Consider the following 55,945-nt stretch of genomic DNA (forward strand, 5'->3'; position numbering starts at 1 on the left):
CCCGCCAGCCGACTACATTGCGCTGGGCCATATACATCGCGCGCAGCGCATCGCCGACAGCGATCACATCCGCTACAGCGGTTCGCCGATTGCGCTCAGTTTTGATGAGCTGGGACGTGAGAAAAGCGTATTCCTGCTGGAATTTAGCACCCGGCTGGAGTCCGTCACACCGCTGGTTATTCCGTCATTCCAGCCGATGCAGATGTTAAAAGGCGCGATGGCGGAGATCGAACAGCAACTGACCGCGTTTCACACCTATGAAGGCGATCTGCCGGTGTGGCTGGATATCGAAATCACCACTCAGGAGTACCTGAGCGATCTGCAGCGCCGCATCGAACAGCTAACCGACGCGCTGCCGGTTGAGGTGCTGCTGGTGCGCCGCAGCCGCGATCAGCGTCAGCGCAGCCTGGCGCGGCTGGAGAACGAAACCCTGGGCGAACTGAAAGTTGAAGAGGTATTTGCCCGCCGGCTGGCGCTGGAGGAGCAGCTGGAGGATGAACAGCGCGCGCAGTTAACGCAGCTGTTTCGCAGCACGCTGGCGACGCTGGAGGATCCGGGCGCATGAAAATTCTGACGCTGCGTTTTAAAAACCTCAACGCGCTGCGCGGCGAGTGGTTTATCGATTTCCGCCGCGAGCCGTTTGCCAGCAACGGGCTGTTCGCCATCACCGGCGCCACCGGCGCGGGTAAAACCACGCTGCTGGATGCCATCTGTCTGGCGCTCTATCACCAGACGCCGCGCCTTGGTGGCCTGTCGCAGAGCGAAAATCAGCTGATGACGCGTGACACCGCTGAGTGCCTCGCCGAAGTGGAGTTTGAGATCAAAGGTGAAGCCTGGCGCGCCTTCTGGAGCCAGAACCGCGCGCGCGGCCTGGCGGAAGGTAAACTGCAGGCGCCGCGTGTCGAACTGGCGCGCGTGGCGGACAACCAGATCGTCGCCGATAAAGTCGGTGACAAGCTCAAAGCCATCGAAACCTTGTCCGGTCTCGATTTTGCCCGCTTCACCCGTTCTATGATGCTGTCGCAGGGGCAGTTTGCCGCCTTCCTCAATGCCAAACCCGGCGAGCGCGCCGAGCTGCTGGAGGAGCTGACCGGCACCGAAATCTACGGCCACATCTCGATGCAGATCTACGAGCGCTGGCGCACGGCGCGCGCGGCACTCGACACGCTGCGCGCCCGCGCCGGTGCGGTGCAGTTGCTCGACGACGCCCGCCGCGCCGAACTGGCGCAGCAGCTGGAGCAGCTGACCCGCACCGAACAGGATCTGAGCGAGCAGCTGGCGCAGGCCCAGCAGCAGCAGCAGTGGCTGACGCAGCAGCAGCAGCTCAACGCGGAGCAACAGCAGGCGCAGCAGGCGTTGCAGGCTGCCGCCACGGCCTGGCAGCAGGCGGAAGGCGATCGCCAGCGGCTGGCGCGTGCTGAACCGGCGGAGAAGCTGCGCGACAAACTGCAGCAGCGCGAACAGCTGCAGCGCGACCAGCAGACACTGAACCAGCAGGCGCAGCAGTTACAGCAGCAACAGCAACAGGCGCAAGCGGCGCTGCAGCAGGGTGAAAGCCACTATCAGGCAGCACAGCAGGCGCGTGAACGTGCGCTGGCCGAACAGCAACAGCTGGAGACGCTGCTGAGCGAACAGGTGATCCCGCTCGATCAGCAGATCGCCAGCCGTGCACAGCAGCTTGAGCAGCAGCAGGCGCTGCTGAGCGAACAGCAAAAAACGCTGTTACTCAGCCAGCAGGCGCTGGATCAGCATCAGCAGGCAAGTGAACGCTTACAACAGCAGCTGGCGCAGCAGCAGGCGTTTCGCCTGAGTGAAGCCGCTGTCGCCCGCTGGGGCGGCGAACTGGCGCGCTGGCAGGCCGAACTCGCCCGGCTTGAAGAGCGTGAGCAAACGCTGACGCAGCTCAGCGCGCAGCAGCAACAACTGCATAGTCAGCTCGAACAGCAGCAGCAGGCGCTGCAGGCGCGCGAACAGGCGGCACAGCCGCTGCAACAGGCGGAAGCCGCGGCACAGCAGCAGCGCCAGCAGGCGGAGCAGGTGCTTACTTCGCTGGAAGCAGAGATCGCCAGCCCGGCGCTGCGGACGGCGCTGGCGCAGCATCAGCAGCAGCGCGGCGTACGTCAGCAGCTCAGCCTGCTGGCGGCACAGTGGCAAACGCTCCAGCCGCAGCGCCAGCAGCGCCAGCTTAAGCTGCAGCAGTTACAGCAGCATGCTGAGCAGGAAGCGCTGGCATTGCAGCAGCTGCGCGAGGAGTACAAGCGCGAGCATCAGACGCTGCTGGACGTGCGTCGCCTGTGCGAGCTGGAGCGCACGATTATTCAGCTGGCCGACGAGCGGGCGAAGCTGCAGCCGGAACAGCCCTGCCCGCTGTGCGGCTCCTGCCAGCATCCGGCCATCGACCGCTATCAGCAGTTACAGCCGGATGAAAATCAGCAGCGGCAGGCGGCGCTGGAAACGCACGTGGCGCAGCTCAGGGAAGCCGGCACCGCGCGGGGCGAGCAGCTCAAACTGTCGCAGCAGCAACAGCAGGCGCTGCAACAGGAAATCGCCGACCTCGACCAGCAGATCGCCGCCACCCGCGAGCGCTGGCAGGCGCTGTGCGGTGAGCTGGCGCTTACCTTCAGCGCTGAACAGCACGCAGAATTCAGCGCCTGGCAGCAGCAGCAGGACGCGCTCGAAGCCCGCCAGCAGCAGCAGTTGCAGGCGCGTGAACAGGCGGCCGTCACGTTGCAGCAGGCCAAAGACGCGCATCTGCAACAGCAGCAGCGCTGGCAGCAACATCAGCAGCAGCAACAGCTGGCACAGCAGCAGCTGGCCAGCGCCCGGCAGCAGCGGGATGAGATCGATCAGCGCGTCAGCGGTGAACGGCAGGCATGGCAGCAGCAACAGCAGCAGCTGGAACAGCAGCTGGCTGCCCATCAACTTAGCCTGCCTGCAGCGCCCGAGCGCGCCGGCTGGCTGCAAACGCTGCAGCAGCGCTGGCAGCAGTGGCAGGAAAGTGAGCGGTTACTTGCTGAGCTACAGCCGCAGCTGGCGAAAAGCGAAACGGAAGGAAGCAGCCTGCAGCACGCTCTGGCGCGTGAACAGCAGCAGGTCGCCAGCCTGCAGCAAGCCCTTAACCACCTGCAACAGCAGCAGCAGGCCCAGCAGCAGCAGCGTCAGCAGCTGTTTGGCGACCGGCGCGTGGCGGACGCGCGTCAGCAGCAGCACGCCACGCTGCAACAGCATGACCAGGCGCTGGCGCAACAGCTGCAGCGCTGGCAGCAGGCGCAAAGCGAGCTGCACGGCCTGAAAGGTCAGTATGAACAGATTGTCAGCCAGCAGCAGACGCTGGCGCAGCGCGCAGCGGACGCTGAAAACGCCTTCCGGCAGGCATTGCTGCTCAGTGATTTCGCTGACGAAAGCGCCCTGCGCGCCGCGCTGCTGGCGGAAGATGAGGTGCAGACGCTGCGCCAGCGGCTGCAAACGCTGGAGCAGCAGCATCAGCAGCACACCGCGCTGCATGCCAGACTGGCGCAGCGGCTGAGCGATCACCAGCAGCAGCGCCCGGCCGCACTCAGCGATGCCGATGCAGACTCCATCGCCGCCCGGCTGGAGCAGCTGCGCGTGGCGCTGCGTGACAATGCACGCCAGCAGGGCGAAGCGCAGCAGCAGTTGCACAGCGATGCGCAGCAGCGTCAGCAGCAGCAAACGCTGCTGGCGCAGATCGCCGCTGACGAAGCGGAACTGGCACAGCTGAGCCGCCTCAACGATCTGATCGGGTCGGCCAAAGGCGACAAGTTCCGCCGCTTTGCTCAGGGCTTAACCCTCGATCATCTGGTGTGGCTGGCAAACCGCCAGCTCGATCGCCTGCACGGCCGCTATTTATTGCAGCGCCGCGTCAGCGATGAGCTGGAGCTGGAAGTGGTGGATACCTGGCAGGCCGATGCCACGCGCGACACGCGTACGCTGTCCGGCGGCGAGAGCTTCCTCGTCAGCCTTGCGCTGGCGCTGGCGCTGTCCGATTTGGTCAGCCATAAAACGCGCATTGAATCACTGTTTCTCGACGAAGGCTTCGGCACGCTGGATGCCGAAACGCTGGACACCGCGCTGGATGCGCTCGATGCGCTCAACGCCAGCGGGAAAACCATCGGTGTGATCAGTCATGTGGAAGCGATGAAAGAGCGCATCCCGGTGCAGATCCGGGTGCGTAAAATGAACGGGCTCGGCTACAGTAAACTGGAGCTGCCGGGCGAGTGATGCGTGAAGTGGCGCGGCGATCAGCTGATCGCCGTGCCAGGTAGATTAACGCGTAACCGGCGCTTTGTAGCGCGGGCCGGCCAGCAGACCACCCTGCTCGTTCTGCGCTAACAGACGTGCGCTGGTGACACCCGCAATGGTGTGCGCTTTGTCGCCCGCGTTGCTGGCAATCTGTTTGATCGCCGCCGACACCAGCATGCCAATGATGCCGCCGTTGCTGTTGTTGCTGTTCTCAGAATCATTGGCGGTGGCCATGCCCTGCCACAGCTCTTTACCGCTGCGCAGATCGACCAGACGGGCAGTGGCCGAGACCGTGGTCACCGAATCAACCACCAGATAGCTGCTGCCATAATCGGTAATCGAAATGTACAGTGCGCTGTCTGCGTTGAAGATGTCATGCAAGCGCTTCGTGCTCACCGCCTGAATTTCATGCCCGTTGCTCAGGCCGTTTTGCTGGAAGGTCTCTTCCACCACCGCCACCGGGAACACGTAGTAACCCGCTTCCGCCAGCGGCTGGGTCACCAGCGAGGTGAAGCTGTGCGACGCGTTGATATCCGGCGCACGGTTATCGGCAGGCAGCACCAGAATTGACGCCGGCTTACTGGCACGGAAGGCGCTGTAGTCATACGGTTTCTTATTCTGGGCACAGCCGGTCAGCAGCAGCGCCGCGAATACGCCGCACACGGCAATCAGTTTTTTCATTGGTTCACTCCTTTTTTCTTCATCAGAAAGTCCATGTACGGGGCCGATTCCGGAAACAGCTGCTTCTCGAGGGCGAACTGGCTGAAAGCTTTATCCGTATTGCCGTTTTTGGCGTACAGCAGGCCCAGCTGAGCGTGCAGACCGGGTGCCACCGGCTTGTTCACCGCTTTGGCCTTTTCGATATCCAGATTCAGCGCATCAATCTGCTTCTGCGGATCGCTGTCTTTCTGGTAATAGCTGTAGACCTGCTGCTGGTAATCACCCCAGTAGTAGATCGGCTCCGGTCCTTTTGGCGCACAGCCGGCCAGCACGCCTGCCGCGATCAGCGCGGCGCTCAGTTGCAGTAATTTCATCGTCAATATCCTTATTTCACCGGGCGCCATGCGCCGTTATTGATGCCATCCACCAGGTGGTCGACCGCTTCACGGATCGCCAGATCCATCACTTTGCCGTTCAGGGTAGAGTCATAGCTGGCGGTACCGCCAAAGCCGATCACCTCACGCGCTGACAGCTGGTATTCACCCGCGCCCTGCACGCTGTACACCACTTCTGAAGTGGTCACATCCACCACATTCAGGTTCACTTTGGCGTAAGCGATCTGGCTTTTACCGCGCCCGAGGATGCCCCACAGCTGCTGGTCGCCCACTTCTTTGCGCCCGAACTCGGTGATGTCACCGGTGATGATGTAGTTAGCGCCCTTGATATTCTGCTGGCTGTGTTTGAAGTCGGCTTCCTGCTGCAACTCTTTCAGGTTGCTGCGATCCAGCACGTTGAAGCGATTGGTCTGCTGCAGATGCGTAATCAGAATGGTTTTGGATTGGTTACCCAGACGATCAACGCCGTCTGAGAAAATCCCATTCATGTATGACGAACGGTTATCAAACTGTCCCACCGCGATTGGGCTGCGCACGCCCTGATAAGCCGGCTGGCTTGCGGCGCGAACCTGAGGCGCGTCGATGGCGCGCGACGACTCGGTGGCACAGCCACTGAGCAGCGCGGCGCTTAACAAGGAGAGTGCCGCAAAGGCATATTTCTTCTGCATTTCTGGTCCATGAATAAAGGAAGGGATAACACCGCCACCAGGCGGCAAATTCTGGTTATGCCGACAGTCAGAGTAATGCCATAGCATTCCCTGCTGCGGTCTGTAGACTGTCGGCAGCAGCGCCAGGAATCTTTAGCGAAAATGCAGGCTTATTAATGAATTTAATTAATCGATTAGCGAGACTATCAGGTGGGTTAGTAATGATGGTGGGGCTCAGCGCCTGCCAGCAGGTGTCCGCGCCAGCCCCCAGCCTGGCCAATCAGTGCCAGCCGCAGGGCGATGCTGACAGCGCCGCCTGCCACTGGAGTGAAGCACTGCAGCAGCAGCTCAATAAAAAGTTTCACGATGCGGCGCGCTATGCCGGACAGCAGTGCTGGGTGCGCCTGGAGTGGCAGAACAGTGGGCGCTACGCGGTGACGCAAACCCAGGGCGACGAAGCGCTGTGTTTGCGCGCGTGGCAGCTTATTGGTCAGTCGCGCGGCTTACCGCCTCCGCCGCAGCGCGACCAGCCAGCGTGGTTTGGCTTTGCGCCGCACCGGCCTGACTCACCAGCCCATCCTGGCGCCACTGGCGCGGGCTGATGCCGAACCAGCGGCGGAAGGCGCGGGAAAACGCGCTGACCTCAGAATAGCCGAGCAGCAGCGCCATCTCCGAGATGGGCAACTGTCTTTGCTGCAGGTAGTGCGTGGCCATTTCGCAACGCACCTTATCCACCAGCGCGCTAAAGCTGATGCCCTCTTCGCGCAGGCGTCGCTGCAGCGACCAGCTCGACAACCCCATTTTGCCGGCGATCTCCTCCAGTACCGGTTCGCCCTGAATGAGCGTCAGGCTGACCTGTGAACGCGCCTGTTCGACCACGCTCTGCACGCTGGCGCTGCTGTTGAGGCGGCGAATGGCATCCTGCATCACCATCAGCAGCATCGCATCCTGCTCCGGCATGGCGCGCTGCAGGTCGCGTTTCGCGATCAGCAGTGAGTTAAACGGCTGATCGAACCAGACCGGCGCATCAAACACTTTGCAGTGCTCGTGCCACTGCTCCGGACGCGGATGTTCAAAGTGCACCTCGCGCGGCGCCCAGTTTTTGCCCGCCACGTGGCGAATCAGGTTGAGGAACATGCCGAGCGTCAGCTCCGCATCCTGACGGCGTGCCAGGATCGCTCCGTGGCGCACCTGATAATCGAGCCGCCAGCAGTCGCCCTTGTCCACCAGCCGCGTCAGCGTATCGTGCTGGTGCCAGGGAAACGCGTTCACCACATTGTGCAGCGCCTGCTCCAGCGTCGGCGAGCACAGTCCGATGTAGCCAATTAACCCTAATGACTGCGGTTTGAACTGCCTGCCGTAATGCAAACCGAAGTTATCAAAGCCGGAGTGGCGCGCCGCTTCTTCCATCACGCGGCAATAGTTCACCAGCCCGAGGCTCAGTGTCGGGCTGGCCAGCAGTTCGGAATCGATACCGCTGATGCCAAAGATGCGATCGACATCGCCGCCTTTATCCGTAATGAAGGCGCTCAGACCGGTCGCCGCCGCGGCCAGAACGCCACGGTTGCTGGCGGGTGTGGCAAACGCGCTGAAGGCATCTGCAGCAGAGATGAGTGATTGCATGGGAACCTCTCAGGGATCGCGCGGATAACAGAATGAAGGGATCCAGCAATTTTCATACCAGCGTCACCCGACGGCGCGCGGTGCAAGGCAATGCACCGCCTGGCCGCCGCTGGCGCGCTCCCGGCGGCGATCTGCGTGCCTGGCAGCGCGCCTGTCACGGCTGGCGCGCTTGATGCGCAGGCACCAGATTACGCCATCAGCGCGCGCCGCTGCCCTCTGCTGGTGCAGGTCACGCGCCTACCGGCAGCTGGCTGCTCTCAAGATAGCGACGGCACAGCCGCACCGAATGGCTGGCCCAGTGCGGCCCGAGGCTGAGCGCCATCTCGGTATCGGCGTGCGTGCCCATCCACGCCGTCATCTGGATACGACGCTGAATCAGCAGCGTCGGCACCAGCGCCATCTCAGCATCACTGATGTGCGCCACGCGTTCATAGCCGAGGATCCAGTTATCCACCCACTCCGCCGCACGCGGATGGTGCTCGACGAAACTGATCGCGGCCGCCAGATCGTGCAGATACCAGCCCATGCCGCAGTCGTCGAAGTCGATCACCCGGGTTTCGCCTTTGTGCAGCAGCAGATTGGTCAGACGCAGATCGGCGTGGATCAGGCCGTAGCGATCGCGCTCTTTACCAAATTCCGCCAGCGCCTGCCCGGCGCGCTCCACCGCCGCTGCGATAATGCCGTGATCGGCCGGATCAAGATGGGGCGCATCCTGCCAGCGCCCCCAGTGGCTGTGCTCGCTGACCATGGTGTGATGATCCCAGATAATACGCTGAAAACCTTCGGGTTTCTGCCAGCTGCGGCTGTGCTGATGCAGGCGCGCGGTGATGGTCCCGAGCTGCTGAAAGGCTTTGGGATCGACGTCGGTGGTCGGCATCTCGCCGTCAATCCAGTGGAACAGCACCGCATGACGCGAGCTGCCGTCCGCCAGCGTCAGCGTCAGTACGCTTTCACCGTCGCGCGCCGGAATCGCCTGCGGCACCATGATGCCGGTCTCGCGCAGCGCATCGAGCCACATCAGTTCACTGAGAATATCCGCTTTGCTGTGGTAATCCGGCCGGTGCAGGCGCAGCGCGTAGCGTTTGCCGCCAGCACGCAGCAAAAAGGTGGCGTTCTCCGAACGGCACAGCAATTGCAGCTCACCGTGCAGCGCGGCGGGATAGCAGGCCAGCGCACGTTGCGCCAGCAGGGTGATCTCGGCATCGGTCAGGGATTCGGCTTGTTTGGCGCTCATTCATCACTCTCCAGCATCAGTCTCTATAAACCAGTGTTATCAGCATGGGATGAGGTCGTCCTGACTGCCTGACCGCAGAACAGCAAAAGTTGACCGCAGCGTACAGCCCGCGCTTTTTCTGGCAGCGAGTTGACCGCAGAGGACAAAACTCACTGCGCCGGCGTCAAGTTTTCCCGTCCCGGGCAGCGGCATTATCCCTTCACTGTAGCGCAAACCCACAATAGCGCGGTGCCAACGCCGCACAACAAGCATGACGGGGAGATGAAGATGACAGGCAAACTAAAACCCACGCTGGGCACCCTGCATTTATGGGGTATTGCGGTTGGACTGGTGATTTCCGGTGAGTATTTCGGCTGGAGCTATGGCTGGGGCGTGGCCGGGACGCTGGGATTCCTGATCACCACCGCGCTGATCGCCACGCTTTATACCTGCTTTATTTTTAGCTTTACCGAACTGACCACGGCGATTCCGCACGCTGGCGGGCCGTTCGCTTACAGCCGTCGGGCATTTGGCGAAACCGGTGGTCTGATTGCCGGTCTGGCGACGCTGATTGAGTTCGTGTTCGCCCCGCCGGCCATCGCCATGGCGATTGGCGCCTACCTCAACGTGCAGTATCCCGATCTCAACCCCAAAACGGCGGCGGTCGGGGCTTATCTGTTGTTTATGGCACTGAATATTCTCGGCGTGAAGCTGGCCGCGATGTTCGAACTGGTGGTAACGGTGCTGGCGGTGCTGGAGCTGCTGGTGTTCATGGGTGTGGTATCGCCGGGTTTCAGCGTCGCTAACTTCGCCGCCAACGGCTGGGCTGGCAGCGATCATTTTGGCATGCCAGCGCTGTCCGGCATCTTTGCCGCCATCCCGTTCGCTATCTGGTTTTTCCTCGCCATTGAAGGCGCGGCGATGGCGGCCGAAGAGGCCAAAGACCCCAAACGCACCATCCCGAAAGCCTACATCAGCGGCATTCTTACTCTGGTGGTGCTGGCGATTGGCGTAATGCTGCTGGCCGGCGGCGCGGGCGACTGGCGCAAGCTGTCGGACATCAACGATCCGCTGCCGCAGGCGATGAAGATGATCGTCGGCGAGCACTCTAACTGGATGCACATGCTGGTGTGGATCGGCCTGTTTGGCCTGGTTGCCAGTTTCCACGGCATCATCCTTGGCTACTCGCGTCAGTTCTTTGCCCTGGCGCGCGCGGGCTATCTGCCGCCCAGCCTGGCGAAGCTGTCGCGCTTCCAGACGCCGCACCGCGCCATCATCGCCGGCGGTATCATCGGTATCGCCGCCATTTACAGCGACGGACTGATCAACCTGCAGGGCATGACGCTGACGGCCGCGATGATCACCATGGCGGTGTTCGGCGCGATTGTGATGTACCTGATGAGTATGCTGAGCCTGTTTAAGCTGCGCCGCAGCGCACCGGACCTGGAGCGCAGCTTCCGTGCGCCGGGCTATCCGCTGGTTCCGGGCATCGCACTGGTGCTGTCGCTGGTGTGTCTGGTGGCGATGCTGTGGTTTAACCCGGTAATCGGCGGATTGTTTGTGGCGATCATGGTGCTCGGCTACCTTTACTTCCTCGCCACCAAAGCCCAGCGCGAGCGCGCACCGCAGGACTCCATGCTGGTTGGCGAGTAACAAACGCATTGCCCCTGCCCTTCAGGCAACGGAGACGGGTACACAGAGCTCTTTGAGTACCCGTCTCTTTCTGCCCCACGCGATAAATCCATCCCACCACAGCACCGCTCCGGTCTTGCTGCTGTGATACCTTTTTTGCATGACGAAAATGACAATTCATTACGCGTAATCGGGGTGCAACAATCAAAAAAAACACAAAAGGAGCCACTATGCACACCCGACATTTATCGCAAACCCTGACTGTCAGTTCGATCGGCTATGGTGCCATGGGACTGAGCGAATTTTATGGTCAGACAGACGACACCGCTTCACTGCAGCTGTTACACACGCTTATCGACCTGAATATCACGTTTATCGACACCGCGGATATGTACGGGCGGGGCCATAATGAGCGGCTGATTGGCCACTTTCTTGCCGGTCTGGATAACACCACGCGTGAGCAGTTTAAAATTGCCACCAAGTGCGGTATCGATCGCCCTGCGGACCAGGCTTATGCCCGGACGATTAACAACCAACCTGACTACATCACCCGCTGCTGTAATGAATCGCTTAAAAGGCTTGGCGTTGAGCGCATCGATCTGTTCTATCTTCACCGCGTGAGCCAGGTTACGCCGATTGAAGAGAGCATGGAATGCCTGAGCCGCCTCGTTAAAGCGGGTAAGATCAACCACATTGGCCTGTGTGAAGTTTCTGCTTCAACCCTGCGCCGGGCCCATGCCGTCCACCCGATCGCCGCCCTGCAAACCGAATATTCACTGTGGACGCGCGATATCGAAGCTGAGATTCTGCCGGTGGTGAAAGAGCTGGGTATAGGTTTAGTTCCCTACTCTCCGCTGGGCAGAGGGTTTCTGACCGGAAAGTATCGTTATAACAGCGACTTCGCTGAGGGTGATTTCCGCAAAAATAATGCGCGCTTTAGTCAATCCAGCCTCGACCATAACGCCCAGCTTCTTGACGCGGTGCACCCGCTTGCTGAAAAGTACAGCTGCACGCCGGGGCAGATTGCGCTGGCCTGGCTACTGGCGCAGTACGACAAGCTGATCCCCATTCCGGGAACGAAACAGACCCGCTATCTGGCGGAAAATGCGCAGGCCGCCGATATCGTGCTGGAACAGGCAGATATCGCCTTACTGAACGCTATCCACCAGCATATTGAGATAAAGGGCGAGCGCTATTCTCAGGAAGGGATGAAAAGCATTAATGCCTGAAGCCATAACCGGGTAACGCCCGGTTATTTTTTCTGACGTCGCGCCGCCAGCCTGCTGCGCGACCAGACCGATTACCCCCATATCCTGCTGATCTTTAGCGGGGTAGAATAACGTCTTTGATTACCCGGATGGACTCTATGGCGACGGCAGAGCACCTTATCAGCAACCATCTCCCCAGTGTGAAACAGCTTCAATGCTTTCTTGCGGTTGCGCACGAGCTGAACTTTCGCCGGGCCGCCGAACGGCTCAGAATGACTCAGCCTCCGCTAACCCGACAGATTAAGCGCCTTGAAGCCGTGCTGGAGCAGCCGTTGTTTAGCCGCAGCACCCATGACGTCAGTCTGACGGACGCTGGCCGGGCGCTGGTAATCAAAGCGGAGAAGATCCTTCAGGCGCTGAATGAACTCAAGCCTGGCTCGCTTTCTTCAGAAAAGCGCCTGCGTATCGGCCTCACCCGCACGCTGAATTTTGCACTGATTGCGCCCATTCACCAGCAACTGCTGAAACTGGACGCCGCCGACGATGTGGAAACGCCCGATCTGACGTCTGCGCAGTTGCTGCAGTGTCTGGCAAAAAACCGCCTGGACCTGGTACTGACGGGCGAAAGGGCAACCGGCCACGAAGATACCGTTCAGTACCAGTGGATCGGTCGTGAGCCTTTGCTGGTAGCAATGCCGGCCAGACATCCGGCTAGCCTGAAAGAAAAAGTCTCGCTGGAAGCGATCGGTGATTTACCGCTGTTCTGGTTTGCCAGAAGCGCCAATCCGTCATTCTACGATAAATGTGAACGCTTGTTTTCACAGCTCCACACCCCGCTTAAAAGAGTTAAAGAGCCCGATGATTCACTGGTTATGCTGACACACATTGCCCGAGGAAAAGGCTTTGCCCTGATGCCGCAGTCGAAATGTACCTTTCATCAGGAAGGATTGTGTTATCGCGCACTGGCTGACGATGAAGCGCAAAAACTGCATATCGATATTTATGCCGCCATCAGACTGAATGAAAACCGGCCAGCCGTGCTGCATGCGCACGATATCGTGTGTCACGCCGGTCAGTTAAGCCAACACTGACCCGCTTCGGCCCCCTCTTCCGCTGGAAGAGGGGTTAAGCACGCATAAAGCGCCGTGATGCTACCCTTTCACCGGCCACAGCCAGGCGGCACCGCGCACGCCGCTGGAGTCACCGTGCACCGCTTTCAGCACCGGCGTTTCGCACTCGCGGCCGAACACCCACTGCTTCATCAGCGTCGGCACCGTCTGGTACAGCCGATCGTTGTTGCTCATGCCGCCGCCGAGCACGATCACATCCGGATCGAGCAGGTTAACCACCTGCGCCAGCGATTTGGCCAGCCGCGTTTCATAACGGCTCATCGCCAGCTCGGCCACCGGATCCTGCTGCTCGATCAGCCGGATGATCTCCGCGCCCTTCAGCGCCTGTCCGCTGAGACGCTGATAATCAATGGCGAAGCCGGTGCCGGAGACAAACGTCTCAATACAGCCCTGCAGCCCGCAGTAGCACGGAACTTCCGCGCGGTAGCGCAGTTCGTCTTCATCCATCCACGGCAGCGGATTGTGCCCCCACTCGCCTGCGTTACCGTTACCGCCAATGCGTGATTCTCCGTTGATGGCCACGCCTGCGCCGGAACCGGTGCCAATGATCACCGCAAACACCAGCGGCTGGCCTGCGCCTGCGCCATCGACCGCTTCGGAAACCGCCAGGCAATTCGCGTCGTTGGCGATGCGCACGTCACGATTCAGCGCACGCGCCAAATCTTTGTCCAGCGGCTGGCCGTTGAGCCACGTCGAGTTAGCATTTTTTACCCGCTGGGTATAAGGAGAAATCGTGCCGGGAATGCCGATGCCGACCGTTCCCTGCTGCCCGGTCTGCGCTTCCGCCAGCAGGACTAAATCGACAATCGCCTGCACCGTGGCGGCGTAGTCGTCACGCGGGGTATTCACGCGGTGGCGAAACAGCTCCTCGCCCTGGTCAGACAGCGCAATCACTTCTATTTTGGTGCCGCCTAAATCAATACCGATACGCACGATTTATTCCTCATTATTCGTTCAGGTGACAGATACAGTAGAAGGCTGAATCGGGAAAGGCAATGAAACCACTCCGATGTTTCGCTATCATGCGCGCTGACTGTTTTAGACTTGTGCGCCCGATCGCACCCACGGTAAGGAATCCTGATGTTGTGGTTTAAAAATATGATGGTTTATCGTCTGAATCGGGACATCCCGCTGTCCGCAGACGATCTGGAAAAACAGCTCGACGCCTTCACCTTCACGCCGTGCGGCAGCCAGGACATGGCCAAAACCGGCTGGGTCTCGCCGATGGGCAACCGCAGCGAAGCGCTGACGCATGTGATTAACGGTCAGATAGTGATCTGCGCCCGCACCGAGCAGAAAATTCTGCCGTCGCCGGTGGTGAAGCAGGCGCTGGAAGCCAAAATTGAGAAGCTGGAAGCGGAACAGAGCCGCAAGCTGAAAAAGACCGAAAAGGATTCGCTGAAAGATGAAGTGCTGCATAGCCTGCTGCCGCGCGCCTTCAGCCGTTTCAGTCAGACCTTTATGTGGATCGACACGGTCAATAATTTGATCATCGTCGACTGCGCCAGCGCGAAGAAAGCGGAAGATACGCTGGCGTTACTGCGTAAGAGCCTCGGCTCGCTACCGGTGGTGCCACTGACGCTGGAAAATCCGATCGAGCTGACGCTGACCGAATGGGTGCGCTCCGGTGAATTGCCGGCGGGTTTCACCCTGATGGACGAGGCTGAGCTGAAGGCGATACTGGAAGATGGCGGCGTGATCCGCTGTAAAAAGCAGGATCTGGTTTCGGACGAGATCGCCACCCACATCGAAGCCGGTAAAGTGGTCACCAAACTGGCGCTCGACTGGCAGGAGCGTATTCAGCTGGTGATCGCCGATGATGCCTCGGTGAAGCGTCTGAAGTTCAGCGACACGCTGCGCGAGCAGAATGACGATATCGATCGCGATGATTTCGCCCAGCGTTTTGATGCCGATTTCATTCTGATGACCAGTGAGCTGGCGGCATTGATCAGCAATCTGGTGGAAGCGTTAGGCGGCGAAGCGCAGCGTTAAGCGGACATCGCCGGCTTAAAGGATAGTACGGGTGTGTTTAACGGTCGCCATGAATGGCGCCCCTGCAAATATGCTGATTCATACCTGTAGGGTCAGCATTTATGCTGACCGCAGCCCACGCACCTCATGCTGGCGCATAAAAAAAACCGGTAACGCCGCACAGGCTTTACCGGTTGATCATGGATGCTGCTTTAACGCTTAAAGATAGCGGCACAGGTAAGACGTTGGCTCCGCCACCTGCAGGTGGAATTCGCTGTGGCCCGGCACGTTAAATACCGATCCGGCTTCGTACCATTTCCACTCGGCTTCGCCCGGCAGCAGCACTTTCAGCGCGCCGCTCACTACCGTCATCTCTTCCGGCTGGCCGGTACCAAAGGTGTATTCGCCTTCCGCCATCACGCCAACGCTGGCCCGGCCAATGGTCACGCTGTCGAAACCAATGGATTTCACTTTTCCGTCGAAATACTCACTTACGTTGAGCATGTTACTTCCTCACAGCACATTAGGGTTACCGGCAGATTACAAGGGAACTCGCTGATCTGTCACGCGAATTAGCGCCGCCCGTCGCAAGTTGTGATCGGCCTCGATCAGACGATCAGTTCAGCCGCCAGTTTCGCCACCAGCACATTCGACAGCAGCACCGGAATGCCCAGCATGTTCTGCAGGAAATCGCGGTGTTTCTGGTGATAACCGATACAGTCGAGCACCACCACATCAGCGCCCTGCTCCTGCAGAGTCAGTCCGGCTTCCATCAGTTCGCTCTGCTGCGCCAGGTATGGGCTGGCGACGGCAAAACAGGGCGAGCTTTGCAGGTTACGCCATTTGCTGGCCTGCTCAGCGATCTGCTCCTCAACCGGCACCACGATGCCGATTTTGTGCGTCTGTACGATGGCGCTGACCAGCGGCGGAATGATGCGATCCGGCTCCAGCAGCAGCGCCGACGTGGTTTTTAGCGCGCCGAACTCACCGGTACACAGCAGCAGAATGGTGTCGTAACCCTGCTGCTCCAGCGCGGTAATTTTACGCTGCAGTCCCTGTTCGACAGTGGCCGCCGCCAGCCGTACCTGTTCGCCGCTGCTCATGCGCGAAACCAGCACTTTATCGCCCGGCGCGGGAGCGTATAACTGCTCCACTTCGGCCAGCGTCAGGCCATCCAGCAGACCGGCATGCGCGACGGCGTCGGCGGGCAAATGCTCCTGCAGCAGCGGCAAAATATCGCTACGCGGTGACTGGCCAATGGTTAAGGTTACAAGCGACGGTTTCATCATCAGGCTTTCCGGCTGCGCAGGTGGCTGAGGCTACCATACAAAGATAGCAGCAGCGCGTACTCCTGCGGGTCATAAAACTGGCAGGTCTCACGGCCAAACTCTTTGGCCACTTCCACCGCAAAGCGCACGGTCGCCGCGATGTCCACTTCATGGCTGGCGCCGGTGCCGCAGCCAGGCACCACGGATTGCGCACAAATCGCGACGCCCACCACTGGCACATCGGTGGCGGTGGACGGTTGCAGGATGCTGTTGAGGTGATACACGCCGTTGCCGTAAGGGGTGATGTCCTGTGTAGTGATCGGGAACGTCACCGCAGGCTGACCGCTGGTCATCTCCATGATGCGCAGCAAATCTTCCGACACGCGCAGGATGTAGCCCTCTTTCACCGTGGGAGACAGCGCATAGCCCTTATGGTTGAGGATGCGGTTTCCTTTAGTGGTATCGATAGAGAGAATCGCGTCGACGCCTTCAACCACTTCGTTGTCATTCATGGTGATGTCGTCGCACGGCGAATCCATGAAGTCCACCGGCTCGTGCGGCCGGGTCGGCGCATCCGGACAAATATGGGTGGTCACGATCACGTCGCCGGCCAGCACGTCGCCTTTGGTCTGCATCTGTGCCAGCTTCAGCGCGCTGCTCACCGCAGCGACCGCACCGTCGGCGTCGGACACCATGCCGATGCGCGTCGGGCGCGCACCGATGCCGCCGAGACGGCCAATGATCCCCAGCGTCGGCGCGCTGCCGCCCCGGCTTTTGCCCTGGGCGCCCGGAATGTCGATGCGCACAAAATCGGTGCGCCCTTTAGGCCCGCTGACGCGCTTAAAGCTGGCTTGCACGCCAGGATAGGCGGCGAACAGATCGACCACCTGCTGGCCATCCACGTAGGCGCTGTCGAGTAACTCAAAAACCTGTAGTGTCTGCTGTAAACTCATCGCTAAATCCCTGGATTATTTCTTACTGCTACTGGCAAAAAGTGAGTGGAAGAAGCTGTACAGCGCGTCGCCCGCAATGAATCCAGCGGCCATCACCTCCATCGGTGAACGTCCACGCTCGCCCCACACGCGCAGGATCAGGACACGTAACGCAATCCCGACCAGCACCGCCCAGCCTGCGGCGGCATTGTTGATTAACAGACCGGTGGCTAACAGCACGCCGAGCTGGCGTTTAGGCCCGCCGATCAGCTGAATAATCGCTCCCGGAATCGCCCACATCAGCAGGCTGCCGGCAATGCCCGGCTCCGCGCCGGCCTGAATGGTTTTGGCGTAAACGCGCGCCACCGGCGGCAGCAGGTTGTCGACAAAGAACAGGTTATGCGCATACCACACCACCGGAATTGCGATGACGAAAGCGATCATCGCGGCGATCAGCTGGATGCGGCGGCCCCACAGCTCCTGCTGCACATCGGCCCCGTTGCCGCGCAGAATAAAGCCGGCCTTCAGGTCATAGCCCATATCAGCGAAGGCCGGACCGGTGGCCGCGGTGAAGCCGCACAGCAGGCACAGCGCCAGCGGCGGGAAGCCGAGCAGGATGCCGAGGATCAGGGTGATCAACGCCACCGCGAAGGCCGGGAACCAGCCCGAGTGCATGGCGGCGATGCCGACAATCAGCTCATGCACGAAGGCGGCAAAGGCCGCATAGATAATAAACAGCAGCAGCATCGGCAGGCCCATTTCGCTCCACAGCCCGCCGCCCAGCGCCAGCAGTGCCGAGATCACGATATAGCCGACAGTCCCCAGGCCGAGCGCGCGTTTGACTTCGTTGTCGCTGCGGCTGACGTTGAGGTTGTCGTGACGGCGACTGCGAATCACCTGCACCACCTGAATCAGCGCCACCAGACCGGCTCCGACCATTACGCCGTGCGGAATGTACAGCGCGTTAATATCGATACCAGCAACCGGTTGCGCATAGGCACGCAGCAGGAAGCCGATGCCGAGCATGGTCAGCGCCCAGATATTGCCAATGAATGCCGTACCAAAGGCGGACATCGGGATTTTCAGCATCGAGCCCGCGACGCCGCCCACGATTCCGGCCACCAGCAGCCACGCCTGCCGACCGCCTTTATCACCGGCTTTAATCGCTTCTGCCGCTGCCACGCCCGGTGGCCATGCATTGCTGGCCGGAAACACGCGCGTATCAAACAGACGATACAGCAGCCACGCATCCAGCAGCATTGCCGCGCTGACGCCGACAAACAGCGGCAGCACCAGCTGCGGCTCACCCAGCGCCCACGGCACGGCAATCGGCATCAGCAGGCTATTGGCAGCGCCGAAGGTGGCGGAAGAGATAGCGGTCTGTGCAAGGTTTTGCACTTCAACCGAACGGTAGCGGCGAAACCACTGCAGTGGAATGCGCGCCAGCAGCATGGCAAATAGCGCGCCGATAATAGAAGTATTGGGTGTTACCCCAATAGTTGTGATCAGCTGTACCCCAATGATGGCCCCTGCAACTGACAGCAGAACCAGCATCAGGCCCACGCCAATATTTTTTATTGGATTATCCAGACGCATATTATCCCCGTATTTTCACCCTGTAGAAAACGCGCAATGACATTGTGCCCGACACGCGGAACCTCAACGTTTTATTCATCGTTCCCTGATTATTGAAATAAGCAGGTCCGAAGACCTGCTATTTCCCCGGTGTGGCGCGAAGTATTACGCCTTGAAATCAAATTAGGGTTGTCCTGTTTTATTCAGGACGCTGCGCCGTATTTTTCGGCCATCAGTGCAGCCGTTGCGCGCAATTCGCTGAGCAGCGCTTCCGGATAACCCGGGGCCGCTTCCTGCGAAAGAAATGAGAGACACAGTGCGGCACTTTCACCGCGGTGTTTATTGGTTACCGCTACGGCAAGCGAGCTAATGCCAGGCAGCGTTTCATTGCGTGCCAGTGCCCAGCCCTGCTGACGAATCAGCGCCAGCTCTTTGCACAGCGCATCGATATTCAGCGGTGAATTGATCGACGCGGTTTGCCAGTTATCGCTGAAGCGCGCGCGCACCTCGTCATCACTCAGCTGCGCTAACAGCACGCGGCCGGTCGACGTGCCGGTAACCGACACCCGTGTACCAGGCGGCGTCACCAGCTGGGTAAAGAAGCGACCGTGGTACATGCGCATCACCAGCACATCGTCACCGTCCAGCACCGAGATATAGCCCATGCAGCCGCTGCTGGCCGCCAGGCGCGCCATCGGCGCCGATGCGCTGTCAATCAGCGGTGTCGAAAGATAGTGCCCGGCAACGGACAACAGCACGCGGCCAATCTGAAAACAGCGGCTGTCGGGATCGCGCTCCAGTAAACCTTCGCTTTCCATGGTCGCCAGCAGGCGCGACATGGTACTTTTCGGCAGCCCCAGCGCCTCCACCACCTCGGTAAAGGTCAGGCCGGGATGGCCCTGCGCCACGCCAAAGCGCTGAAACAGCTTAAGCACGGCGGCGGCATTTTCGAGTGTGGTCATGGCGCTGGTTTCACTATATGGAACTGAGTTCCTGTATCGATAACCCGAAATTAAAACGCGACGGTTTATCGGTCAAGCGCAAATTTTGCACCGGACAAAACGCAGTCTATTTAAGGCAGCAGAAAATAAGGGCTAAAGGCAAAATAAAAAGACGTTATCAGGCAGGATAGCGATTAAACAGAAAAGACGGCAGCTTTTATCGCCGTAATTAGCGCATCAGGGAAAATAAAAAATCTATTTAGCGACCGGACGTAATTAAGCTAAAGCGGGCATCCCTGCCCGCCGGGATTATTCTTTTTCCACATCTTCATAGCGGTCTTTGGCATCCTGCGCTTCCGCTTCCGATTTATGTTCGCTAATTAAGGTATCCGGACGTGGATGGTCGGCCCGTAATTCATACCAGGTGACGGTATTGCCCGCCTGCCCTTTTTCAACGGCAACAATGCGCGCTTCTCGCGGATAGGGTGGTCTGGTTGGCATCGTTTTCCCTCTTATGTCAGGTTTCCACACAGACAGCGGTGATCCTCTGCCTGCTATTCAGTATAGACAATCGAGGATCGCTGTAAAAAAGAGGGAGAATTCTTAGGCAGTTAGCTGGCGCGGGCGAGAGACAGCGATTGCAGAATATGTTCCACCACCTGCTCCGGTGCCTGCATCGCGTTGACTTCATGGTGCGCGGCCTGACGATAGAGCTGCGCGCGTTCACGCAGGATATCTTCCATCTCTTCCGCGATAGGCCGGCCGGTCAGGGTCGGACGCTGTGCCGCTTCTGGCTGGCGCTCCAGCCGATCGGCCAGCACGCCCGAGGGCGCGTTGAGCCAGATGACCTGGCCGTGCTCACGCATGAAGTGGCGATTGACATCAGCCAGCACCATGCCGCCGCCGGTGGCGATTACGCTGGCAGGTGCGGTAACCGCCCGCAGCGATTCACTTTCACGCGCGCGAAAGCTGTCCCAGCCTTCCGTCGCCACAATCTCTGCCACGCTGCGCTGTGTGGTGAGCTGCAGGTGGTGGTCGGTGTCACGAAAGGCATAGCCCAGCGCTTGCGACAGCGCCTGGCCAATGGTGGTTTTACCGCAACCGCGTGCGCCGATCAGATAGATGGGTAATGACATCCGGGCTCATCCTCCGCCGTAGTCTGCCGCGCGGGCAACGTCATCAGGTCAATAATGCGTCGCATGATACCTGGATTTTATTTTATCAGCCAGCCGCGAAGCACGAATTACGCGTATTTCAGCGATAGCCAGCGACAATATTTTGATTTTTAACGGGAAAACGATGCGCATTTCGTGCATCAGGCGATTTGTAAGCGCGGGGCAACATTTGCTTACCAGGCCGCTGATTTACTTTCTGTCACGCAGCCCGCATATACGCTTTATAGTTCAGGCAACGGACGTCCTGTTGGTCGCCTGAAGAACAACACGCTATGCCTAACCGGAGGTTCACCATGCAGAGCCAGGAACAACAACTTATTGAAAGCCTGTTCAGCCGTCTGAAACAGGCAGAAAGCCAGAGCGGCCCGCGTGATGCCGGTGCCGAACAGTTAATCAATCAGCATTTACAGAGCCAGCCCGGTGCGCCCTACTACATGGCGCAGGCGATCCTGATTCAGGAAGCGGCGATGAAAAAGCTCAACGCGCAGGTATCGGAGCTGGAGAGCCGTCTGGCGCAGGCGCAGCAGCAGGCCCCGCAGCAAAGCAGCGGCGGTTTCCTGTCGAGCCTGTTTGGCGGCGGTTCACGCCCGGCGCAGCCGCAACAGCCGGCATGGAACAGCGCACCGCAACAGCCACAATATGCCGCACCGCCTCAGCAGCAGTATGCTGCACCGGCGCGCGGTACCGGCTTCCTGGGTGGCGCACTGCAAACGGCTGTCGGCGTGGCCGGCGGTGTGGTGATGGCGGACATGCTCACCAGCCTGTTCCACCATTCGCAGCCGGAAGAGATCGTCAATATCATCAACGAACCGGCGCTGCCGCAGGTGGATGATAATCTGGACACCTTCAACGGCAATGACAGCAACAATGCCTTCCTGAATGACAATTCAGGCTGGGACAACAACAGCTTTGCCGATAACAATGATTTCAACGATTTCGGCAGCGGCGGTGATTTTGACGACGACGACAGCTTCGTCTGATTAACGCTGACGTAACCATTTATCCAGTTCGTTAGCAAACTGCTGGCGGTCACGTGGGCTTAATGCCGACGGGCCGCCGCTCTGAATGCCGCTGGCGCGCATCGTTTCCATAAAATCGCGCATGGTCAGACGCTGGCGAATGGTATCGCTGCTGTAACGCTCCCCGCGCGGATTCAGCGCTGCCGCCCCTTTCTCCAGCACTTCTGCTGCCAGCGGAATATCGCCGGTAATCACCAGCTCGCCCGGCTGCACGCGTTTCACAATCTCGTTATCGGCCACATCAAAGCCGGCCGCTACCTGCAGCGTTTTCAGAAACGGCGACGGCGGTACGCGCAGCGGCTGGTTAGCAACGAAGGTCACGGTGACTTTGGTGCGCTCAGCGGCGCGATACAGCACCTCTTTGATGACATTGGGACACGCATCGGCATCCACCCAAATCGACATGTTTAATCCTTATTAACGGGCAATGCCTGCGATCTTGCCGCGCTGGCCGCGAATGGCAAATGTTATTTGTGCGCGACTTGTTATTCACCGCCGCTGACGTAAGCTAACCCACTGAGAAAACCGAACCACGTAAAGGATAAAGCGATGCTGGAGAAGAAAATCGGGTTTGTCGGCTGCGGCAATATGGCGAAAGCCATCATCAGCGGCCTGGTAAACAGCGGGCAGATCGCCCCGGCCAATATCTGGGTGCACGATCGAAAACCCGACACCAACCAGGCGATGGCGCAGCAGTATGGCGTGACGGCGGCAGAAAGCGTCGAGAGTCTGGCACGTGAAGTGGACATTCTGTTTGGCGCGGTGAAACCCAACGTGATTCTCAAAGTGCTCAAGGATCTGGCCGGCCAGCTGAAGAAAGATGCGCTGGTGGTGTCGATTGCCGCAGGTGTGACGCTGGATTCGCTGGCGGCGGTACTCGGTCACGATCGTAAAATCATCCGCGTGATGCCGAATACGCCGTCGCTGGTTAACGAAGGCATGACCTCTATTACGCCGAACGTACTGGTGGAACCGCAGGAAGTGGACGAGGTGGTGACCATTTTTGAGAGCTTCGGCAAAGCGGCGGTGGTAAACGAGTATCTGATTCATGCCGTGGTGGGTGTCAGCGGCTCGGCACCGGCTTACGTGTTTATGTTTATCGAAGCGATGGCTGATGCCGCCGTGCTGGGCGGTATGCCGCGGGCGCAGGCTTATCAGTTTGCGGCGCAGGCGGTAAAAGGTTCTGCCCAGATGGTGCTGGAGACCGGCAAACATCCTGGCGAACTGAAAGATATGGTGTGCTCACCGGGCGGCACCACCATTGAAGCGGTGAAGGTGCTGGAAGAGAAAGGCTTCCGCGCTGCGGTGATGGGCGCGATGCAACAGTGCATGGCGAAGTCCGAGGCGCTGAGTAAGCAGTGATGGTGCGGGTTTTCCCTCACCCTAACCCTCTCCCGCAGGTGTACAGTCCGGGGACATCGTGAACACTTGTTCGGGGACATGGTAGACACTTACAACTAAGGCATAAGAACCCGTTTATGGAGTCGCTTATGCCCTGGGATGCGAGAGATACCATGTCATTACGTACTGAGTTTGTTCTGTTCGCCTCGCAAGACGGGGCGAACATCCGCGAGCTGTGCCGCCGCTACGGCATATCTCCCGCCACCGGCTACAAGTGGCTTCGCCGCTGGGATGAGGAAGGACCGTCCGGCCTTCAGGACCGCTCCCGCGCGCCCCGTCACTCACCCAGCCGCTCATCTGACGATATCACTGAGCTGCTGCGTATGGCGCATGAACTTCATCAGCACTGGGGGGCCCGCAAGATTAAGCGCTGGCTCGAAGACCGCGGGCACCGCATGCCGGCCTTCAGCACCGTCCACAACCTGATGGCCCGCCACGGCCTGCTGCCGGGCGCAGCGCCGGGCGTCCCGGCCACCGGCCGGTTTGAGCATACGGCCCCGAACCGGCTCTGGCAGATGGATTTTAAGGGCCACTTTCCCTTTGGCGGCGGCCGCTGCCACCCGCTTACCCTGCTGGACGACCACTCCCGGTTCTCGCTGTGCCTGGTGCACTGCGCCGACGAACGGCGTGAGACTGTACAGGAGCAGCTGGTCAGCGTCTTTGAGCGCTACGGCCTGCCGGACCGGATGACGATGGACAACGGCTCGCCGTGGGGCGACACCACCGGCACCTGGACGGCAGTGGAGCTGTGGCTGATGCGCCACGGCATCCGGGTGGGGCACTCGCGGCCGTATCATCCGCAGACGCAGGGCAAGCTGGAGCGCTTTCACCGCAGCCTGAAGGCGGAAGTGCTGCAGGGGAAGTGGTTCGCGGACAGCGGTGAGCTGCAGCGCGCCTTCGACCACTGGCGGACGGTCTACAACCTCGAGCGCCCGCATGAGGCGCTGGAGATGGCGGTGCCGGCGTCGCGCTATCAGCCCTCATCGCGGCAGTACAGCGGGCGCGTAGCGCCACCGGAATACGACGAGGGCGTGATGGTCAGGAAGGTGGATATCAGCGGGAAGCTGAGCGTAAAAGGACTCAGCCTGAAGGCGGGCAAGGCGTTCAGGGGAGAGCGTGTCGGGCTGAAGGAGACGGGGGAAGACGGTTATTACGAGGTGTGGTGGTACAGCACAAAAGTGGGGGTGATCGACCTGAAGAAAAAGTCGATCACCATGGGTAAAGGATGTTAAAAAGTGTTCACTATGTCCCCGAACACCTGTCTGCCATGTCCCCGGACTGTACACAGGCGGGAGAGGGGACTGTTGGGTGCGGAATTGAACCTTAACCCTGATAAGCTTCAAACAGCGCCAGGCCTTGTTCCAGCGTCATTGGCTGCTGCATCTCGTGCACCAGCGCGGCGGTGAGCGTATACATGCCGGCTGAACACACTGCCGCAATCATGCCCTGCTGGCAGTAAAAAGCGATAAAGCGTTTGTCCTGCAGCGATCCCAGCAGGCGATAATCATCCCACTCCTCTGCATGCCCCAGATACTCATAGCGGGTGCCGTAATGCGCAGTCCAGAAGAACGGCACGCGATCGTACATGATGCGTTTGCCCAGCATATTCAGCGCGGCAATGCGCCCCTGCTGATGCGCCACGCGATAGTGCTCAATGCGCTGCACGCCACGCGGCGTGAGATAGCTGGCAATATCCCCCGCGACCCAGATGTTTTCACTGACCCGCAGCTGACTGTCGGCCAGCAGGCTGCCATCCTTCTGTAAAGGCAGGTCGTGAATAAAATGGGTGGCCGGCACAATGCCGGTGGCAAACAGCACCTGGCTGGCTGGCACGGTTTTGCCACCTTTGAGCCGCACGCCACTCACTGCGCCTTCGCCGGTCAGCGCTTCCGGTTCACCCTCGACAAATTTCACGCCGTTGCTGCGGTGCAGCTCATAAAAATGACGGCCAATCTCTTCGCCGAACTGGCTGGCAAACGGCAGCGGATGACGCGCCACCACCGTGACATCAATGTCGCGGTTTCGCAGCGCACCGGCCACTTCCATACCGATAAAACTGTTGCCGATAATCACCAGCTGCTGCGCCTCATCCACCTGAGAAATCAGCGCGTCGGCCTGGCGCAGTGAACGCAGCAGGTGCACGCCATCCAGATCCTTGCCCGGGATATCAAGCGGCTGCGGCACGCCGCCGGTCGCGATCAGCAACTGGTCAAACTTCACCTGCTGCCCGTCTTTCAGCACCAGCGTCTGCTCCTGCGCCTTCAGCTGCACCACCTCCCCCTGCAGCCACACCACCGGGCCCAGCACATCCTGTTTCAGCAGCTTTGGTACCTCGTCGATGGCCATCTTGCCGGAGGGGACAAATTTACTCAGCGTGGTGCGATCGTAAGGGGCGTCGCTTTCACGCTCAATACGCACAATCCGGCCGCTAAAGCCTTCATCGCGCAGCGTCCAGATCGCGGCACTGCCCGCCGCGCCAGAGCCGAGAATCACGCATACCGGCGCTTCACCCTGGGCTACCGGCGCACTGGCCGGCGACATCGCCTGCGGATTTATCAGCACCTGCCCCTGTTCAATGCGCACCGGATAACGTTTGAGATTGGCCAGCGCCAGCGGCTCGCACATTTTGCCATCGCGCAGCTCAAACACCGCCTTATGCCACGGACACACCAGTTTGTCGCCGCACACTGCGCCCTGCTCCAGCGGGGCGCCCGCGTGCGGACATTTTGCCTGCAGCGCCTGCACGCGGTCGCCGTCGCGAATCAGCACCATATCCGTTTCACCGACGGTCACTTTAGTGGGTTTACGCTGCGCCAGCGCCTTGAGTTCCACGACAGATTGATAGCTCACGGTTCGCCTCCTTCGGGGTTATTCGTCTGATACAACAATTCCTTACAAAGAGTAAGTGTGGCAAAGCGTGAGGATTTAGCAGGAGAAACAAAGCGAAACGGCGGTTAACTGACTGTTAAACCGCCGTTTTAAGCGACACGAAAGGATCAGAAGAACACGCTGGGCACGATGATCAGCGCGAAAATCGCCACAATCAGTCCATGTTTGACCCAGTAATACAACCGGCGATTACGTTTCTTCAGGTTCTGACCGGCATCGCGCAGCGCATAAACGTATTTGAAGATGCGGTTGAGGAAGCCGGTACGATCGTTTTCGTCGTTGGGCGACGCCGCTGCTGACATTAACGTCGAGCCCACCCAGTGATTGACCGCCTGCGCCCAGCGCCATTTCATTGGCCGCTCGATATCGCAAAACAGGATGATACGCGTCTGCTCGCTTTCATTCTGCGCCCAGTGCACGTAAGTTTCGTCGAAGATCACCGCCTGACCGTCGCGCCAGCTGTGGCGCTGACGATCCACTTCAATAAAGCAGCGATCGTCGTTCGGCGTTTGCAGGCCGAGGTGATAGCGCACCGAACCGGCATAAGGATCGCGGTGTTTGCCCAGATGGCTGCCCGGCGGCAGTTCAGCAAACATGGCCGCTTTAACGCCGGGAATGTTGCTCACCAGTTCGGTGGTTACCGGACAGAGTTCGCGCGCTGACGGATGTGCATCGCTATACCATTTTAAATAGAAACGCTTCCAGCCACGCCTGAAGAAGGTATTAAATCCGGCATCGTTATGCGTCTGCGCCGCTTTAATGTGATCCTGCAGGCGAATGGCTTCATCGCGAATCACCTGCCAGTTATCGGTCAGCTGACGCAGTTCAGGAAAATCCTCAACCGGAAAATAGGGCTGTTTAGCCGGCAGTCGCGACAGCCCGGTCATAAACATATTGATCGGCGCCATAAAAGTGGAGTGATCAAATAACTGACGGGAAAACTTTTGCTTTTCCACGCCGCGTGAGTGGGCGTAAAGCACACTAATAATAAATACACCAATAATGATCGCAGCGACCATACAACAGGTTCCTTATGTTGCACGTAAAGCCGCTCTGGCCACGGTTAAGCGTCAGAGAGACTGGATGGGGAGAAATGGAATTTTATGTAAGGATTTTGTAAAGTTTTGGCAACGCGTGCCGTTTATGACAGAAAAAATACCTCGCGCGTTAACCCTGCGAGTGCGGACACAAAAAAGCGGCCCGCAGGCCGCCAGAGGTTTAAGCACTCTTCTTCAGACAGCTGCTCATAAAGGTTTTACGCGCATCGCCGCTGAGTTTTTTCTCTCCTGCTTCGCTATTACAGCTTTTCATTTTCATCTGCTGCGGCGTCATATTGCCCATTTTGCTGTCTTTCTTCAGGCATTCGCTCATAAAGCTTTTACGCGCATCGCCTTTCAGATTTTGCGCGCCTGCATGCTGATTACACAGCGTCATTTTTTCCTGCTGCGCGGTTTTATCCGCCGCGCCCGCACCGCCAGCCAGCAGCAGGCCTGCTGCCATTATTGCCACAAGACACGATTTCATTGCCGGTTTCTCCGTGTGATTATTGCCTGTTAAGCATGGCACGGAATAAGCAAAGCGGAAAAAAATCTATGCGCGTACGGCGGGATTATTCGCGCGGGTGGTTGAGTAACTTTTCGACGTAATTGCGCAGCATCAGCGCGTCCGGATTTTCCTGCACGGAAGCGGCGGGCGGCATCGCGCGATCAATACCCGCCGCGATGTCGCTAACCTGGGCGGCATCCAGTCTGCGCAGCATGGCGGTGAGCACGATTTCCAGCGCCTCAACCTGGACCACTAATTCTTTAGACTCTTCTTCTTTTTCTGCCAGCTTAAGCAGGAGTTCCGCAATCAGGTTTTTCATGCGATGGACTCAGTCAGAATGGGAAAACAAAAATTAGCATTGGCAGGATTAAAACAACAAGAATTTTTGCCGGCCAGAGGAAAAATAATGGTTAGCCGAAGCGTAAAAAAAGTGGCTGAAATTCAATATATAACGGCGAAACGTTTCACTGACAAAATACGCCGCAGATAAAACGTTTCGCATCGCTGCATTAATTATGCACTGGCGCTAAATTAACGCGGCCCCTGATACCCATGGCCGGGACCGCCACCGCCAGGACCACCCCAACCTCCTCCTCCGCCGCCCGGCGGCGGAAAAAGACAACCGCTTAACGCGGACACCAGCGCCACAACGGCAGCGAGCTTAACGATACGGATCATATTGACCTCAGGTTGCTGAAATTGCGCTGAGTGTATGAAGCGGCGGTTAACACGACAATACAGAATGCTCCGCAACCCGGCGCTATTCATGCCTGCTCACCACGCTTAACGTTTTAGTGGCAAGAAACCGCTAAAAAAGCCTCACAGACCGATCAATCCATCAGCTTAAGTTACAGCGAACGCTGTGCCGCAAACGTCAGTGCTGCTCGCTGTGCGCGCAGTAACAAAATTGCGCGCTGCGTCTTTACAGCTATCGCTATTTCACGCAATGTGAGCGCAATACAATTAATGAGATCTCACTATGACCTTAGCGGCTGTTTCTCTGAGTGAAGTGCTGGCGCGCCGTGACTGGGAAAACCCGGTTATCACCAGCCTGCATCGCCTGGACGCGCATCCACCGTTTGCCAGCTGGCGCGATGAAGTCAGCGCGCGCGATGGCCATCCCTCACCTGCGCAGCAGCGGCTGAGTGGTCAGTGGGCCTTCAGCTATTTTAGCGCGCCGGAAGCGGTGCCGCACAGCTGGCTGCTACAGGACTTACCGGACGCCGCAACGCTGCCGGTGCCTGCCAACTGGCAGTTGCACGGCTACGACGCGCCCATTTATACCAACGTGCAGTATCCCATTCCGGTCAATCCCCCTTTGGTGCCACGCGAGAACCCCACCGGATGTTACTCGCTCACATTTAAAGTTGATGACGGCTGGTTAAGCCAGGGGCAGACGCGCATCATCTTCGATGGTGTCAGCTCGGCCTTTTATTTGTGGTGCAACGGACAGTGGATGGGCTATTCGCAGGATAGCCGCTTACCCGCCGAATTTGATCTCAGCCACGCGCTGCAGCCGGGAAACAACCGTCTGGCGGTCATGGTGCTGCGCTGGAGCGACGGCAGCTATCTGGAAGATCAGGATATGTGGCGCATGAGCGGCATTTTCCGCGACGTGACGCTGCTGCACAAACCGGACATCCGCCTGAGCGATGTGCAGATCGAAACCGCGCTTAGCCCGGAATATCTGCGCGGTGATTTACGGGTGAGTGTCAAAATCCATGCCGGCGCGCGCCCGCTCAGTCTGTGTCGGGTGCGCGTCACGCTATGGCGCAACGGCGACTGTATTGCGCAGCACGAACAGCCGCCGGGCAGCGCCATCATTGATGAACGTGGCCACTATCCGGAACGTACCCTGCTGGTGTTGCCGGTGCTGCAACCGCTGTTGTGGAGCGCCGAAACGCCTCATCTCTACCGCGCGGTCGTCACGCTGCTTGATGATGCCGGCGAGGTGATCGAAGCCGAAGCTTATGATGTGGGTTTCCGACGCGTCAGCATTGAGCACGGCCAGCTGTGCCTCAACGGCAAGCCGCTGCTGATACGCGGTGTTAATCGTCATGAGCACCATCCCGAGCGCGGTCAGGTGGTGGATGAAGCCAGCATGCGTCAGGACATTGAACTGATGAAGCGCCACAACTTTAACGCGGTGCGCTGCGCTCACTATCCTAACCATCCGCTGTGGTATCGGCTGTGCGATGAGTACGGCCTGTACGTGGTTGACGAAGCCAATATCGAAACGCACGGCATGCAGCCGATGAACCGCCTCTCCGACGACCCGCGCTGGTTTGCCGCCTATAGCGAACGCGTAACGCGCATGGTGCAGCGCGATCGTAATCATGCCTGCATCATTATCTGGTCGCTGGGCAATGAGTCCGGCCACGGCAGCACGCACGATGCGCTGTACCGCTGGGTGAAAAGCAGCGATAGCACGCGCCCGGTACAGTATGAGGGCGGCGGTGCCAACACGGCGGCCACCGATATTCTGTGCCCGATGTATGCGCGCGTCGATCAGGACCAGCCCTCCCCGGCGGTGCCGAAGTGGTCACTGAAAAAATGGATCAGCCTGCCGGATGAAGCGCGTCCGCTGATCCTGTGCGAATACGCCCATGCGATGGGAAACAGCTTTGGCGGCTTTGCCAAATACTGGCAGGCATTTCGCCAGTTTCCGCGGCTGCAGGGTGGCTTCGTCTGGGACTGGGTCGATCAAAGCATGACGCGCTATGACGAACACGGCCAGCCGTGGCAGGCGTACGGCGGCGATTTCGGTGACACGCCCAACGATCGCCAGTTCTGCATGAACGGGCTGGTGTTTGCCGATCGCACGCCGCATCCGGCGCTGTTTGAAGCACAGCGCGCCCAGCAGTTTTTCCAGTTTATGCGCGATCCCGGCGATGCGTATCGCGTGACCGTCACCAGCGAATATTTATTCCGCCGCAGCGACAACGAACGGCTGCGCTGGTGGATTGAGCAGGACGGTGTAACCCTCGCGCGCGGTGAGTGGGTGCTGGATCTCGATGCCGAAGGCAGCCACACCTTTACCGTGCCCGCGCCTGAAGCGCTGCAGGGTGAAGCGTGGCTCAACCTCGCGGTGCATCAGATCGCCGCCACGCCCTGGTCTGAGGCGGATCATCGCGTGGCCTGGGATCAGTGGGCGCTGCCGGCCGCGCTGCCGGTTACGTTGCCGCCGCTCAGCGCCTGCGCGCCCCAGCTGGAAACCAATCACAATCTGGTGGCGGTGGTGCTGCCCACGCAGCGCTGGCACTTCTGTCGCCGCAGCGGCGCGCTGCTGCAATGGTGGGTGAACGATCGTGAAACCATGCTGACACCGCTGGAGGAGTGCTTTATTCGCGCACCGATCGATAATGATATCGGCACCAGCGAAGCTGCCAATATCGACCCTAACGCCTGGGTCGAGCGCTGGAAACGCGCGGGCTATGATCGGCTGCAAACAGAGCTGCTGGCGATGCAGGTCGACAGCCTGCAGCACGGCGTGCAGATTGAAACCTGGCATCGCGTACTGGGTGAGGGTCAGCATCTGTTTACCAGCCATAAGCGTTATGGCATCAGTGGCGATGGCGAACTGACTATCAACGTCGATGTACAACAGGCCGCCGGTCTGCCGCCGCCCGCGCGCATCGGCCTGCGCTGCCAGCTGGCTCAGGTCCCGCACCAGGTGAGCTGGCTGGGACTGGGGCCTCATGAAAACTATCCGGATCGCCAGCTGGCGGCGCAGTTTTCACGCTGGCAGCTGCCGCTGGCGGCGCTCAGCACCGGCTACGTCTTTCCGGGTGAGAATGGCTTGCGCTGCGGCACGCGCCAGCTGGATAGCGGCAGCTGGCAGATCAGCGGCGACTTCGCCTTCTCGCTCAGCCGCCACAGCCTTGAGCAGCTGCGCGCCACCTCACACCGCCATTTGCTGCAGGACGAACCCGGCTGCTGGCTGCATCTCGACGGCTTCCATATGGGCGTCGGCGGCGACGATTCGTGGAGCCCGAGCGTCAGCCCGGAGTTTTTGCTTTCTCAGCGGCGCTGGCACTATGCGCTGACGCTGCGTCAGCCGGTTTAGTAGCGGCCGCCGGGCTAAGGGGTTTCAGCTCGGTTTTTGGCCGGCGATAGAAGCGCTGCAGCAACAGCACATTGAGCAGGACGACGACCGCAGTAGCGAAGAATACCCAGCGGTAACCGGTGGCGGCTGAGACCGCTGCGCCCAGCAGCGGTCCGGCGACGTTACCGAGGTACATGAACGACTGGTTATAACCAAAAATACGGCCGGTGACGTTATCGCGTGAATGACGCACCAGCAGGGTTTGCACCGCCGGCATCATCGCGCCATCGGCAAAGCCGAGCAGAAAGCGCAGGACGCCCAGCTGCGTGGCGCTGGTGACAAACGACATGGCAATCAGCAGCAGCAGCGAGGCGATCATGGTCGCCAGCAAAATACGCTGGGTACCGATGCGATCGCCGAGTTTGCCGAGACGCGGTGCGGCGATGAGTGCCGACACGCCGGGCAGCGCGGCAATCACACCACTGAGAAACGCGATATTCTGCGCATCCGGCGCCAGCTCACGCACGAACAGCGTCAGGATAGGATTCACCGAGCCGTTACACATCTGAATCACCATGGTGGTGACGAACAGGCAGAACATCAGGCGTGGATTATCGAGGCTGCGCATCACCTCACGCCCGCTCAGTTTGTCCTGCTTGCTCACCGGCGTGTAGCCGGTCTCCTTAATCAGAAACAGCGTCACCAGAAAGCTGACCATCAGCAGTACCGCGGTAACGATAAACACCATGCGCAGGCCCAGCCAGTCAGCCAGCAGACCGCCAATCATCGGCCCGAGGATCACGCCGCCAATTTGTCCGGTCGACACGCAGCTCAGCGCCCAGCCGCTGCGCTCACGCGGCACCTGCGCGGCCACCAGCGCCATGGCGTTGGGAATATATCCGGAAGTCAGTCCCATCAGCGCGCGCAGCAGCAACAGCTGCCACGCCTGAGTGACAAACGCCTGCAGCAGAATTACCGCGCCCATGCCAAACGAAGCACGCAGCAGCATCAGCTTGCGCCCTTTGCGATCGGCAAGGCTGCCCCACAGCGGCGCCACGGCGGCAGAAACAATAAAGGTGACACTGAAGGTCAGGCCTGACCAGATACTGAGCGCGTTGCCGCCACGGATACCCAGCTCTTCCACGTAAAGCGGCAGGAAAGGAATGATCTGACTAATGGCCAGGCCGGTAAAAAAGCAGCCAAACCAGACGGATATCAGATTGATCTTCCAGGATTCGATGGAGCGTAGCATGAGCGCAGATGTCAGAAAAAATGAAACGAGGGTTCAGTCTAACAACCTCGTAACATTGCCGGACGGCAAAACATGGCATGAGGATGAAAACGCAGTTTTTCGCTGCCGGGCGTGATTCTGCTCACAGCAAATAGGGCAATGCCTCACTTTTGTAGTGTCTTTATGTGCGGTTACCTGGCCTAAGGCCCGATAAGCGCATCGCGAGAGACGGGAAACGTGAAAAAATATGACGATTCGTTACTGACAATATTCCACACCGCATCTATGTTTAAAAAATCACCAGTCATCACTGGCGAGGCGCTGCCCGTCCTGGACAGTCCGCATGCTTAATTCAGGTTTTCAGTTGCTGCCCGTCGTGGGTGGCAGGCTTCGTTGTCTCTGCGGAGGTCGGCTATGAGAACGCACCATGACAGCGCCAGTCGGGCGATTACCGACTATTTCAACAGCCCCGCCTGGCACGCGCCGCACGAGAGCGATTTGCTGGCCGCCATCATGCGCGAGCTGATGGATGATGGCCAGCCCGCCACCAATAAAGCGGTGATTGCCCGCGTGATTACCCGGCTGGAAGTGGAAGGCGATGAACAGCGCCTGCAGAGTTACCGCAACCTGCTGGCGCAGCTGTTAGAAGCAGGGCCGCAAAAATAGCAGCCCCGGAGATTATTTCACCACCCGCAGCTGGTCGGCTTCGCTGACCACTGCTTTACCGCTCTGACGCTGATACAGGCACAGTTCCCGCCCCAGCTGATTTTTCATGTGCTTTTGCGGATAGCGGCCTTCGAGCAACAGCGCATCGTAGCCAACGCTGTCGTCGTACATGATCGGCTTGCCCACCACTTTCACCGCTTTCAGACCGCTGGCCTGCACACACGCCTGCTGCAGGTTTTTATCGTGTTGCTGCCATGCCGCCTCGCTTGAGGCCTGCGCCAGCGGGCTGAGCAGCAGCGTCAAACACAGCGTTCGGGTCAGGTATTTCATCGTCACTCCTGTAAGGTCAGTCTGTTATTGCTGCCTGTACGCCTGGCGTCGCAGTGCCGCGATTCATCGCGCGCTATGTCAGGGACAATATGGCGCAGCAGGCAGGTTATAGCGAAAAAAATTCCCGCCGTAGCGGGAAGAAACAAGACGAGCATTGCATATTCGAGAGTGACGAGGAAATCTCCGTAATGCGCAGTTATCCTCGCCCGCCGCCGTGACAGCCCGATGACAATGCCGTGTCCGTTTGGTGTTACCCGCAGTAAACCCGGGAAATTTTCCCGTTCTGATCGCCGAGGAAATTCAGGCGGCGCAGATTGAAGTCCATGGTGGCGGCACCGTTCCACGGAATAGCGCGCACCGGTACGGCAAAGCGCTGGGTATCAAGCGCGCTCAGCGGCTGACCGAGGTAATTCTGATACTGCGAGGCACCGCACTGGTCGGTTTCCGGATCGTGGCTGATGGCGTGACTGCTGTCAGTTTTACTGGCTGACTGACAGGCCGTTAAGGCGAGCATCGCCGTCAGCAGCAGCGCTTTTCCATAATGGTTCACAATTTTCTCCTCCTGGATAATGAACAAGCGGGTTCCTGAGAGTAACAAAGCGTGCCGCCGATGCGAAAATTTTTCCAGCAGACTGGTCGCATTGCGTGACAAAAGGCGCGATTTTCTGCTCACATTTTCGGATTAATCGCACGCTGTGTCTAAAAATCACCCGGCCAGACGCTACAATTATCTAAGACTTTTCTGAGGAGATAATGATGGAACTGGCTATTTTTATCGGCTTCGCCATCGTGATGACCTTCGTGGCCGTCCGGGTGCGTTAAGCCTCGTTAATTTTCTCTCTGCCGTTGTGCACCAAACGGTGCCAGCGGCATCCTCCGCGCCAGATAAGTGATTCGGTTCCCTCTCCGCCTGCTCGCCAGATGAAAGCGCAAGCCATCATGCCGCGCATCGCCTGCGATGAGGCGGTCAGTTAGCGCCGCGATTGTGACGTATCTGAACCGGCGAAAATCTCCGCAAACGCACCTCGACAGCACCGATCGCCGTTGCTACTATGCGTCTTCCTCTGCCCGCTGAGTCGCCTATGGACACCCAATCCGACAAAGTTACGTTGACCCTGTTTTACGTGGGTAGCTTTGTGGTTTATTACCTCGTGACCATGCTGATTACGCTGTTTCCCAATTACGGGACGCTGCGCAATAACGGCTTGCTGGTGCCGGTGCTGTGCCTGTTTGAATTTGCCGTGATCTATCCCCTGTACCGTTTCTACTGCCAGCGCCGCAGCGACATTCCTCTGGGCTTTCTGCGTCCCGGCCAGGCACTGCTGTTCATCGGCGCGCTGTTTGTGCTGATGGTGGCGCAGACGCAGTTCCTGCAGCCGGAAGGCTGGCTGATTGAACAGAGCCAGCAGGGACGCAGCTCAATGCTGATTCTGCTGCTCACCGCCGTGCTGCTGGCGCCGGTGTTTGAAGAGGTGCTGTTCCGCGGCTTTCTGCTGCAGGCGTTTTTGCTGTGGGCGCCCAAAAGCCGTTTTGCCTGCATGTTGCTCACATCGCTGCTGTTCGCCGCGTTGCACACGCAGTACGTGCACTGGGAAACCATCGTTGCGCTGACGCTGTTCTCGCTGCTGCTGTGCTACGCGCGTCTGCGCAGCAACAGCCTGGCGTTGCCGATTTTTCTGCATACGCTGAATAACCTGATCGCCATCCTGCCCGCCTGGTTCTACGCCTGATCCCCCTCACTGTTTGCTAACGATGCCATTAATTTCCCTGCATTTTCAGGTACTATCGCTTTTTAGCCTGCAGGAATGATGGTCGAAGCGCTGATGATTACTATGCTGGATGTGGCCCGCAAAGCGGGCGTTTCTAAAGCCACCGTGTCGCGCGTGCTGGCGGGCAACCGCTATGTCAGCAAATCCACGCAGCAAAAAGTGTTTCAGGCGATAGAGGAAACCGGCTACCGCCCGAATCTGCTGGCGCGCAGTCTGGCGACGCAAAAATCGCAGAATATCGGCCTGATCGTCACCCATTCGCTGTTTAACGGCCCCTATTTCAGCGAGCTGCTGTACCAGACGGCCACGCTGACCAATAACTATGGCCGCCAGCTGATCCTCGCCGATGGCAAAACCAGCGCTGACGATGAGCGCGCGGCAATCGAGTTTCTGCTCGATCTGCGCTGCGACGCCATCATTATCTACCCGCGTTTTCTCGACACCGCCGCGCTGGAAGCGATCATCGACCAGCACGATATCCCGATCATGGTGGTTAACCGCCGTCTGACGCAGCACGCGGCGAACTGCGTCTGGGCTTCGCACCAGCAAAATACCCGTGATGCGGTGAACTACCTGATTGCGCGCGGTCACCATGATATCGCGTTTATCACCGGACTGGCGGGATCGCCCACCGCCGCCGCGCGTCTGGCTGGCTATCAGCAGGCGCTGGCCGACCATCAGCTGCCGTATGAAGCGGCGCGCGTACTGCCGGGCGCGTGGACGCCGGAGAGCGGTCAGGCGGCGGCACGCCAGTTGCTGAGTGCCGGCGTACCCTTCAGTGCGCTGATGGCCAGCAATGACGATATGGCGATTGGTGCCGCGCTGGCGCTGAATGCGGCGGGCAAACGGCTGCCGCAGGATGTATCGCTGATGGGCTTTGATGATATTCGCATGGCCGAATTTTTCCTGCCGCCGCTCACGACGGTTCACGTGCCGGTGGCGGAGATGATTCAGCACACGCTGGCGCAGCTGGTGGCGATGCTGGAGGGCGAAGCGATTGCGCCCCTGCCGCCCTTCAGCGGACGGCTGATTGAGCGCGCTTCCGTGGCAGATGGACCATTTCGCCGCTCATAACGCCTCGCCAGCATCCTGCGTGACCAGCCACTGCTCCAGCTGCTGTAGCGTAGCAGCCTTAACGCTCTCCTGCGGGCGCACCAGGTAATAGGTGTGCCGGCCACAGTCCAGCTGGTAATCCTCCATGGCGATTAGCGTGCCTGCCTTCAGCTCCGCTTCCACCAGCACGCGCTGCGCCAGCGCAATCCCCTGCCCTTCAATGGCGGCCTGATAGGCCAGCGCCGAACTTTCCATCTGCCGCCGGTGCGGCAGCGCGTCCATTTCCACGCCAAATGCTTCGCACCAGCGCTGCCAGTCATCAGGACGTCCGCGCACCAGCAGCAGGGTATGCTGCGCCAGCCCGGCCAGATGCATGCTGGCGCGCCGGTCAGCCGTCGGACGGCACACCGGCACCAGCACGTTTTTCACCAGCGGCGTGGCGTGCTGCTGCGGCCACGTACCGTCACCAAGCCGAATCGCCGCGTCGCAATCCACCGTATCGTCCCATTCCGACGCGGTCGTCAGGCGCACGTCAATCGCCGGATGCGCCAGCTGAAACTGTGCCAGCCGCGGAATCAGCCAGCGGGTGGCGAAGGTGGTGAAGGAGTGCAGCCGGATGACCGTGCGGCCGGCATTGCGCTGCAGCGTGGCGCTCGCCTGGCGAATACCGTCGAGGTGCTGGCTGATTTGCAGAAAATAGGCATTGCCGGGCAGCGTCAGTACCAGCCCGCGCCCCTGACGCTGAAACAGCGCCGTGCCGAAGTACTCTTCCAGCAGACGAATCTGACGACTCACCGCGCCTGGCGTCACCGACAGGCCATCAGCCGCTGCCCGCACGCTGCCGCTACGGGCGACATACTCAAACGCCAGCAAGGCATTCAGGGGTGGCAAATCACGCATCAGTTAACCGTTCAGTTTTTCTCAATGATGGAGCAATTTTAATCGATTGTGGCGAAAAGGCCAGACGCGCATCATTTCTGCACAGCGGCAGCCAGCCCGATAATGCTGACTGCCAGGTTGTCACATTGATTCTGACACTGGAGCACACTGGAATGATTAAAGTCACCAATCCTGCCGACGGCAGCCTCGTCGGCGAAGCACCGTTCATGCGCCACGACGAGGTCGCGGCCGCTATCGATCGCACCTGTGCCGCGTTTCCGGCATGGGCGGCAAAAAGCGCGAAACAGCGCAGCGACCTGCTGCGTGGCTGGTACGATCTGGTCCGCGCCGATAAGCACCTGTTTGCTGAACTGATGGTCAGGGAGAATGGCAAATGCCTGAGCGAAGCGCTGGGCGAAATTGAATACGGTCTCGGCTTCATTGAGTGGTATGCGGAAGAGGCCAAACGCGTCAACGGTGATACCCTGCCGTCGCACGATGCTAACGCCTCCGTGCTGGTGGTAAAAGAGCCGGTCGGCCCGACCGCGGCCATCACGCCGTGGAACTTCCCGTTTATGATGATCACCCGCAAAATTGCTACCGCGCTGGCCGCAGGCTGCACCATGATCATCAAACCGGCAGAAGAAACGCCGCTTACTGCGTATAAACTGCTGGAGTATGCACGTCAGGCCGGTATTCCCGCTGGCGTGTTTGAGATGGTGACCGGCGATCCGCAAGCCATCGGCGAAGCTTTTACCAGCGATACGCGCATCCACAAAATCTCCTTCACGGGATCTACCCGCGTCGGCAAACTGCTGGCGCAGCAGTGCGGGGCCACGCTGAAAAAGATGACCATGGAGCTGGGCGGCAACGCGCCGTTTATCGTGTTCGCCGACAGCCCGCTGGAAGAGAGCGTGGCCGGGCTGGTCAGCGCCAAACTGCGTAACTCCGGCCAGGTGTGTATTTCGCCTAACCGCATCTTTGTGCATGACGCGATTTACGATGCCTTTGTGCAGCAACTGGTGAAAACAGTCAGTGAGATCCGTGTCGATCAGGGTATGCAGCAGGAATTTGTGGTTGGCCCGCTGATTAACCGCATGGCGCTCGATAAAGTCACCGCACTGGTGGATGATGCGGTAGCACAGGGGGCGACGCTGCGCCTCGGCGGTAAGCCACACGCGAAGGGCGGGCTGTTCTATGAGCCGACCATCCTGTGCGATCTGGACGCCTCGTTTGCCGTGCACAACACCGAGATTTTCGGACCGGTATTTGCTCTGTACCGTTTCAGTGATGAAGAGCAGGTGATTCGCTGCGCTAACGATACCGAATACGGTCTGGTGGCCTATGCGTGGACGCGGGACGTTGGCCGCGCTTTCCGCCTGTCGAAAAAACTGGAAGCCGGCATGGTGATCCTCAATTCCGGCTCGGTCGGAACGGCGTCAGTGCCGTTTGGCGGTATCAAGCACTCCGGCTACGGCCGCGAGGGCGGCCATTACGGTATTGAAGAGTATGTGCAGGTAAAATATGTGCTGATGGCGGGACAACACCGCTAATCACGCTGCTGGCGCGGCGGCGACCCAGCCGGGATGCCGCCGCGCCGCGCGTTAGTATTCCACCTCCGCATCAGGCTGTGCACCGTTATTGCGGATCAACTGCTGATACCAGAAAAAGCTCTTCTTGCGATAACGCGCCAGATCGCGCAGATCGTGTTCATCACGGTTAACGTAGATAAAGCCGTAACGTTTGCTGATGCCCTGGTGGGTGCTGACCAGATCGATGGCCGACCACGGACAGTAGCCAAACAGCTCGACGCCATCGGCAATTGCCAGCCGCAGCTGAGTGATATGCTCACGCAGATAGGCAATGCGATAGTCGTCATACACTTTGTTGCCCGCCTCCAGCGTGTCGAACGCACCGAGACCGTTTTCTGTGACAATCAGCGGCAGGCGATAGCGCGCGTAGATCTCCCGCGCGGTAATGCGGAAACCGACCGGATCGATATACCAGCCAAACTGATTCTGCTGCAGATGCGGATTGTTGCAGCCGACGTACACCGATTTGTCGATGCCGGCCATCTGCTGGTCGGCCTGCTGCTTGCTGTTCAGCTCACCACGCGCGACCTCAGGCATGTCAGCACTGACGGTGGCCGATGCATAATAGTTGAAGGCGATAAAGTCCGGCTGGCCGGCGGCGATGGTCGCCATATCCTCCGGCTCAATGTGCGGCAGCCAGCCGCGCTGCTGCAGAAACGCCCACACCACGTTGTTGTAATGGCCGTGCACCGCCAGGTCGAGGTAGAGCCAGTTGCGGATCGCTGAAAAGTTATCGGCGGCCAGCACATCTTCCGGTCTGGCGCTGGCGGCATAGATACAGGAGATGTTCGGTGCCGGGCCAATTTTGGCCTGCGGCAAGCGCTGGTGACAGGCAATCATCGCTTTGGCCTGCGCCAGCATCATATGGTGGTTCTGCTGATACAGCGTCTTCTGCGCATCCACCGTGCCGGCCGGCAGCGTGCCAATCACCTCGCCTTTGAGGATCATCATGTTTTGTTCATTGATGGTCAGCCAGTATTTCACCCGGTCACCATAGTGCTCGAAGCAGGTGATGGCGAAGCGCTCAAAGGCGGCCACGGTGCGTCGGTTTGACCAGCCGCCATCCTGCTGCAGCGCCCACGGCAGGTCGAAGTGATAGAGCGTGACCAGCGGCTCAATGCCGTGGCGGCAAATTTCATCAATCAGCTGCTGATAAAACGCAATGCCCGCCGGATTCAGCTCGCCGTCACCCTGCGGATAGATGCGGCTCCAGGCGATGGAGAATCGATAGGTTTTCAGGCCAAGCTCCGCCAGCAGCGCGATATCTTCCCGGAAGCGATGATAGTGATCGCTGGTGACGGTGAAATCCGTCATCCCCTCAGGAAAATGGCCTTTATCGATCACCGACGGCCCTTTGCCGTCTTCATTCCAGGCGCCCTCGACCTGATACGCCGAGGTTGAAGCGCCCCACAGAAAGCCGTGCGGAAACGCACCGGGGTTAGGATGTTGCATACTGCCTCCTTGTTAGTCTGCAGCCAGCTCGCGCCGCAGCTGGATGATCTCTTCCGCCAGTTCACGGCACAGCATGGCGTTCATCAGGTGATCCTGCGCATGCACCATGATCAGATTGACCGGAATTTTGCCGCAGCCTTCGTCGGCACCAATCAATTCGGTCTGGATACGGTGCGCGGCTCTGGCCGCCTCGCTGGCTTCGCTCAGCAACGCATCGGCGCGTGGCCACTCTTTGCGCCGCGCCGCGCGCAGCGCTTCCATCGAGCAGGAGCGCGCTTCTCCCGCCTGAATAATCAGTTCCATGACCGTGCTCTCATCAATTTCCATCATGCCTCCTTAACCGGTTGCGCTGCGGCGGCCTGCTCAAGCTCCTGCTGCAGCAGTTGCCGCTCATAAATTTTGAAAAACGGGTAGTAAATCAGCGTGGCGATGGTTACCAGCACGGCAATCAGCACGATGACGCGCCAGTCCCAGCCGGTCGACCAGGCCGCCCCGATCGGTGCCGGCGTGGTCCAGGGGGCCAGCGACACCACGTGGTTAATCAGATGGGTTTTGGTGGCTGTCCAGGCGAGCGTGGCGTTGACTAACGGCGCGCAGATAAACGGAATGAACAGAATCGGATTCATCACCACCGGCGAACCGAAGATGACCGGCTCGTTGATGTTGAACATGCTGGGCACAATGCTCAGCTTGCCAATCGAGCGCAGATGCGCCGAGCGGCTGCGCAGGTAGAGCAGCACCAGCCCCATGGTGGAACCGGAGCCGCCAATAACGATGAAAAACTGCCAGAACGGCTCGATAAACACGTGCGTGATCGGCTCACCGGCGTTAAGCGCCTGCTGGTTGAGACCGAGGTTAGTCAGCCAGAACGCCTGCAGAATGCCGCCGACAATCACCGCACCGTGAATGCCGGCGAACCACAGCATGTGGCACAGCAGCACCGCCACCAGCACCGCCGGTAACGAATCCGAGGCGGAGATAATCGGTGCGAATAGCGCCATGATCGCCTGCGGCAGCAGCAGGCCAAACTGCGCCTGCACCCACAGGCTGAGCGGAAACAGCGTGATGAAGATGGCGATGATCGGGATCAGCAGATCGAACGACTGACGAATTTTGGGCGGCACCTGCTCCGGCAGCTTAAAGCCGATGTTGTGCTTTTGCAGGAAGTGCATCAGCTCAGTGGCGAACAGCGCCACCAGAATCGCGGTGAAAATGCCCTCGCCGCCGAGTGAGCCAACCGGCAGCGTGCCGTTGCTCTGCGGCGCGGCCACCACCAGAAACGCCATCAGCGCCAGGCTGGCCGCCATAAAGCCGTTCATCTTGTAGCTGTTCGCCAGGTTATAGGCGATGGCGCTGGCGATATACAGCGCCATGATGCCCATGGTCATGTTATACGGCATCATGATTTGCGCTTCATGCGCGCGCACCATACCGAGCCACCACTGGGCAAACGCCCATGAACTGTCAGCTGAGAACGGCGGATGGGCAAACAGCAGCATAAACGAGCCCACAATCAGAAACGGCATCGAGGCGATAAATCCATCGCGGATGGCAATCACATGGCGCTGGCTGGAGAGGCGTCCGGCCAGCGGGCTGATGCGGTTTTCAATCACACCAAATAACGATTCGCTTATGCTGCTCATCGGCGAGCTCCTTGCATCAGGCAACAACAGAATAAGCCTGTGCAATAGCGCACAGGCGTAAACAATTATTTTATTTTCGGAATAATCGTCAGGCGTGAATCAGCTTTAGCGAATCATCTAATATTTTCGCGCCATTCATCATGCCGTAATCCATGCTATTAATCACAGTGATAGGCTTATTTAGCTGCTGCGCCAGCGGCTGGAAGTCCGCCAGTTTGTATTTAATCTGCGGCCCGAGCAGGCAACAGTCAAAGTTCGCGATCTGATCGTTAAACTCTTCAATGCCAACGGCTTTTATCTCAACCTCGACGCCCTTCTCTTTGGCGGCCTTCTCCATTTTCTGCACCACCATGCTGGTGGACATTCCGGCGGCGCAGCAGAGTAGAATCTTTGGCATCATTCAATCCTCAGTGTGGGGTTTAATTAACGAATACCCGCGCTAAAGATTTTCTGCAACCGGTTTCAGATTTGCGTTACGGATCTGTGAGAAATATCAAAAAGCGCGCTGCAAATTTAATCGGGATGCAATAATAAACGGAAGAGATTATGTGAAAGTCAGGGAACAGTGGCGCGGCCAGACACAGCGCGCCACCGGGGCAGAACGTCAGGAGATGGCGGAATCTTTTTGCTTGTCGGCTTCGAAGTGTGCCTTGAACTGTTCGTAGATGGAGATCATATTGGAAGCATCGCCGTGTAGCGGGCTCAGTTTACCGGCGCGCACCAGTTCGATGACCAGTTGCAGGGCGGCCTGTTTTGGGCTGCTGGCCGGATGGGCAATTTCATGAGACATCAGATATCACTCCTTATTGTTGTCAGTGCCGCACAGTTTAGCCCAGATTGTGCTGCTAATGGGCGCGGCGCTGGTTATCATCATTCTGTTCGGACAAAAAAGCCGCTCAGGCTGTTCATTGACGCCTGAGGCGTTTAGCTATACTGGATCAAAAAAAGGAACACACAGCCACGCATTCCGTACCACGGGAATGGTGCAGAAGGAGTCGGTTATGTTGATTGGTTTTGTCTTGTTAGTGAGCGCCTGCGGCCACGATGCCTGTGATGCCCTGCCGGTGTCGGAGCGGATTTACCCCACGAAAGTGGCCTGCGAACAGATGGCCGATCGCATCCATAAAGTCCGGCCGAACGTGGTGCTGCTTTGTGGGGAAGTGCACCGTTAATTCGGTGCCAGTGCGTCATCAATTGCATAAAAAACAGCCAGACGGCATTGCAACCTGGGCCCGCAGCGTTCAAAATATAAGCTGCTTTACACTATTACAGTTGTGAATCCCATGAAAAAAACTCGCCCCCGTCGTCCCAACGGACGCTGGGTTTATTACATTTTGTATGACGGCATTCTCTGGCCCTGTCCGGTGCGCTGGGAGTGGGAGAGCGGCTTCGGCGGCTGGCTGCCGTTTTACTATTCGCCCACCTTTGAATTTGTCGCGGGCGATCCGCGCAAGGCCTACCGCATTGCGCGCAGCAGCGTGCGCAATCTGCGCCAGCATGAGCATGACGGCGAATATGCCTGAGGCGTCAGAACTGCCACGGCAGCCACGAGGCCGTCAGCAGGTAGTGCACCAGTTCCAGCACCAGAATAATCATCACCAGCACCCCGAGCTTGTGGCGGCATACCCAATCCTTTAGCCCCATATCATCGCCGCCCAGCGAATCAGCATCAGCGCGCCGCAGATGCACAGCAACACCACAATCATCTTCCAGTGTTTTGTCGCAGCCAGTTTTTTTGCCACGTTTCCTCCAGACAGCAGAAAGCAACGATGCGCCCGCAGGCGCATCGCATAGTCTACCGCTGGTCACCCGTGAGGGCGATTAATTATTCAGCGTATAGTCGAGGGTGATTTCGGCATTCAGCACCTGAGACACCGGGCAGCCGGCTTTGGCTTTCTGAATGATTTCATCAAATTTGGCATCATCGATGCCCGGCAGCGCAATGGTGCTGTTAAGGGCAATTTTGGTGATGGCGAAGCCGTCGCCCTTTTTGTCCAGTGAAACATCGGCGGTGGTGTCGATGCTTTTCGGTGGATGACCGGCCTGGCCCAGCATCAGCGACAGCGCCATGGAGAAGCAGGCGGCGTGTGCCGCGCCAATCAGCTCTTCCGGATTGGTGCCCTTCTCGCCTTCAAAACGGGTGTTAAAACCGTATGGCTGGTTGCTGAGCACGCCGCTTTCAGTGCTAACCGTGCCTTTGCCTTTGATGTCGCCTTCCCAATGGGCCGATCCTTTCTTATGAATGGTCATGTCATTCCTCCTGTTAGTCAGACAGCTATTCAGTATAGACAAGAGCCGGCGCTTTGCCTGGCTTAGCGCACCGCGTGCGGGCGCGCCGGGCTGAGTCCGGCTTCGCTCAGCAGCGCATTCGCCTGCACCAGCGAATCCTGGGTGATGTCCGCAATGGTTTTCGCGCCGGTCAGCGTCATCGCCACCCTCATCTCTTTCTCAACCAGGCTCAACAGATTCTCCACGCCGCGCTGGCCGTGCGTCGCCAGCGCATAGATAAACGCGCGTCCCAGCAGCACGCTGTCAGCCCCCAGCGCAATCATGCGCACCACATCCAGCCCGTTACGAATGCCGCTGTCGGCCAGAATGGTGATGTCGCCCTTTACCGCGTCGGCGATGGCCGGCAGCGCGCGCGCCGACGACAGCACGCCATCCAGCTGACGTCCGCCGTGGTTGGAGACCACGATGCCATCGGCGCCAAAACGCACCGCATCGCGCGCATCTTCCGGGTCGAGAATGCCTTTGATCACCATCGGCCCTTCCCAGAATTCGCGAATCCACTCCAGATCCTGCCACGAGATCGACGGGTCGAAATTTTTCGCCAGCCAGCCGATATAATCTTCCAGTCCGGTAGGGTTACCGAGGTACGTGGAGATATTGCCGAGATCGTGCGGACGCCCGTGCAGCCCGACGTCCCACGCCCACTGCGGATGAGTGACCGCCTGCCAGTAACGGCGCAGCGCGGCATGCGGGCCGCTCATGCCGGAGTGCGCATCGCGGTAGCGCGCGCCCGGCGTCGGCATATCGACGGTGAACACCAGCGTCGAGCAGCCTGCCGCTTTGGCCCGCTCCAGCGCGTTGCGCATAAAGCCGCGATCGCGCAGCACATACAGCTGAAACCACATCGGGCGGTTAATCGCCGGTGCCACCTCTTCTATCGGGCACAGCGACACGGTCGACAGGGTAAACGGAATGCCGCAATTGGCTGCCGCACGCGCCGCCTGCACTTCACCGCGTCGCGCGTACATGCCGCACAGGCCGACCGGCGCCAGCGCCACCGGCATCGACAGCGTTTCATTGAACAGCCGTGTTTCCAGACTCAGCTCAGCCATGTTTTTCAGCACACGCTGACGCAGCGCCACGTCAGAGAGATCGGCCACGTTGCGCTTCAGGGTATGTTCTGCGTAGGCCCCGCCGTCCAGATAGTGAAACAGGAATGGCGGCAGGATACGTTGCGCCGCGGCGCGATAGTCACTGGCAGCAGAAATAATCATCAGTTGTCTTCCTTACGGGTAACCTGCGTCGCGCCCGGTAGCCGCGTGATGCGGGCCTGGCGCGCTTCGTCTTCATGCAGCGTTTTCATGGTGGTGTGAACAAAGCCGAGGTGATCCATCGCCGCCTGGCGCGCCGCGTCGGCGTCGCCCGCCATCACCGCATCGAACATCGCCTGATGCTGGGCGTTGAGCTGGTTGAAAATCACCGGCTGGGTGTACATACGCTGGCGGCTGTGCAGCACGGAGGATTGCAGCAGATCGAAAAATCCGCGCATGGTCTGCAGCAGCACCAGATTATGCGAGGCTTCGGCAATGGCGAGGTGGAAGCGCAGATCCGCCTGCGCGGCCAGTTCGGGATCGTCGCAGTCGTTCATTTGTATCAGCGCGTCAAAGGCATAGCGCAGCCGCTCTTTATCCGCCTCGGTGGCGCGCTGCGCGGCGTGCCAGGCGGTGCTGGCCTCAATCGCGTGGCGCGCCTCAAGAATATCCCAGCGGTAGTCAGGATCGGCGGCCAGCAGCTGACGAATCGGCTCGACGATGCGCTGTTCTGACCACGGCCCCTGCGGCTCGCACAGCCAGGTGCCGCCGCCGCGTTTACTGATCAGCACGCCACTGCTGATCAGCTGCTGGATGGCCTCACGCACCGACGAGCGCGACGCGCCGAAGCGGGCGGCCAGCGCACGCTCCGAGGGTAAACGCATGCCAGGTTTCAGCTGATGCTCTTCAATCCAGGCGCTAAGACGCGCGCGCAGCGTATCCGCCAGCCGCGGTGTGGGTTCAGTCATGGAATCATCCAGGTAAAGACATACGCCTGCAGCGTGGTGATCACGCCGACCATACAGGTAAAAATCAGGCTGTGTTTAACGGTAAACCGGAACAGATCGGACTCGCGCCCCACCAGCCCCACGGCGGCGCAGGCGATGGCGATCGACTGCGGCGAAATCATTTTACCGGTGACACCACCGGTGGTATTGGCGGCCACCAGCAGCACATCCGACACACCAATCTGCTGCGCGGTGGTCGCCTGCAGCGCGGCGAACAGCGCGTTGGAAGAGGTATCGGAGCCGGTCAGAAAGACGCCCAGCCAGCCGAGGAACGGCGAGAAGAAGGTGAAGGCCTGGCCGGTGTGCGCCAGCGCCAGGGCCAGCGTGGCCGATAGCCCGGAGTAGTTTGAGATGAACGCAAAGGCCAGCACCATGCCGATGGAGTAGATCGGCAGCGCCAGTTCCTTCAGGGTTTCGCCAAAGGTGCGCAGCGCCGCCGCCGGCTTCATGCGCAGGAAAATCACCGAAATCACCGCCGCCAGCAGAATCGCAGTGCCGGTGGCGGAGACCACGTCAAATTTGAACAGCGCCGCATACGGCGTTGCTGCGCTCACCACCGGCGGCATGCGTGCCACCAGCTCGTGCAGCAGCGGCACCGGTACGCTAAACACCCAGTCATACAGCGCGCCGCCTTTGGCGAACAGCGCTTTAAACGGCGGAATACTCCACAGCGTAACGGTCGCGGTAAGGAACAGGAACGGCATCCAGGCACGCACAATCTGCGCCAGCGTATAGCGTTGTGTCCCTGAGGGCGCAGTCTCTGGCGCGGGCTCTTTAAAGCGGAAGATGCGTACCGGCTGCCAGCGGCGCAGAAACAGCGTCAGGCAGATCAGCGAAGCCAGCGACGAAATGATGTCCGGCAGCTCCGGGCCAAGGAAGTTAGAGCTGAGGTACTGGGCGATGGCAAACGAGCCGCCGGCCACCATCACCGCCGGCCAGGTCTCTTTGATGCCGCGCCAGCCATCCATGATCGCCATGATCCAGAACAGCACGATGAGGGTGAGAAACGGCAGCTGGCGTCCCGCCATCTGGCCAATCTGGAAGCTGTCCAGCCCGGTGACCTGACCGGCGACGATGATCGGAATCCCCATCGCGCCGAATGCCACCGGCGCGGTATTGACGATCAGGCACAGGCCGGCGGCATAGAGCGGATTAAAGCCCAGCCCGACCAGCAGTGCGGCGGTGATCGCCACCGGTGCCCCAAAGCCTGCCGCGCCCTCTAAAAACGCGCCAAACGAAAAGCCGACGATCAGCATCTGCAAACGCTGGTCTGGCGTGATGGAGAGAATCGAAGCGCGAATGATATCGAACTGGCCGGTTTTCACCGAGATCTTGTAGACAAACACCGCCGCCACGATGATCCAGGCAATCGGCCACAGGCCGTATAAAAAACCATACGCCACCGACGCCAGCGCCTGGGGCACCGGCATGCCGTACAGCAACAGCGCCACCAGCAGCGCCAGCACCACGGTGATCGTACCGGCCTGATAGCCCTTCAGCTTGAGCTTAATCAGCGCGAAGAAGAAAAAAACAATCGGGATCACCGCCACCAGGCTGGATAGCCACAAATTGTTGAGCGGATCGTAGTTTTGTTGCCACACCTGCATGCCGTTTCTCCAGAGGTCACCAGAGGGATGCGGCGCATCGGCAAAAGCAGGCGTGCGCCGCAGATTATTGCCCGGTTCAGGACCACAATTGGTAGGACCACATTGCGGCTGACGGGCTTTATGGCTCCAGATAGTTAATGCATTGTTAACCCAAAGCAACGCGGCAGGCGTGATTTTTCGTGTTATGTGACCATGTGGCTACATTTCTATAACATTGGTAGGACCAATCAGCGCGCTGCCGCACCAAAGGCGCGCGCATAGCTGTGCGGATGAAAACGCAGATTGAGTCCGATCAACCCCAGCGTCACGATGCCCTGCATCAGCCATACGCTGGCAAAGCTGTGGGTGAGCACCTGTAACTGACCGGCAATAAACGGCATGCAGCCGGCGATGATGAATCCTGCGCCCTGCATGAAGGCCACCAGCCGCGCGCCTGCCTGCGGCTGCGGCAGGTGATCGAGCGCCAGCACCATCGCCAGCGGGAACGCGGCACCGAGACCGAAGCCGGCGATGGCGGCCCACAGCCACGGCGCCAGCAGTGGCGCAAAAAGAAACCCGCTCATCCCGGCCAGCTGGCACAGCAGACTGACAATCAGCTGCGGACGGCGATCGGCACCGCGCGCCAGCAGCGGCATCAGCAGCGCGCCGGCAACCTGGCTCAGAATCATCACGCCCAGCAGCGAGCCGCCGGCCTGCGCCGACCAGCCCAGCCGGTGATACGCATCCGGCAGCCAGGCAACACAGGTGGCATAGCCGCCGTTGACCAGGCCAAAGCTCAGCGCCAGCGACCAGGCGCGCGGCTTACGCCACAGCGGCGGCAGCGTTACCTGCGCGGCATCCGGCGCGGCAGGCACGCGCACCAGTAGCCACAGCAGGATAGCCAGCAGCACCGGCAGCGCCCAGCCGCTGAGCGCCAGCGGTACGCCAAGCTGCGCGCTGAGCCACGGCGACAGCGCCGCGCCCAGTCCGCCGCCGCCCATCAGCGCGCCCGCCCACAGCCCGGTGACCGCCGCGCTGCGCCGGCTAAAACGCTGTCGAATCAGTCCCGGCATCGCCATCTGCACCACGCCGACGCCGATGCCGGCAAACAACGCGCTGAGCACCAGCCCGCTGCCGCTGTCGATCACGCCGCGCGCCGCCAGCGCCAGCAGCAATAGCGTCAGCCCGGCCAGCAGTAAGGGCTTTAAGGCCACGCGCTGCATCAGCGTGGCGCTGAACAGCGCCACCGCGCCCATCATCACCATCGGCACCGCCGGCAGCAGCGAGGCGGCCAGCCCTGACAGATGCAGGCTGTGGCGCAGCTGGCCCAGCAGTGGACTGATCGAGGTCAGCAGCGGGCGCATGTTCAGCCCGGCCAGTACCAGTGCAGCCAGCGTTAACGTATTGGCATGTCGGTTCATAACCCATCCTGCAGTGAAAAGGTTGTCAGCATCGCAGCAGACAGTACTATTTGGAAATGAAATAACACCATGATGGGCAGTGGATAAATGAATCGTCAGCCAATGTTTACGCCGCAGCAGCTATTGAGCTTTGTGGCGGTGTGCGAGACCGCCAGCTTTACCCGCGCCGCCGAGCGTGTGCACCTGTCGCAGTCGACGGTCAGTCAGCAGGTGCGGCGGCTGGAAGAGATGCTGGGTAAAGCGCTGTTACAGCGCACCTCACATCAGGTGGCGCTGACCGAAGAGGGAGAAAAATTGCTCGGCTACGCGCGGCGCATCATCGCCCTTAACGGCGAAGCGCACGATGTGCTGAGCGATAAGTGGCGCGACGGCATTGTGCGCATTGGCGTGCCGGAGGATTTTGCCGCCCCGACCGCCAGCCTGCTGGCCGGATTCAGCCGACAGCATCCACAGCTGCGTCTTGACGTGATGAGCGGCATGTACGTCGATCTGCATCGCGCATGGCAGCGCGAAGAGCTGGATCTGATGCTGATCAAGCAGCCGGGCGGCGATCGCCCGCTGGCCGCCCGGCCCGAGCCGCTGCTGTGGCTGGACAGTGCTGAACATCCCTGCTTTGACCAGACGCCGCTGCCGCTGGTGGTGTTTCCGCAGCAGGGGCTGTATCGCGAAGAGATGTGTCAGACGCTGGATGCGCTCGGCCGCAGCTGGCGCATCAGCTACAGCAGCGCCAGCCTGGTGGCCCTCGCCAGCGCCAGCGCCGCCGGTCTCGGCCTGACGCTGCTGCCCGCCAGCTGCCGCCTGCCCGGTCACCGCGTGCTGGGCAGCGCTGAGGGTTTACCAGTGATCAGCCATTTCGAGCTGGCGCTGTTCTGCCGTAAGCCGCAGGATGCGCTGCAACAGGCGCTGGCCGCTGCGCTGGTGCAATTCTGCCAGCTACAGTGGCAGTGATTTTTCCACTGCCAGGCAGTGGGAAATATCGCAGCGCGGCGGCGTCGGTTTTGCCAGATTAGGTTTTTTCCTTTTGCCTGGAGTTTCCGATGCCTCTGACCGCTTCCAGCCGCCGTGATTTTCTCAGCCACGGCGTCCGCCTTACTGCCGCAGGCAGCCTGATGATGGCTGGCATGAGCAGCGCCGCCCGTCCCGACACACCGCCGGTCTCGTCCACACCGCCGCCTGCCGTGGCGCACTATCAGCTGCTGAATGTGCGCCTCGAAGAGGGATTTGAGCGCGACGGCGCGGAGATAGTCGCCACCCGCACCGCGCTGTACGACATCACCATTAAAGAAGGCAAGTTCAGCGCCATTAGCGCCGCCGGCCAGGCGCGCCAGCCTGCCCTGCCGCAGTGGGATGCCGGCGGTGCGCTGCTGTTACCGCGCACGCGGGACATGCACATCCATCTGGATAAAACCTTCTACGGCGGACCATGGCAGGCACCGCGCCCGCGGCAGGGCAAGACCATCATGGATATGATTGCGCGCGAGCAGGTGCTGATTCCCCAGCTGCTGCCAACCTCGCAGGCGCGCGCCGAAGCGCTGATTGGCCTGCTGCAAAGTAAAGGCAGCACCGAAGCGCGCAGCCACTGCAACATCGATCCAGTCAGTGGCCTGAAAAGTCTCGAACATCTGCAGCTGGCGCTGGCCAACCATCCGGCATTTCGCTGTGAGATCGTCGCCTTTCCGCAGCATGGTTTGCTGCATTCGCAGGTTGATGGTCTGATGCGCGAGGCGATGCAGCTCGGCGTGCAGTATGTCGGTGGGCTGGATCCCACCAACGTGGATGGTGCCATGCAGGCTTCGCTTGATGCGATGTTCCGCATCGCGCTGGATTACGATCGCGGCGTGGATATTCACCTGCATGAGACCAGCGCCGCCGGCGTGGCAGCCATTCAGTACATGATCGCCACCATCGCCCGTAATCCGCAGCTGAAAGGCAAAGTGACGCTGAGCCACGGTTTCGCGCTCGCCACGCTGGAAGGTAAGGCGCTGGATGAGATTATCGCCGGCATGGCCGAACAGCAGATGAGCGTGGCGTCAACGATTCCGATTGGCAAGCTGACGATGCCATTGCCGCAGCTGCAGGCAGCCGGCGTGACGGTGATGACCGGCACCGACAGCGTGATCGATCACTGGTCGCCGTTCGGCACCGGCAGCATGCTGGAGAAAGCCAATCTGTATGCCCAGCTGTATCGCGGTTCGGATGAGTTTGGCCTGAGCCGCGCGCTGCATATCGCCACCGGCGGCATTCTGCCGCTCGCCAATAGCGGTGAGCGCCAGTGGCCGCAGCTGCAGGATGAAGCCAGTATGATGCTGGTCGACGCCAGCTGCTCGGCGGAAGCCGTGGCGCGCATTGCGCCGGTGCGCGCTACGTTCCAGCGCGGCACGCCGGTATTCAGCGCCTGAAGGCGCATCGTAGCCAGCACCAGCACGCCAGACCCGGCCACAAAAAAGCCTCCCGCAGGAGGCTTTGGAAGGTGACACCGGCGCGGCAAGTCCGATGATAATGCTGGATTTAAGACAACATCTGAATCGCCAGCGCATACAGGCGCTGGTGCTCATCGTCATTAACAGGCTCTTCTTCCGCATAACAGGCAATCATGGAGCTGACTTTATCGGAGGATAACGTCTCTCCATGCAGATGCAGCGTTAGCACGGCGCGGCCGACGATTTTCAGAACGTCTTCGTTTTGTCCCTGGACATAGTGACTCAATGAGGTGACCTCTGAAGTAATTATTAATTGCCAAATGGCGCGCTAAATATAAAGCAAAGCGGTTAGGATTTTTACTCAGATTTTCCGCATAACAGGTAACATATAAGCGAAATATCACTGAAATTCACCGCAACGTGCCGCGATAATGCCGTATCGCTGCGGCTAATATCATTTTTTCTCTCGAAAAAGCGTTTTTACCGTTCGTGCTGCCTCGTGTGAAATTCGGAACATTCATTAAAACTTTGCGATAGTTGCACCTCATCATTGACCTGACAAAGCGCAACGGCTGACTAATTTCCTCGCGTGATCATTGCCGCAATTGCCGTTGCCGATAGCCCGCCTTTCTGCCAGACTGGCCGCCGCTATTCCTGCTACTACCTGAGATGCTCCTGTGACTGCTTTTTCTACCCTGACGCAACTGCCTGCCAGCCAGCTCGACAACCTGCGCGAGATGGGCTTCGACGCCATGACGCCGATTCAGGCCGCTTCCCTGCCGGCCATCCTTAGCGGACGCGATGTGCGGGCGCAGGCGCAAACCGGCAGCGGCAAAACCGCCGCCTTCGGTATCGGCGTGCTGAACCGCATCGACAGCGGGCGTTTTCATACTCAGGCGCTGGTGCTGTGCCCGACGCGTGAACTGGCCGACCAGGTCAGCAACGTGCTGCGTCAGCTGGCGCGCTTCACCCGCAACATCAAGATCCTGACGCTGTGCGGCGGCCAGCCAATGAGTGCGCAGCGCGACTCGCTGGTGCATGCGCCGCATATTGTGGTCGGCACGCCGGGGCGCATCCTCGATCATCTCAAGCGTGACAATCTCGATTTAAGTCAGTTGCAGAGCCTGGTGCTGGACGAAGCCGATCGCATGCTGGAGATGGGTTTCCGCGACGATATGGAAGCCATCATTGGCTTTACGCCGGATTCGCGTCAGACGCTGCTGTTCTCCGCCACCTGGCCCGATACCATTGCCAGCCTGAGTCAGCGCTTTCAGCGCGATGCGCTGGCAGTAGCGACCGAAGCGCAGTCGGAACTGCCAGCGATTGAGCAGCAGTTTATTGAAACCAGCGCCAGCGAGCGTATCAATCTGCTCAGCGCTCTGCTCAGCCAGCAGCAACCGGCTTCCTGCGTGGTGTTCTGTAACACCAAACGGGAATGTGATGAGATTGCGGCCGCGCTCAACGATCGCCAGATCAGCGCGCTGGCGCTGCACGGCGATCTGGAACAGCGCGATCGCGAACGCGTGCTGATTCGCTTTGCCAACGGCAGCATCCGTGTGCTGATCGCCACCGACGTCGCCGCGCGCGGCCTCGACATTAAATCGCTGGCGCTGGTGGTTAACTTCCAGCTGGCGTGGGATCCGGAAGTACACATTCACCGCATTGGCCGTACCGGCCGCGCCGGCGAACAGGGGCTGGCGGTCAGTTTTGTGGCGGCCGACGAAATGGTGCGCGCCCATGCGCTGGAAGATTACCTGCAGCAGAAGCTCAACTGGCAGCCGGCCAGCACGCTGAAAGGCAAAGGCGCACAGCCGCTGCCGGCGGCAATGATGACGCTGTGCATTGACGGTGGGCGCAAAGCCAAGATGCGTCCCGGCGATATTCTGGGCGCCCTGACCGGTGAAGCCGGTTTCAGCGGCGATCAGATCGGTAAAATCGATCTCACCCCGACCCATGCGTATGTCGCCATCGACGCCGCGCAGGCGAAAAAAGCGCTGATCAAGCTGAAAGAGGGCAAGATCAAAGGCAAAAGCGTGCGCGCGATTCTGCTGAAGTAACTGTCGTGAGCGTGAGGGCGATCGCCCTTACGCTAAATTTTCATCGCCCTTCCCTTCATTTTTTTCCTCCGCTGCCGATAAGTTAATCATGGCGCTATTGCCCTGCCCTTTACTCCGCCCAGATTCTGCCCCGAGGCCACAATGGATAATTTTCAGAAAGAGATCGATGAACGCGCCAACCTTGCGCTTTCTAACAAATTCGAACTGCTGCTGTTCCGGCTGGGTTCCGATCGGCTGAAAGGCAAGTCTGAGCTGTACGGCATCAACGTATTTAAACTGCGTGAAATTGTGCCGATGCCGACGATTACCCGCGCCGCCGGCATGAATTCACCGCTGCTCGGCATGGCCAGTATTCGCGGCCAGTTTATTCCGGTGATCGACCTGCCGGCAGTAACTGGCTGCAAACCGGAAACCGGCCTCAACCTGCTGCTGGTGACCGAATACGCGCGCAGCACCCAGGCATTTGCTGTGGAATCGGTGGAGAACATTGTGCGTCTCGACTGGAATCAGGTGCACACGGCGGAAGCGGGCATCGGCAGCCGTAACATCACCAGCATCGCCTGTCTGGACACCGACGGTCAGAGCAACAATCTGGCACTGGTGCTCGACGTCGAGCAGATTCTGTATGACATCATTCCGTCGGTGCGTGGTGTTGAGCCGAGCGAAGAGACGGCGAAGAATTTCAACCTTAAACCCGGCCAGGTAGCGATTGTTGCTGAAGACTCCAAAGTGGCGCGTCAGCTGCTGGAACAGGGGCTGAAAAGCATGGGCATTCCGGCCATCATGCACAATACCGGGCTTGAAGCGTGGATTAAAATCAGCGAGATGCAGAAAGAAGCGCAGGCTAACGGCGAGTCGATTCACGACAAAATCGCGCTGGTGCTGACCGACCTCGAAATGCCGGAGATGGACGGCTTTACCCTGACGCGCAACATCAAGCGCGACGACGCGCTGCGGCAGATTCCGGTGGTGATTCACTCTTCGCTGTCAGGTAGCGCCAACGAAGATCACGTGCGCAAAGTGGGCGCTGACGGTTACGTCGCTAAGTTTGAAATCAACGAGCTTTCCAGCGTGATTTATCGCGTGCTGGAGAAGAAGCGCTAAGCGCTTGCCCCGATTATCCCCTCAGGCGCGATGTTCGCGCCTTTTTTATGCCCGCTCGCCTGTCATTCGCTGCATTACCGTAACGGCGTATTTATCCTGTCTTACTGATCTATTAATCGTCTGAGGTCACCATGAATGGTGACCCTACAGGGCCTCTGCGCGTTTTTTGCAGGGGGCAGTTTATTGCGCATTCCGCCGCGGTGCGGGAAATGACATGCGCGATGAATCGCGCCGCTACGGTTTGTGCGACGGGATAATGCAGATATCGCATCCGCCTCTGCGCGTTTTTGTCGGGTGCGCAATTTTGCGCACCGGCATAGGCCGTGACGCCAGCTAATTACGACCAGTGATTAATCAACCTTAAGCCCTCTTAACCGTTTTGTGACGAATCCCTAAAAAATTAAAGTTAAAACATTAGCAACCGATAACTTTAGCGCCTGCGCAGGTGGCGCCAGACCCGTCTCGTCGCAACGGCAAAAAATCTTTCCTTTACACATCATTGACATATTGCAGACCCGTCGTCTGCGTTTCCGTTTTAATACAACAGCATTCTGGCATTGCGGGGAGATCCAATGTTGAGCTTAAAGAATATGAAGGTCGGCGTCCGCCTGGGCATCGCCTTTGGTTTAGTGGTGGCACTACTGGTGGTGATTGGTATCACCTCAATCATGAAGATCAACAACATCAAGAGCGGCATTACTTCGATTGTGGAAGATCGCTATGTAAAAGTGCGGCTCGGCTTTGACGTGCGCGATGGCGTCAACGATCAGATCAAATACCTGCGCGGCATCGTCATCGATACCACCCGACCGCAGTTCAACGTGCAGTGCTTTCAGCAGCTGGCAGACGCCACCGCCCGTACCAACGCGGCGATGAAGAAGATCGA

58 protein-coding genes (2 of these 58 cut by a window edge) are annotated in these 55,945 nt (G+C 59.3%); 24 read left to right on the forward strand and 34 right to left on the reverse strand.

Going from position 1 to position 55,945, the window contains the following annotated elements; genetic code table 11:
* A protein-coding gene (gene sbcD, locus C1N84_RS14230; RefSeq protein ID WP_264441580.1) for an exonuclease subunit SbcD crosses the window boundary here: on the forward strand, positions 1-565 show its end. The gene continues 653 nt to the left of window position 1, outside the view; the window shows 565 of its 1,218 coding nt (coding positions 654-1,218); its start codon lies beyond the left edge, outside the window; its stop codon occupies positions 563-565.
* Positions 562-4,239 carry an AAA family ATPase gene (locus C1N84_RS14235; protein WP_394541647.1) on the forward strand — a complete coding sequence of 1,226 codons (3,678 nt, stop codon included), beginning with the start codon at positions 562-564 and terminating at the stop codon, positions 4,237-4,239. The genes sbcD and C1N84_RS14235 overlap by 4 nt, the downstream gene beginning before the upstream one ends.
* Before the next feature lie 45 nt (positions 4,240-4,284).
* Here C1N84_RS14235 and C1N84_RS14240 read toward each other — a convergent pair whose 3' ends face one another.
* The 3 genes from C1N84_RS14240 to C1N84_RS14250 are packed head-to-tail and all read right to left on the reverse strand — an operon-like array spanning position 4,285 to position 5,983.
* A complete protein-coding gene (locus C1N84_RS14240) occupies positions 4,285-4,941 on the reverse strand; it encodes a DUF799 domain-containing protein (RefSeq protein WP_021507140.1) in 657 nt (218 codons plus the stop codon).
* Positions 4,938-5,294 carry a DUF4810 domain-containing protein gene (locus tag C1N84_RS14245; protein WP_021507139.1) on the reverse strand — a complete coding sequence of 119 codons (357 nt, stop codon included), beginning with the start codon at positions 5,292-5,294 and terminating at the stop codon, positions 4,938-4,940. Before C1N84_RS14245 ends, C1N84_RS14240 begins: the two co-directional genes overlap by 4 nt.
* 11 nt (positions 5,295-5,305) lie before the next feature.
* Positions 5,306-5,983 (reverse strand): CsgG/HfaB family protein, encoded by a 678-nt coding sequence (locus C1N84_RS14250; RefSeq protein WP_021507138.1) that lies wholly within the window; start codon positions 5,981-5,983, stop codon positions 5,306-5,308.
* Between the two features lie 200 nt (positions 5,984-6,183).
* Between C1N84_RS14250 and C1N84_RS14255 the strand changes: the two genes are divergently transcribed.
* On the forward strand, positions 6,184-6,564 hold the full coding sequence (locus C1N84_RS14255; RefSeq protein WP_242868557.1) for a cell envelope integrity TolA C-terminal domain-containing protein: 381 nt from the start codon (positions 6,184-6,186) through the stop codon (positions 6,562-6,564).
* Here the strand turns inward: C1N84_RS14255 and C1N84_RS14260 are convergent.
* Positions 6,446-7,585, reverse strand: coding sequence for an AraC-like transcriptional regulator QhpR (locus tag C1N84_RS14260; RefSeq protein WP_058757980.1), 1,140 nt, complete (start codon positions 7,583-7,585; stop codon positions 6,446-6,448). The genes C1N84_RS14255 and C1N84_RS14260 overlap by 119 nt on opposite strands.
* A 32-nt stretch (positions 7,586-7,617) precedes the next feature.
* Here C1N84_RS14260 and C1N84_RS14265 point away from each other — a divergent pair, with 32 nt between their 5' ends.
* A complete protein-coding gene (locus tag C1N84_RS14265; protein ID WP_264441582.1) occupies positions 7,618-7,758 on the forward strand; it encodes a hypothetical protein in 141 nt (46 codons plus the stop codon).
* A gap of 56 nt (positions 7,759-7,814) precedes the next feature.
* On the opposite strand, the gene C1N84_RS14270 is transcribed toward C1N84_RS14265, so the two are convergent.
* Entirely contained in the window at positions 7,815-8,819 is a 1,005-nt protein-coding gene (locus tag C1N84_RS14270) for a phosphotransferase enzyme family protein (RefSeq protein WP_058775209.1), read from the reverse strand.
* A 267-nt stretch (positions 8,820-9,086) separates the two neighbouring features.
* Between C1N84_RS14270 and eat the strand changes: the two genes are divergently transcribed.
* The 3 genes from eat to C1N84_RS14285 all read left to right on the forward strand — a co-directional run bounded on the left by eat (position 9,087) and on the right by C1N84_RS14285 (position 12,729).
* Positions 9,087-10,451, forward strand: a complete 1,365-nt coding sequence (gene eat, locus C1N84_RS14275; RefSeq protein ID WP_264441584.1) for an ethanolamine permease — start codon at positions 9,087-9,089, stop codon at positions 10,449-10,451.
* A gap of 209 nt (positions 10,452-10,660) precedes the next feature.
* A complete protein-coding gene (locus C1N84_RS14280; protein ID WP_264441585.1) occupies positions 10,661-11,659 on the forward strand; it encodes an aldo/keto reductase in 999 nt (332 codons plus the stop codon).
* 137 nt (positions 11,660-11,796) lie between these two features.
* Complete coding sequence (locus C1N84_RS14285) at positions 11,797-12,729, forward strand: LysR family transcriptional regulator (protein WP_150361724.1); 933 nt, start codon at positions 11,797-11,799, stop codon at positions 12,727-12,729.
* 60 nt (positions 12,730-12,789) lie between these two features.
* On the opposite strand, the gene mak is transcribed toward C1N84_RS14285, so the two are convergent.
* Positions 12,790-13,701: a fructokinase gene (gene mak / locus C1N84_RS14290; RefSeq protein WP_021507130.1), complete on the reverse strand. Its 912-nt coding sequence runs from the start codon at positions 13,699-13,701 to the stop codon at positions 12,790-12,792.
* Positions 13,702-13,848: 147 nt separating this feature from the next.
* Between mak and rdgC the strand changes: the two genes are divergently transcribed.
* Positions 13,849-14,760: a recombination-associated protein RdgC gene (gene rdgC, locus C1N84_RS14295; RefSeq protein ID WP_021507129.1), complete on the forward strand. Its 912-nt coding sequence runs from the start codon at positions 13,849-13,851 to the stop codon at positions 14,758-14,760.
* Between the two features lie 198 nt (positions 14,761-14,958).
* On the opposite strand, the gene ppnP is transcribed toward rdgC, so the two are convergent.
* The 7 genes from ppnP to aroL form a co-directional block, all read right to left on the reverse strand.
* Positions 14,959-15,243 (reverse strand): pyrimidine/purine nucleoside phosphorylase, encoded by a 285-nt coding sequence (gene ppnP / locus C1N84_RS14300; protein WP_010616577.1) that lies wholly within the window; start codon positions 15,241-15,243, stop codon positions 14,959-14,961.
* Positions 15,244-15,347: 104 nt separating this feature from the next.
* Positions 15,348-16,025, reverse strand: a complete 678-nt coding sequence (locus C1N84_RS14305) for an AroM family protein (protein ID WP_394541850.1) — start codon at positions 16,023-16,025, stop codon at positions 15,348-15,350.
* Between the two features lie 2 nt (positions 16,026-16,027).
* Positions 16,028-16,960 carry a DUF1177 domain-containing protein gene (locus tag C1N84_RS14310; protein ID WP_125309106.1) on the reverse strand — a complete coding sequence of 311 codons (933 nt, stop codon included), beginning with the start codon at positions 16,958-16,960 and terminating at the stop codon, positions 16,028-16,030.
* 15 nt (positions 16,961-16,975) lie between these two features.
* Positions 16,976-18,535, reverse strand: a complete 1,560-nt coding sequence (locus C1N84_RS14315) for an OPT/YSL family transporter (RefSeq protein WP_058769365.1) — start codon at positions 18,533-18,535, stop codon at positions 16,976-16,978.
* 182 nt (positions 18,536-18,717) lie between these two features.
* A complete protein-coding gene (locus C1N84_RS14320) occupies positions 18,718-19,476 on the reverse strand; it encodes an IclR family transcriptional regulator (RefSeq protein ID WP_394541648.1) in 759 nt (252 codons plus the stop codon).
* A gap of 288 nt (positions 19,477-19,764) precedes the next feature.
* Entirely contained in the window at positions 19,765-19,956 is a 192-nt protein-coding gene (locus C1N84_RS14325; RefSeq protein ID WP_021507229.1) for a YaiA family protein, read from the reverse strand.
* Between the two features lie 110 nt (positions 19,957-20,066).
* Positions 20,067-20,591 carry a shikimate kinase AroL gene (gene aroL, locus C1N84_RS14330; protein ID WP_021507230.1) on the reverse strand — a complete coding sequence of 175 codons (525 nt, stop codon included), beginning with the start codon at positions 20,589-20,591 and terminating at the stop codon, positions 20,067-20,069.
* Positions 20,592-20,923: 332 nt separating this feature from the next.
* Between aroL and C1N84_RS14335 the strand changes: the two genes are divergently transcribed.
* Positions 20,924-21,610: a DUF2076 domain-containing protein gene (locus C1N84_RS14335; protein WP_058775202.1), complete on the forward strand. Its 687-nt coding sequence runs from the start codon at positions 20,924-20,926 to the stop codon at positions 21,608-21,610.
* Here the strand turns inward: C1N84_RS14335 and C1N84_RS14340 are convergent, their stop codons facing one another.
* Positions 21,611-22,054: a YaiI/YqxD family protein gene (locus C1N84_RS14340; RefSeq protein WP_010616571.1), complete on the reverse strand. Its 444-nt coding sequence runs from the start codon at positions 22,052-22,054 to the stop codon at positions 21,611-21,613. It lies immediately after the preceding gene.
* Positions 22,055-22,198: 144 nt separating this feature from the next.
* Between C1N84_RS14340 and proC the strand changes: the two genes are divergently transcribed.
* Both proC and C1N84_RS14350 read left to right on the forward strand, forming a co-directional pair.
* On the forward strand, positions 22,199-23,011 hold the full coding sequence (proC, locus tag C1N84_RS14345) for a pyrroline-5-carboxylate reductase (RefSeq protein WP_021507232.1): 813 nt from the start codon (positions 22,199-22,201) through the stop codon (positions 23,009-23,011).
* Between the two features lie 116 nt (positions 23,012-23,127).
* A complete protein-coding gene (locus tag C1N84_RS14350; protein ID WP_394541649.1) occupies positions 23,128-24,282 on the forward strand; it encodes an IS481 family transposase in 1,155 nt (384 codons plus the stop codon).
* A 91-nt stretch (positions 24,283-24,373) separates the two neighbouring features.
* Here C1N84_RS14350 and C1N84_RS14355 read toward each other — a convergent pair whose 3' ends face one another.
* The 4 genes from C1N84_RS14355 to iraP form a co-directional block, all read right to left on the reverse strand.
* Positions 24,374-25,900, reverse strand: a complete 1,527-nt coding sequence (locus C1N84_RS14355) for an FAD-dependent oxidoreductase (protein WP_264441589.1) — start codon at positions 25,898-25,900, stop codon at positions 24,374-24,376.
* Positions 25,901-26,046: 146 nt separating this feature from the next.
* Complete coding sequence (lpxO, locus tag C1N84_RS14360; RefSeq protein WP_222951223.1) at positions 26,047-26,958, reverse strand: lipid A hydroxylase LpxO; 912 nt, start codon at positions 26,956-26,958, stop codon at positions 26,047-26,049.
* Positions 26,959-27,157: 199 nt separating this feature from the next.
* Positions 27,158-27,463, reverse strand: a complete 306-nt coding sequence (locus C1N84_RS14365; protein WP_264441590.1) for a PsiF family protein — start codon at positions 27,461-27,463, stop codon at positions 27,158-27,160.
* Between the two features lie 85 nt (positions 27,464-27,548).
* On the reverse strand, positions 27,549-27,803 hold the full coding sequence (iraP, locus tag C1N84_RS14370; protein WP_021507236.1) for an anti-adapter protein IraP: 255 nt from the start codon (positions 27,801-27,803) through the stop codon (positions 27,549-27,551).
* An 18-nt stretch (positions 27,804-27,821) separates the two neighbouring features.
* Here iraP and C1N84_RS14375 point away from each other — a divergent pair, with 18 nt between their 5' ends.
* Complete coding sequence (locus tag C1N84_RS14375) at positions 27,822-27,974, forward strand: hypothetical protein (protein WP_155519908.1); 153 nt, start codon at positions 27,822-27,824, stop codon at positions 27,972-27,974.
* A 489-nt stretch (positions 27,975-28,463) separates the two neighbouring features.
* A complete protein-coding gene (locus tag C1N84_RS14380) occupies positions 28,464-31,550 on the forward strand; it encodes a beta-galactosidase (protein ID WP_264441591.1) in 3,087 nt (1,028 codons plus the stop codon).
* Here the strand turns inward: C1N84_RS14380 and C1N84_RS14385 are convergent.
* Positions 31,483-32,781 carry a multidrug efflux MFS transporter gene (locus C1N84_RS14385; RefSeq protein ID WP_058775196.1) on the reverse strand — a complete coding sequence of 433 codons (1,299 nt, stop codon included), beginning with the start codon at positions 32,779-32,781 and terminating at the stop codon, positions 31,483-31,485. The two genes, C1N84_RS14380 and C1N84_RS14385, sit on opposite strands and share 68 nt — an antisense overlap.
* A 393-nt stretch (positions 32,782-33,174) precedes the next feature.
* Here C1N84_RS14385 and C1N84_RS14390 point away from each other — a divergent pair, with 393 nt between their 5' ends.
* Positions 33,175-33,426 (forward strand): biofilm development regulator YmgB/AriR family protein, encoded by a 252-nt coding sequence (locus C1N84_RS14390; RefSeq protein ID WP_021313231.1) that lies wholly within the window; start codon positions 33,175-33,177, stop codon positions 33,424-33,426.
* 12 nt (positions 33,427-33,438) lie between these two features.
* Here the strand turns inward: C1N84_RS14390 and C1N84_RS14395 are convergent, their stop codons facing one another.
* Both C1N84_RS14395 and C1N84_RS14400 read right to left on the reverse strand, forming a co-directional pair.
* Positions 33,439-33,756, reverse strand: coding sequence for a hypothetical protein (locus tag C1N84_RS14395; RefSeq protein WP_021507239.1), 318 nt, complete (start codon positions 33,754-33,756; stop codon positions 33,439-33,441).
* A gap of 250 nt (positions 33,757-34,006) precedes the next feature.
* On the reverse strand, positions 34,007-34,306 hold the full coding sequence (locus tag C1N84_RS14400; RefSeq protein WP_150361730.1) for an I78 family peptidase inhibitor: 300 nt from the start codon (positions 34,304-34,306) through the stop codon (positions 34,007-34,009).
* A 532-nt stretch (positions 34,307-34,838) separates the two neighbouring features.
* On the opposite strand from C1N84_RS14400, the gene C1N84_RS14405 reads away from it, so the two are divergent.
* The gene (locus C1N84_RS14405; RefSeq protein WP_021507241.1) at positions 34,839-35,486 is read left to right on the forward strand and encodes a CPBP family intramembrane glutamic endopeptidase; all 648 of its coding nucleotides are present in this window, start codon (positions 34,839-34,841) and stop codon (positions 35,484-35,486) included.
* A 93-nt stretch (positions 35,487-35,579) separates the two neighbouring features.
* The gene (locus tag C1N84_RS14410; protein ID WP_262258096.1) at positions 35,580-36,599 is read left to right on the forward strand and encodes a LacI family DNA-binding transcriptional regulator; all 1,020 of its coding nucleotides are present in this window, start codon (positions 35,580-35,582) and stop codon (positions 36,597-36,599) included.
* Here C1N84_RS14410 and C1N84_RS14415 read toward each other — a convergent pair.
* On the reverse strand, positions 36,594-37,478 hold the full coding sequence (locus C1N84_RS14415; protein WP_058757992.1) for a LysR substrate-binding domain-containing protein: 885 nt from the start codon (positions 37,476-37,478) through the stop codon (positions 36,594-36,596). The two genes, C1N84_RS14410 and C1N84_RS14415, sit on opposite strands and share 6 nt — an antisense overlap.
* Before the next feature lie 152 nt (positions 37,479-37,630).
* On the opposite strand from C1N84_RS14415, the gene C1N84_RS14420 reads away from it, so the two are divergent.
* Complete coding sequence (locus C1N84_RS14420; protein ID WP_021507244.1) at positions 37,631-39,010, forward strand: NAD-dependent succinate-semialdehyde dehydrogenase; 1,380 nt, start codon at positions 37,631-37,633, stop codon at positions 39,008-39,010.
* A gap of 51 nt (positions 39,011-39,061) precedes the next feature.
* Here C1N84_RS14420 and C1N84_RS14425 read toward each other — a convergent pair whose 3' ends face one another.
* From C1N84_RS14425 to C1N84_RS14445, 5 genes are all read right to left on the reverse strand, one after another.
* Positions 39,062-40,501 carry a glycoside hydrolase family 1 protein gene (locus tag C1N84_RS14425; RefSeq protein WP_264441592.1) on the reverse strand — a complete coding sequence of 480 codons (1,440 nt, stop codon included), beginning with the start codon at positions 40,499-40,501 and terminating at the stop codon, positions 39,062-39,064.
* Positions 40,502-40,513: 12 nt separating this feature from the next.
* Positions 40,514-40,828, reverse strand: coding sequence for a PTS lactose/cellobiose transporter subunit IIA (locus C1N84_RS14430; RefSeq protein ID WP_010618140.1), 315 nt, complete (start codon positions 40,826-40,828; stop codon positions 40,514-40,516).
* The gene (locus C1N84_RS14435) at positions 40,828-42,144 is read right to left on the reverse strand and encodes a PTS sugar transporter subunit IIC (RefSeq protein WP_021507246.1); all 1,317 of its coding nucleotides are present in this window, start codon (positions 42,142-42,144) and stop codon (positions 40,828-40,830) included. The genes C1N84_RS14430 and C1N84_RS14435 overlap by 1 nt, the downstream gene beginning before the upstream one ends.
* An 88-nt stretch (positions 42,145-42,232) precedes the next feature.
* Positions 42,233-42,541, reverse strand: coding sequence for a PTS sugar transporter subunit IIB (locus C1N84_RS14440; RefSeq protein WP_031279665.1), 309 nt, complete (start codon positions 42,539-42,541; stop codon positions 42,233-42,235).
* A 207-nt stretch (positions 42,542-42,748) separates the two neighbouring features.
* Positions 42,749-42,934 (reverse strand): hypothetical protein, encoded by a 186-nt coding sequence (locus C1N84_RS14445; RefSeq protein WP_021507248.1) that lies wholly within the window; start codon positions 42,932-42,934, stop codon positions 42,749-42,751.
* Positions 42,935-42,992: 58 nt separating this feature from the next.
* On the opposite strand from C1N84_RS14445, the gene C1N84_RS14450 reads away from it, so the two are divergent.
* Both C1N84_RS14450 and C1N84_RS14455 read left to right on the forward strand, forming a co-directional pair.
* Positions 42,993-43,316: a hypothetical protein gene (locus C1N84_RS14450; RefSeq protein WP_125310664.1), complete on the forward strand. Its 324-nt coding sequence runs from the start codon at positions 42,993-42,995 to the stop codon at positions 43,314-43,316.
* Between the two features lie 111 nt (positions 43,317-43,427).
* Positions 43,428-43,667 (forward strand): hypothetical protein, encoded by a 240-nt coding sequence (locus C1N84_RS14455; protein WP_021507249.1) that lies wholly within the window; start codon positions 43,428-43,430, stop codon positions 43,665-43,667.
* Positions 43,668-43,778: 111 nt separating this feature from the next.
* Here C1N84_RS14455 and yniD read toward each other — a convergent pair whose 3' ends face one another.
* The 6 genes from yniD to C1N84_RS14485 form a co-directional block, all read right to left on the reverse strand.
* On the reverse strand, positions 43,779-43,886 hold the full coding sequence (gene yniD / locus C1N84_RS14460) for a small membrane protein YniD (RefSeq protein ID WP_021507251.1): 108 nt from the start codon (positions 43,884-43,886) through the stop codon (positions 43,779-43,781).
* Between the two features lie 79 nt (positions 43,887-43,965).
* Entirely contained in the window at positions 43,966-44,394 is a 429-nt protein-coding gene (locus C1N84_RS14465; protein WP_021313986.1) for an OsmC family protein, read from the reverse strand.
* Between the two features lie 62 nt (positions 44,395-44,456).
* Positions 44,457-45,647 carry an FMN-dependent L-lactate dehydrogenase LldD gene (gene lldD / locus C1N84_RS14470; protein ID WP_264441593.1) on the reverse strand — a complete coding sequence of 397 codons (1,191 nt, stop codon included), beginning with the start codon at positions 45,645-45,647 and terminating at the stop codon, positions 44,457-44,459.
* A complete protein-coding gene (gene lldR, locus C1N84_RS14475) occupies positions 45,647-46,432 on the reverse strand; it encodes a transcriptional regulator LldR (RefSeq protein WP_264441594.1) in 786 nt (261 codons plus the stop codon). Before lldR ends, lldD begins: the two co-directional genes overlap by 1 nt.
* Positions 46,429-48,078 (reverse strand): L-lactate permease, encoded by a 1,650-nt coding sequence (gene lldP / locus C1N84_RS14480; protein ID WP_136546371.1) that lies wholly within the window; start codon positions 48,076-48,078, stop codon positions 46,429-46,431. The genes lldR and lldP overlap by 4 nt, the downstream gene beginning before the upstream one ends.
* 227 nt (positions 48,079-48,305) lie before the next feature.
* Positions 48,306-49,478, reverse strand: a complete 1,173-nt coding sequence (locus C1N84_RS14485; protein WP_264441595.1) for a cyanate transporter — start codon at positions 49,476-49,478, stop codon at positions 48,306-48,308.
* An 87-nt stretch (positions 49,479-49,565) separates the two neighbouring features.
* Here C1N84_RS14485 and C1N84_RS14490 point away from each other — a divergent pair, with 87 nt between their 5' ends.
* Positions 49,566-50,426, forward strand: coding sequence for a LysR family transcriptional regulator (locus tag C1N84_RS14490; RefSeq protein ID WP_264441596.1), 861 nt, complete (start codon positions 49,566-49,568; stop codon positions 50,424-50,426).
* Between the two features lie 89 nt (positions 50,427-50,515).
* Positions 50,516-51,877 (forward strand): amidohydrolase family protein, encoded by a 1,362-nt coding sequence (locus tag C1N84_RS14495; protein ID WP_058775189.1) that lies wholly within the window; start codon positions 50,516-50,518, stop codon positions 51,875-51,877.
* A gap of 109 nt (positions 51,878-51,986) precedes the next feature.
* Here C1N84_RS14495 and C1N84_RS14500 read toward each other — a convergent pair whose 3' ends face one another.
* Complete coding sequence (locus C1N84_RS14500) at positions 51,987-52,184, reverse strand: hypothetical protein (RefSeq protein ID WP_010618157.1); 198 nt, start codon at positions 52,182-52,184, stop codon at positions 51,987-51,989.
* Positions 52,185-52,575: 391 nt separating this feature from the next.
* Between C1N84_RS14500 and dbpA the strand changes: the two genes are divergently transcribed.
* From dbpA to C1N84_RS14515, 3 genes are all read left to right on the forward strand, one after another.
* Complete coding sequence (gene dbpA / locus C1N84_RS14505) at positions 52,576-53,955, forward strand: ATP-dependent RNA helicase DbpA (protein ID WP_159377459.1); 1,380 nt, start codon at positions 52,576-52,578, stop codon at positions 53,953-53,955.
* A 141-nt stretch (positions 53,956-54,096) separates the two neighbouring features.
* The gene (locus C1N84_RS14510; RefSeq protein ID WP_021507259.1) at positions 54,097-55,059 is read left to right on the forward strand and encodes a chemotaxis protein; all 963 of its coding nucleotides are present in this window, start codon (positions 54,097-54,099) and stop codon (positions 55,057-55,059) included.
* A gap of 572 nt (positions 55,060-55,631) precedes the next feature.
* On the forward strand, positions 55,632-55,945 hold the beginning of the coding sequence (locus C1N84_RS14515) for a methyl-accepting chemotaxis protein (RefSeq protein WP_394541650.1). It continues 1,243 nt past the right edge of the window; the window shows 314 of its 1,557 coding nt (coding positions 1-314); the start codon lies at positions 55,632-55,634; the stop codon falls past the right edge of the window.

Source organism: Pantoea sp. SGAir0418 (assembly GCF_043529865.1).

Bases quoted from the DNA above. Each gene is read 5' to 3' on its own strand.
- C1N84_RS14320 (WP_394541648.1), bottom strand. From the start codon at position 19,476: ATGACCACACTCGAAAATGCCGCCGCCGTGCTTAAGCTGTTTCAGCGC.
- rdgC (WP_021507129.1), top strand. From the start codon at position 13,849: ATGTTGTGGTTTAAAAATATGATGGTTTATCGTCTGAATCGGGACATC.
- lpxO (WP_222951223.1), bottom strand. From the start codon at position 26,958: ATGGTCGCTGCGATCATTATTGGTGTATTTATTATTAGTGTGCTTTAC.
- C1N84_RS14465 (WP_021313986.1), bottom strand. From the start codon at position 44,394: ATGACCATTCATAAGAAAGGATCGGCCCATTGGGAAGGCGACATCAAA.
- C1N84_RS14430 (WP_010618140.1), bottom strand. From the start codon at position 40,828: ATGGAAATTGATGAGAGCACGGTCATGGAACTGATTATTCAGGCGGGA.
- C1N84_RS14285 (WP_150361724.1), top strand. From the start codon at position 11,797: ATGGCGACGGCAGAGCACCTTATCAGCAACCATCTCCCCAGTGTGAAA.
- C1N84_RS14260 (WP_058757980.1), bottom strand. From the start codon at position 7,585: ATGCAATCACTCATCTCTGCTGCAGATGCCTTCAGCGCGTTTGCCACA.
- C1N84_RS14415 (WP_058757992.1), bottom strand. From the start codon at position 37,478: ATGCGTGATTTGCCACCCCTGAATGCCTTGCTGGCGTTTGAGTATGTC.
- C1N84_RS14440 (WP_031279665.1), bottom strand. From the start codon at position 42,541: ATGCCAAAGATTCTACTCTGCTGCGCCGCCGGAATGTCCACCAGCATG.
- lldR (WP_264441594.1), bottom strand. From the start codon at position 46,432: ATGACTGAACCCACACCGCGGCTGGCGGATACGCTGCGCGCGCGTCTT.
- C1N84_RS14390 (WP_021313231.1), top strand. From the start codon at position 33,175: ATGAGAACGCACCATGACAGCGCCAGTCGGGCGATTACCGACTATTTC.
- C1N84_RS14510 (WP_021507259.1), top strand. From the start codon at position 54,097: ATGGATAATTTTCAGAAAGAGATCGATGAACGCGCCAACCTTGCGCTT.
- C1N84_RS14235 (WP_394541647.1), top strand. From the start codon at position 562: ATGAAAATTCTGACGCTGCGTTTTAAAAACCTCAACGCGCTGCGCGGC.
- iraP (WP_021507236.1), bottom strand. From the start codon at position 27,803: ATGAAAAACCTGATTGCGGAACTCCTGCTTAAGCTGGCAGAAAAAGAA.
- aroL (WP_021507230.1), bottom strand. From the start codon at position 20,591: ATGTCATTACCCATCTATCTGATCGGCGCACGCGGTTGCGGTAAAACC.
- C1N84_RS14335 (WP_058775202.1), top strand. From the start codon at position 20,924: ATGCAGAGCCAGGAACAACAACTTATTGAAAGCCTGTTCAGCCGTCTG.
- C1N84_RS14375 (WP_155519908.1), top strand. From the start codon at position 27,822: ATGGGAAAACAAAAATTAGCATTGGCAGGATTAAAACAACAAGAATTT.
- C1N84_RS14425 (WP_264441592.1), bottom strand. From the start codon at position 40,501: ATGCAACATCCTAACCCCGGTGCGTTTCCGCACGGCTTTCTGTGGGGC.
- lldP (WP_136546371.1), bottom strand. From the start codon at position 48,078: ATGCAGGTGTGGCAACAAAACTACGATCCGCTCAACAATTTGTGGCTA.
- C1N84_RS14255 (WP_242868557.1), top strand. From the start codon at position 6,184: ATGATGGTGGGGCTCAGCGCCTGCCAGCAGGTGTCCGCGCCAGCCCCC.
- C1N84_RS14265 (WP_264441582.1), top strand. From the start codon at position 7,618: ATGAAGGGATCCAGCAATTTTCATACCAGCGTCACCCGACGGCGCGCG.
- C1N84_RS14490 (WP_264441596.1), top strand. From the start codon at position 49,566: ATGAATCGTCAGCCAATGTTTACGCCGCAGCAGCTATTGAGCTTTGTG.
- C1N84_RS14280 (WP_264441585.1), top strand. From the start codon at position 10,661: ATGCACACCCGACATTTATCGCAAACCCTGACTGTCAGTTCGATCGGC.
- C1N84_RS14405 (WP_021507241.1), top strand. From the start codon at position 34,839: ATGGACACCCAATCCGACAAAGTTACGTTGACCCTGTTTTACGTGGGT.
- C1N84_RS14365 (WP_264441590.1), bottom strand. From the start codon at position 27,463: ATGAAATCGTGTCTTGTGGCAATAATGGCAGCAGGCCTGCTGCTGGCT.
- C1N84_RS14315 (WP_058769365.1), bottom strand. From the start codon at position 18,535: ATGCGTCTGGATAATCCAATAAAAAATATTGGCGTGGGCCTGATGCTG.
- C1N84_RS14350 (WP_394541649.1), top strand. From the start codon at position 23,128: ATGGAGTCGCTTATGCCCTGGGATGCGAGAGATACCATGTCATTACGT.
- C1N84_RS14250 (WP_021507138.1), bottom strand. From the start codon at position 5,983: ATGCAGAAGAAATATGCCTTTGCGGCACTCTCCTTGTTAAGCGCCGCG.
- C1N84_RS14435 (WP_021507246.1), bottom strand. From the start codon at position 42,144: ATGAGCAGCATAAGCGAATCGTTATTTGGTGTGATTGAAAACCGCATC.
- C1N84_RS14455 (WP_021507249.1), top strand. From the start codon at position 43,428: ATGAAAAAAACTCGCCCCCGTCGTCCCAACGGACGCTGGGTTTATTAC.
- C1N84_RS14495 (WP_058775189.1), top strand. From the start codon at position 50,516: ATGCCTCTGACCGCTTCCAGCCGCCGTGATTTTCTCAGCCACGGCGTC.
- C1N84_RS14240 (WP_021507140.1), bottom strand. From the start codon at position 4,941: ATGAAAAAACTGATTGCCGTGTGCGGCGTATTCGCGGCGCTGCTGCTG.
- C1N84_RS14245 (WP_021507139.1), bottom strand. From the start codon at position 5,294: ATGAAATTACTGCAACTGAGCGCCGCGCTGATCGCGGCAGGCGTGCTG.
- C1N84_RS14420 (WP_021507244.1), top strand. From the start codon at position 37,631: ATGATTAAAGTCACCAATCCTGCCGACGGCAGCCTCGTCGGCGAAGCA.
- ppnP (WP_010616577.1), bottom strand. From the start codon at position 15,243: ATGCTCAACGTAAGTGAGTATTTCGACGGAAAAGTGAAATCCATTGGT.
- proC (WP_021507232.1), top strand. From the start codon at position 22,199: ATGCTGGAGAAGAAAATCGGGTTTGTCGGCTGCGGCAATATGGCGAAA.
- C1N84_RS14445 (WP_021507248.1), bottom strand. From the start codon at position 42,934: ATGTCTCATGAAATTGCCCATCCGGCCAGCAGCCCAAAACAGGCCGCC.
- C1N84_RS14450 (WP_125310664.1), top strand. From the start codon at position 42,993: ATGGGCGCGGCGCTGGTTATCATCATTCTGTTCGGACAAAAAAGCCGC.
- C1N84_RS14340 (WP_010616571.1), bottom strand. From the start codon at position 22,054: ATGTCGATTTGGGTGGATGCCGATGCGTGTCCCAATGTCATCAAAGAG.
- C1N84_RS14395 (WP_021507239.1), bottom strand. From the start codon at position 33,756: ATGAAATACCTGACCCGAACGCTGTGTTTGACGCTGCTGCTCAGCCCG.
- eat (WP_264441584.1), top strand. From the start codon at position 9,087: ATGACAGGCAAACTAAAACCCACGCTGGGCACCCTGCATTTATGGGGT.
- lldD (WP_264441593.1), bottom strand. From the start codon at position 45,647: ATGATTATTTCTGCTGCCAGTGACTATCGCGCCGCGGCGCAACGTATC.
- C1N84_RS14270 (WP_058775209.1), bottom strand. From the start codon at position 8,819: ATGAGCGCCAAACAAGCCGAATCCCTGACCGATGCCGAGATCACCCTG.
- C1N84_RS14385 (WP_058775196.1), bottom strand. From the start codon at position 32,781: ATGCTACGCTCCATCGAATCCTGGAAGATCAATCTGATATCCGTCTGG.
- C1N84_RS14410 (WP_262258096.1), top strand. From the start codon at position 35,580: ATGATTACTATGCTGGATGTGGCCCGCAAAGCGGGCGTTTCTAAAGCC.
- C1N84_RS14485 (WP_264441595.1), bottom strand. From the start codon at position 49,478: ATGAACCGACATGCCAATACGTTAACGCTGGCTGCACTGGTACTGGCC.
- C1N84_RS14310 (WP_125309106.1), bottom strand. From the start codon at position 16,960: ATGAGTTTACAGCAGACACTACAGGTTTTTGAGTTACTCGACAGCGCC.
- C1N84_RS14380 (WP_264441591.1), top strand. From the start codon at position 28,464: ATGACCTTAGCGGCTGTTTCTCTGAGTGAAGTGCTGGCGCGCCGTGAC.
- C1N84_RS14325 (WP_021507229.1), bottom strand. From the start codon at position 19,956: ATGCCAACCAGACCACCCTATCCGCGAGAAGCGCGCATTGTTGCCGTT.
- C1N84_RS14305 (WP_394541850.1), bottom strand. From the start codon at position 16,025: ATGAAACCGTCGCTTGTAACCTTAACCATTGGCCAGTCACCGCGTAGC.